At 56.1% G+C, this 56,326-nt stretch carries 57 protein-coding genes and 1 pseudogene (1 of these 58 cut by a window edge); 21 read left to right on the top strand and 37 right to left on the bottom strand.

The genetic code is table 11. The annotated features are described in order from the left end of the window. Window positions 1-114: 114 nt before the first annotated feature. From ACXAH8_RS21330 to glyA, 5 genes are all read right to left on the bottom strand, one after another. Window positions 115-537: a universal stress protein gene (locus ACXAH8_RS21330; RefSeq protein ID WP_475220561.1), complete on the bottom strand. Its 423-nt coding sequence runs from the start codon at window positions 535-537 to the stop codon at window positions 115-117. A gap of 78 nt (window positions 538-615) precedes the next feature. Next, window positions 616-1,989 carry an alanine/glycine:cation symporter family protein gene (locus ACXAH8_RS21335; RefSeq protein ID WP_475220562.1) on the bottom strand — a complete coding sequence of 458 codons (1,374 nt, stop codon included), beginning with the start codon at window positions 1,987-1,989 and terminating at the stop codon, window positions 616-618. 24 nt (window positions 1,990-2,013) lie between these two features. Further along, complete coding sequence (gene lipA, locus ACXAH8_RS21340; RefSeq protein ID WP_475220563.1) at window positions 2,014-2,958, bottom strand: lipoyl synthase; 945 nt, start codon at window positions 2,956-2,958, stop codon at window positions 2,014-2,016. A gap of 14 nt (window positions 2,959-2,972) precedes the next feature. Next, window positions 2,973-4,355 (bottom strand): dihydrolipoyl dehydrogenase, encoded by a 1,383-nt coding sequence (gene lpdA / locus ACXAH8_RS21345; RefSeq protein WP_475220564.1) that lies wholly within the window; start codon window positions 4,353-4,355, stop codon window positions 2,973-2,975. Window positions 4,356-4,366: 11 nt separating this feature from the next. Next, window positions 4,367-5,635 carry a serine hydroxymethyltransferase gene (gene glyA / locus ACXAH8_RS21350; RefSeq protein WP_475220565.1) on the bottom strand — a complete coding sequence of 423 codons (1,269 nt, stop codon included), beginning with the start codon at window positions 5,633-5,635 and terminating at the stop codon, window positions 4,367-4,369. A gap of 132 nt (window positions 5,636-5,767) precedes the next feature. Here glyA and ACXAH8_RS21355 point away from each other — a divergent pair, with 132 nt between their 5' ends. After that, window positions 5,768-6,370 carry an XRE family transcriptional regulator gene (locus ACXAH8_RS21355; RefSeq protein WP_170637784.1) on the top strand — a complete coding sequence of 201 codons (603 nt, stop codon included), beginning with the start codon at window positions 5,768-5,770 and terminating at the stop codon, window positions 6,368-6,370. A gap of 379 nt (window positions 6,371-6,749) precedes the next feature. Here the strand turns inward: ACXAH8_RS21355 and ACXAH8_RS21360 are convergent, their stop codons facing one another. From ACXAH8_RS21360 to ACXAH8_RS21370, 3 genes are read right to left on the bottom strand one after another with little or no spacing between them, the layout of a single operon-like run. Then, window positions 6,750-8,012, bottom strand: coding sequence for a DUF2254 domain-containing protein (locus tag ACXAH8_RS21360; RefSeq protein ID WP_475220566.1), 1,263 nt, complete (start codon window positions 8,010-8,012; stop codon window positions 6,750-6,752). 44 nt (window positions 8,013-8,056) lie between these two features. Continuing rightward, complete coding sequence (locus ACXAH8_RS21365) at window positions 8,057-8,341, bottom strand: sll1863 family stress response protein (RefSeq protein WP_475220567.1); 285 nt, start codon at window positions 8,339-8,341, stop codon at window positions 8,057-8,059. Between the two features lie 51 nt (window positions 8,342-8,392). Then, window positions 8,393-8,893, bottom strand: a complete 501-nt coding sequence (locus tag ACXAH8_RS21370) for a Dps family protein (protein ID WP_475220568.1) — start codon at window positions 8,891-8,893, stop codon at window positions 8,393-8,395. Window positions 8,894-9,104: 211 nt separating this feature from the next. Between ACXAH8_RS21370 and ACXAH8_RS21375 the strand changes: the two genes are divergently transcribed. Further along, the gene (locus ACXAH8_RS21375; protein WP_152456637.1) at window positions 9,105-9,323 is read left to right on the top strand and encodes a hypothetical protein; all 219 of its coding nucleotides are present in this window, start codon (window positions 9,105-9,107) and stop codon (window positions 9,321-9,323) included. Window positions 9,324-9,410: 87 nt separating this feature from the next. On the opposite strand, the gene ACXAH8_RS21380 is transcribed toward ACXAH8_RS21375, so the two are convergent. Further along, window positions 9,411-9,650, bottom strand: coding sequence for a hypothetical protein (locus tag ACXAH8_RS21380; RefSeq protein WP_475220569.1), 240 nt, complete (start codon window positions 9,648-9,650; stop codon window positions 9,411-9,413). A 161-nt stretch (window positions 9,651-9,811) separates the two neighbouring features. Then, a complete protein-coding gene (locus tag ACXAH8_RS21385; protein WP_475220570.1) occupies window positions 9,812-10,552 on the bottom strand; it encodes an SDR family oxidoreductase in 741 nt (246 codons plus the stop codon). Window positions 10,553-10,789: 237 nt separating this feature from the next. Between ACXAH8_RS21385 and ACXAH8_RS21390 the strand changes: the two genes are divergently transcribed. Then, complete coding sequence (locus ACXAH8_RS21390; protein WP_475220571.1) at window positions 10,790-11,749, top strand: LysR family transcriptional regulator; 960 nt, start codon at window positions 10,790-10,792, stop codon at window positions 11,747-11,749. A 189-nt stretch (window positions 11,750-11,938) separates the two neighbouring features. Here the strand turns inward: ACXAH8_RS21390 and ACXAH8_RS21395 are convergent, their stop codons facing one another. The 11 genes from ACXAH8_RS21395 to ACXAH8_RS21445 form a co-directional block, all read right to left on the bottom strand. Beyond that, entirely contained in the window at window positions 11,939-12,340 is a 402-nt protein-coding gene (locus tag ACXAH8_RS21395) for a methylglyoxal synthase (RefSeq protein WP_170474923.1), read from the bottom strand. Then, entirely contained in the window at window positions 12,318-12,845 is a 528-nt protein-coding gene (locus ACXAH8_RS21400; RefSeq protein ID WP_475220572.1) for a 2,4'-dihydroxyacetophenone dioxygenase family protein, read from the bottom strand. The genes ACXAH8_RS21395 and ACXAH8_RS21400 overlap by 23 nt, the downstream gene beginning before the upstream one ends. A gap of 12 nt (window positions 12,846-12,857) precedes the next feature. Further along, window positions 12,858-13,562: an SDR family NAD(P)-dependent oxidoreductase gene (locus tag ACXAH8_RS21405; RefSeq protein WP_475220573.1), complete on the bottom strand. Its 705-nt coding sequence runs from the start codon at window positions 13,560-13,562 to the stop codon at window positions 12,858-12,860. 3 nt (window positions 13,563-13,565) lie between these two features. Beyond that, complete coding sequence (locus ACXAH8_RS21410) at window positions 13,566-14,483, bottom strand: sugar kinase (protein ID WP_475220574.1); 918 nt, start codon at window positions 14,481-14,483, stop codon at window positions 13,566-13,568. Window positions 14,484-14,545: 62 nt separating this feature from the next. After that, a complete protein-coding gene (locus tag ACXAH8_RS21415; protein ID WP_475220575.1) occupies window positions 14,546-15,736 on the bottom strand; it encodes an L-dopachrome tautomerase-related protein in 1,191 nt (396 codons plus the stop codon). A gap of 70 nt (window positions 15,737-15,806) precedes the next feature. Next, window positions 15,807-16,457: an RraA family protein gene (locus ACXAH8_RS21420; RefSeq protein WP_475220576.1), complete on the bottom strand. Its 651-nt coding sequence runs from the start codon at window positions 16,455-16,457 to the stop codon at window positions 15,807-15,809. Next, entirely contained in the window at window positions 16,454-17,113 is a 660-nt protein-coding gene (locus tag ACXAH8_RS21425; RefSeq protein WP_170474908.1) for a bifunctional 4-hydroxy-2-oxoglutarate aldolase/2-dehydro-3-deoxy-phosphogluconate aldolase, read from the bottom strand. The genes ACXAH8_RS21420 and ACXAH8_RS21425 overlap by 4 nt, the downstream gene beginning before the upstream one ends. After that, on the bottom strand, window positions 17,107-18,075 hold the full coding sequence (locus ACXAH8_RS21430) for a C-terminal binding protein (protein ID WP_170474905.1): 969 nt from the start codon (window positions 18,073-18,075) through the stop codon (window positions 17,107-17,109). Before ACXAH8_RS21430 ends, ACXAH8_RS21425 begins: the two co-directional genes overlap by 7 nt. Window positions 18,076-18,096: 21 nt before the next feature. Next, window positions 18,097-19,107: a DctP family TRAP transporter solute-binding subunit gene (locus ACXAH8_RS21435; protein WP_475220577.1), complete on the bottom strand. Its 1,011-nt coding sequence runs from the start codon at window positions 19,105-19,107 to the stop codon at window positions 18,097-18,099. 19 nt (window positions 19,108-19,126) lie between these two features. Beyond that, window positions 19,127-20,413 (bottom strand): TRAP transporter large permease, encoded by a 1,287-nt coding sequence (locus tag ACXAH8_RS21440; protein ID WP_475220578.1) that lies wholly within the window; start codon window positions 20,411-20,413, stop codon window positions 19,127-19,129. A gap of 3 nt (window positions 20,414-20,416) precedes the next feature. Next, window positions 20,417-20,923 carry a TRAP transporter small permease gene (locus ACXAH8_RS21445; protein ID WP_475220579.1) on the bottom strand — a complete coding sequence of 169 codons (507 nt, stop codon included), beginning with the start codon at window positions 20,921-20,923 and terminating at the stop codon, window positions 20,417-20,419. A gap of 124 nt (window positions 20,924-21,047) precedes the next feature. On the opposite strand from ACXAH8_RS21445, the gene ACXAH8_RS21450 reads away from it, so the two are divergent. Then, window positions 21,048-21,722: a GntR family transcriptional regulator gene (locus tag ACXAH8_RS21450; RefSeq protein ID WP_419738836.1), complete on the top strand. Its 675-nt coding sequence runs from the start codon at window positions 21,048-21,050 to the stop codon at window positions 21,720-21,722. Window positions 21,723-22,088: 366 nt separating this feature from the next. On the opposite strand, the gene ACXAH8_RS21455 is transcribed toward ACXAH8_RS21450, so the two are convergent. Together ACXAH8_RS21455 and ACXAH8_RS21460 are read right to left on the bottom strand one after the other, a co-directional pair. Next, window positions 22,089-23,564 (bottom strand): M81 family metallopeptidase, encoded by a 1,476-nt coding sequence (locus ACXAH8_RS21455; RefSeq protein ID WP_475220580.1) that lies wholly within the window; start codon window positions 23,562-23,564, stop codon window positions 22,089-22,091. 83 nt (window positions 23,565-23,647) lie between these two features. Beyond that, a complete protein-coding gene (locus tag ACXAH8_RS21460; protein WP_475220581.1) occupies window positions 23,648-25,249 on the bottom strand; it encodes an ABC transporter substrate-binding protein in 1,602 nt (533 codons plus the stop codon). A 97-nt stretch (window positions 25,250-25,346) separates the two neighbouring features. On the opposite strand from ACXAH8_RS21460, the gene ACXAH8_RS21465 reads away from it, so the two are divergent. The 3 genes and pseudogenes from ACXAH8_RS21465 (at window position 25,347) to ACXAH8_RS21475 (ending at window position 27,424) form a co-directional block, all read left to right on the top strand. Beyond that, entirely contained in the window at window positions 25,347-26,165 is an 819-nt protein-coding gene (locus ACXAH8_RS21465; protein ID WP_475220582.1) for a helix-turn-helix domain-containing protein, read from the top strand. A 125-nt stretch (window positions 26,166-26,290) separates the two neighbouring features. Continuing rightward, window positions 26,291-26,908: pseudogene (locus ACXAH8_RS21470) on the top strand (IS6 family transposase); the annotation flags it as partial. A 54-nt stretch (window positions 26,909-26,962) separates the two neighbouring features. Next, complete coding sequence (locus tag ACXAH8_RS21475) at window positions 26,963-27,424, top strand: LysR substrate-binding domain-containing protein (protein ID WP_475220607.1); 462 nt, start codon at window positions 26,963-26,965, stop codon at window positions 27,422-27,424. A gap of 313 nt (window positions 27,425-27,737) precedes the next feature. Here ACXAH8_RS21475 and ACXAH8_RS21480 read toward each other — a convergent pair whose 3' ends face one another. Beyond that, window positions 27,738-28,667: a LysR family transcriptional regulator gene (locus ACXAH8_RS21480; RefSeq protein ID WP_475220583.1), complete on the bottom strand. Its 930-nt coding sequence runs from the start codon at window positions 28,665-28,667 to the stop codon at window positions 27,738-27,740. A gap of 105 nt (window positions 28,668-28,772) precedes the next feature. Here ACXAH8_RS21480 and ACXAH8_RS21485 point away from each other — a divergent pair, with 105 nt between their 5' ends. Genes ACXAH8_RS21485 through ACXAH8_RS21530 form a run of 10 tightly spaced genes read left to right on the top strand, consistent with a single transcriptional unit; the run spans window position 28,773 to window position 38,658 of the window. After that, window positions 28,773-29,834, top strand: coding sequence for a maleylacetate reductase (locus tag ACXAH8_RS21485; protein ID WP_475220584.1), 1,062 nt, complete (start codon window positions 28,773-28,775; stop codon window positions 29,832-29,834). A 25-nt stretch (window positions 29,835-29,859) separates the two neighbouring features. After that, a complete protein-coding gene (locus ACXAH8_RS21490) occupies window positions 29,860-31,134 on the top strand; it encodes an ABC transporter substrate-binding protein (protein WP_475220585.1) in 1,275 nt (424 codons plus the stop codon). 49 nt (window positions 31,135-31,183) lie between these two features. After that, complete coding sequence (locus ACXAH8_RS21495) at window positions 31,184-31,903, top strand: ABC transporter ATP-binding protein (protein ID WP_170637757.1); 720 nt, start codon at window positions 31,184-31,186, stop codon at window positions 31,901-31,903. After that, complete coding sequence (locus tag ACXAH8_RS21500; RefSeq protein ID WP_475220586.1) at window positions 31,903-32,613, top strand: ABC transporter ATP-binding protein; 711 nt, start codon at window positions 31,903-31,905, stop codon at window positions 32,611-32,613. Before ACXAH8_RS21495 ends, ACXAH8_RS21500 begins: the two co-directional genes overlap by 1 nt. Next, complete coding sequence (locus ACXAH8_RS21505) at window positions 32,610-33,473, top strand: branched-chain amino acid ABC transporter permease (protein ID WP_170680886.1); 864 nt, start codon at window positions 32,610-32,612, stop codon at window positions 33,471-33,473. The genes ACXAH8_RS21500 and ACXAH8_RS21505 overlap by 4 nt, the downstream gene beginning before the upstream one ends. Beyond that, window positions 33,473-34,540, top strand: a complete 1,068-nt coding sequence (locus tag ACXAH8_RS21510; RefSeq protein WP_475220587.1) for a branched-chain amino acid ABC transporter permease — start codon at window positions 33,473-33,475, stop codon at window positions 34,538-34,540. Before ACXAH8_RS21505 ends, ACXAH8_RS21510 begins: the two co-directional genes overlap by 1 nt. Window positions 34,541-34,543: 3 nt before the next feature. Then, window positions 34,544-35,125 carry a VOC family protein gene (locus ACXAH8_RS21515; protein ID WP_170690337.1) on the top strand — a complete coding sequence of 194 codons (582 nt, stop codon included), beginning with the start codon at window positions 34,544-34,546 and terminating at the stop codon, window positions 35,123-35,125. 28 nt (window positions 35,126-35,153) lie between these two features. Then, the gene (locus tag ACXAH8_RS21520) at window positions 35,154-36,911 is read left to right on the top strand and encodes an FAD-dependent oxidoreductase (protein WP_475220588.1); all 1,758 of its coding nucleotides are present in this window, start codon (window positions 35,154-35,156) and stop codon (window positions 36,909-36,911) included. Between the two features lie 39 nt (window positions 36,912-36,950). Next, window positions 36,951-37,835 (top strand): intradiol ring-cleavage dioxygenase, encoded by an 885-nt coding sequence (locus tag ACXAH8_RS21525; protein WP_475220589.1) that lies wholly within the window; start codon window positions 36,951-36,953, stop codon window positions 37,833-37,835. Between the two features lies 1 nt (window position 37,836). Next, the gene (locus ACXAH8_RS21530; RefSeq protein ID WP_475220590.1) at window positions 37,837-38,658 is read left to right on the top strand and encodes a 3-oxoadipate:acetyl-CoA acetyltransferase; all 822 of its coding nucleotides are present in this window, start codon (window positions 37,837-37,839) and stop codon (window positions 38,656-38,658) included. 45 nt (window positions 38,659-38,703) lie between these two features. Here ACXAH8_RS21530 and ACXAH8_RS21535 read toward each other — a convergent pair whose 3' ends face one another. From ACXAH8_RS21535 to ACXAH8_RS21580, 10 genes are all read right to left on the bottom strand, one after another. Then, window positions 38,704-39,681: a pirin family protein gene (locus ACXAH8_RS21535; protein WP_475220591.1), complete on the bottom strand. Its 978-nt coding sequence runs from the start codon at window positions 39,679-39,681 to the stop codon at window positions 38,704-38,706. 81 nt (window positions 39,682-39,762) lie between these two features. Then, entirely contained in the window at window positions 39,763-41,943 is a 2,181-nt protein-coding gene (locus ACXAH8_RS21540; RefSeq protein ID WP_475220592.1) for a xanthine dehydrogenase family protein molybdopterin-binding subunit, read from the bottom strand. Window position 41,944: 1 nt separating this feature from the next. After that, a complete protein-coding gene (locus tag ACXAH8_RS21545) occupies window positions 41,945-42,397 on the bottom strand; it encodes a (2Fe-2S)-binding protein (RefSeq protein ID WP_475220593.1) in 453 nt (150 codons plus the stop codon). 55 nt (window positions 42,398-42,452) lie between these two features. Beyond that, window positions 42,453-43,355: an efflux RND transporter periplasmic adaptor subunit gene (locus ACXAH8_RS21550; RefSeq protein WP_475220594.1), complete on the bottom strand. Its 903-nt coding sequence runs from the start codon at window positions 43,353-43,355 to the stop codon at window positions 42,453-42,455. Then, complete coding sequence (locus tag ACXAH8_RS21555) at window positions 43,352-44,962, bottom strand: MFS transporter (RefSeq protein WP_475220595.1); 1,611 nt, start codon at window positions 44,960-44,962, stop codon at window positions 43,352-43,354. Before ACXAH8_RS21555 ends, ACXAH8_RS21550 begins: the two co-directional genes overlap by 4 nt. Beyond that, window positions 44,946-45,254 (bottom strand): GNAT family N-acetyltransferase, encoded by a 309-nt coding sequence (locus ACXAH8_RS21560; RefSeq protein ID WP_475220596.1) that lies wholly within the window; start codon window positions 45,252-45,254, stop codon window positions 44,946-44,948. The genes ACXAH8_RS21555 and ACXAH8_RS21560 overlap by 17 nt, the downstream gene beginning before the upstream one ends. Window positions 45,255-45,278: 24 nt before the next feature. After that, window positions 45,279-47,012, bottom strand: coding sequence for an amidohydrolase (locus ACXAH8_RS21565; protein ID WP_475220597.1), 1,734 nt, complete (start codon window positions 47,010-47,012; stop codon window positions 45,279-45,281). A gap of 133 nt (window positions 47,013-47,145) precedes the next feature. Further along, a complete protein-coding gene (locus tag ACXAH8_RS21570) occupies window positions 47,146-47,796 on the bottom strand; it encodes a hydrolase (RefSeq protein WP_475220598.1) in 651 nt (216 codons plus the stop codon). A 31-nt stretch (window positions 47,797-47,827) separates the two neighbouring features. Then, the gene (locus ACXAH8_RS21575; RefSeq protein ID WP_475220599.1) at window positions 47,828-48,082 is read right to left on the bottom strand and encodes a DUF1427 family protein; all 255 of its coding nucleotides are present in this window, start codon (window positions 48,080-48,082) and stop codon (window positions 47,828-47,830) included. After that, window positions 48,079-48,840 carry a pirin family protein gene (locus ACXAH8_RS21580; protein WP_475220600.1) on the bottom strand — a complete coding sequence of 254 codons (762 nt, stop codon included), beginning with the start codon at window positions 48,838-48,840 and terminating at the stop codon, window positions 48,079-48,081. Before ACXAH8_RS21580 ends, ACXAH8_RS21575 begins: the two co-directional genes overlap by 4 nt. A gap of 137 nt (window positions 48,841-48,977) precedes the next feature. On the opposite strand from ACXAH8_RS21580, the gene ACXAH8_RS21585 reads away from it, so the two are divergent. Further along, window positions 48,978-49,928: a LysR family transcriptional regulator gene (locus ACXAH8_RS21585; RefSeq protein ID WP_475220601.1), complete on the top strand. Its 951-nt coding sequence runs from the start codon at window positions 48,978-48,980 to the stop codon at window positions 49,926-49,928. On the opposite strand, the gene ACXAH8_RS21590 is transcribed toward ACXAH8_RS21585, so the two are convergent. Then, the gene (locus ACXAH8_RS21590; protein ID WP_170690357.1) at window positions 49,890-50,510 is read right to left on the bottom strand and encodes an alpha/beta hydrolase; all 621 of its coding nucleotides are present in this window, start codon (window positions 50,508-50,510) and stop codon (window positions 49,890-49,892) included. The genes ACXAH8_RS21585 and ACXAH8_RS21590 overlap by 39 nt on opposite strands. 14 nt (window positions 50,511-50,524) lie before the next feature. Next, a complete protein-coding gene (locus tag ACXAH8_RS21595; protein WP_170377181.1) occupies window positions 50,525-51,460 on the bottom strand; it encodes a VOC family protein in 936 nt (311 codons plus the stop codon). Window positions 51,461-51,573: 113 nt separating this feature from the next. On the opposite strand from ACXAH8_RS21595, the gene ACXAH8_RS21600 reads away from it, so the two are divergent. Then, complete coding sequence (locus ACXAH8_RS21600; RefSeq protein WP_170377183.1) at window positions 51,574-52,485, top strand: LysR family transcriptional regulator; 912 nt, start codon at window positions 51,574-51,576, stop codon at window positions 52,483-52,485. Window positions 52,486-52,840: 355 nt separating this feature from the next. Here ACXAH8_RS21600 and ACXAH8_RS21605 read toward each other — a convergent pair whose 3' ends face one another. Continuing rightward, window positions 52,841-53,173, bottom strand: coding sequence for a DUF1254 domain-containing protein (locus ACXAH8_RS21605; RefSeq protein WP_170377187.1), 333 nt, complete (start codon window positions 53,171-53,173; stop codon window positions 52,841-52,843). A gap of 373 nt (window positions 53,174-53,546) precedes the next feature. On the opposite strand from ACXAH8_RS21605, the gene ACXAH8_RS21610 reads away from it, so the two are divergent. Then, window positions 53,547-54,872 (top strand): mechanosensitive ion channel family protein, encoded by a 1,326-nt coding sequence (locus ACXAH8_RS21610; protein WP_475220602.1) that lies wholly within the window; start codon window positions 53,547-53,549, stop codon window positions 54,870-54,872. After that, window positions 54,869-56,326 carry the 5' portion of a mechanosensitive ion channel family protein gene (locus tag ACXAH8_RS21615; RefSeq protein WP_475220603.1) on the top strand. It continues 156 nt past the right edge of the window, so only the first 1,458 of its 1,614 coding nucleotides appear in the window; it begins with the start codon at window positions 54,869-54,871; the stop codon falls past the right edge of the window. The genes ACXAH8_RS21610 and ACXAH8_RS21615 overlap by 4 nt, the downstream gene beginning before the upstream one ends.

A 56,326-nucleotide genomic window follows, 5' to 3' on the forward strand; every position in this document is an offset into this window, starting at 1 on the left:
GGATACTGAACAGGCATCTCCCAGCCCGCAAAATCAACCATCTTCCCACCCAACTCAACATGAAGAGAGTAAAGTGGAGTGCGCTTCGGTGAAGTCATCTTTCTAACCTTTCAATCAGCGGGATTGGTCGCGAACGACCGTCACAGTGCAGTGCGCATTCCGCACCACCCGGGCCAGGTTCGGGCCAATTTCATAGTTCGGGAAATCACCTTTGGTGGAGGCCATGACAATCAGATCAAATCCCTCTTTGTGGGCGAGTTTCAGGATTTCACGGTAAACGCTGCCTTCTTCGATGTGGATCGCCACATCGGAGGCATCACCGTGGTCCAGAATGGCCTGAACCGCGTTGCGCACATGATCCTTTGCTCCGGCGCCATAGTTCACAGGCAAGTTAGGCAGTTGGATAATCTCGGGGATGACGGCAACCGCGTACAGTTCGGCACCGTAGAATTTCGCCTGTTCCAATGCGACCGGCAGAGCCAGTTTCCAGGAACGGTCGTCGGTATGATCAATGGGCAGCAGGATTTTCGTGGCCATCACGTCTCTCCTCGAGATATGGAATTCTGTTTCAAAGGCGGGGGGCCGGGTTGGCCCCCCGTTTTGGTCGGGGCTAACCTATTCGGCAGGTTTTGCCTCCGGCTCTTCGGACTGGCCGCCCGAGGCGAAGAACTCTTTCGTCAGTTTGAAGACGATCGGGCTCAACAGGGCCAAAGCGATCAGGTTCGGGATAGCCATCATGGCGTTCAGCGTGTCTGCCAGCAGCCAGATGAAGCCCAGATCTGCGGTAGCGCCAAAGTAGATCATAACGATCCACAGGACGCGGTAGGGCATCAGGGATTTTACACCCAGCAGGAACTCGACGCATTTTTCACCGTAGAAGGACCAGCCGAGGATGGTGGTGAAGGCGAAGATCGACAGAGCGATGGCGATCAGATACCCACCAATGCCCGGCAGCGACAGTTCAAACGCGTGGCTGGTCAGCGCTGCACCGGATTCACCCGATGTCCAGGCACCCGAAGCGATGATCGCCAGACCGGTGATCGAGCAGACGATGATGGTATCGATGAACGTACCCAGCATCGCGATCAGGCCCTGGTTTACCGGACCTTTGGTCTCGGCAGCGGCGTGCGCAATCGGGGCGGAACCCAGACCCGCTTCGTTCGAGAACACACCACGTGCCACACCAAAGCGGATGGCAGCCCAAACGGCAGCACCCGCGAAACCGCCTTCTGCGGCGGACGGAGTGAACGCGTGGGTGAAGACGAGCGACAGCGCCTGTCCGATGTTGCCGATGTTGATCAGCAGAACCAGCAGGCCCGCGATGATATAAGCAACGGCCATAAACGGAACCAGCTTACCGGCAACCGCACCAATGCGAGTGATACCGCCCAGGATGACAGCTGCAGTCAGAACCATCAGAACAACGCCAGTGACCGAGGTGTTCAGACCAAAGTTCGCTTCAAGAACCTGTGCCACACCGTTTGCCTGTACGCCGTTGCCGATGCCGAAGGCGGCAACCGCGCCGAACAGGGCGAATGCTACACCCAGCCACGCCCATTTTGCGCCGAGTCCATTCTTGATGTAGTACATCGGGCCGCCAACATAGTTCCCCAACTCGTCTTTTTCACGATATTTCACGGCGCAGACGGCTTCGGCGTATTTGGTGGCCATGCCCACCAGGGCGGTCATCCACATCCAGAACAAGGCGCCTGGACCGCCCAGGAAGACAGCAGTCGCCACACCGGCGATGTTACCTGTACCGATGGTTGCTGACAGCGAGGTCATCAGCGCGTTGAATGGGCTGATCTGCCCTTCGCCCTGACCTTCCCGGCCTTTGAACAACAGGCTAAAGCCCGTGCCAATGCGCAGGATCGGCATGAATTTCAGCCCGACCTGCAGGAAGAAGCCAACGCCAAGGATGAGAACCAGCATCAGCGGCCCCCACACGACGCCATTGATGGCCCCTACGATTGAATTTAACGCTTCCATGGTATTCCTCCCTAGTGCGTCTGGTTATGCCCCGGCAGCAATCGCTCGTTGGCGAGCTTGCTTGAGGGCGGCAAAGTCTTCGTCCGCGTGGAACGACGAACGGGTCAGCGGAGTGGCTGACACGTGCAGAAAGCCCTTGGAGCGCGCGATCTGCTCCAGCTGGGCGAACTCTTCCGGTGACCAGAACCGGTCGATCGAGTGATGTTTCGGGGTCGGCTGCAGGTATTGCCCGACTGTCAGGAAATCGACATTTGCGGCACGCAGGTCATCCATCACTTGGCGGACGTCACAGAGGCTTTCGCCAAGGCCGACCATCAGGCCGGATTTGGTGAAAATCTCAGGGTTTGCGCGTTTGGCATCGTCCAACAGACGCAAAGACGTATAGTACCGCGCGCCGGGACGAACCGTTGGATAAAGATGCGGCACAGTTTCCAGATTGTGGTTGAAAACGTCCGGCGCTGCTTCAAATACCAGATCTGCAGAAATCCCTTTTCCCAAGAAGTCCGGAGTCAGAACTTCGACGGTGGTTTCAGGGTTTTGGTGGCGCACTGCTCTGATGGTCTGTGCGATGTGTTCGGCGCCGCCATCATCCAAGTCATCGCGGTCAACCGATGTGATCACCACATGGCGAAGCCCCAGCTTTTTTACAGCGGCCGCGACACGGCCCGGTTCAAATACGTCCAATGCGTCTGGCCGACCTGTGGCGACGTTGCAGAAGGAACAGCCACGCGTACAAACTTCGCCCATGATCATCATGGTGGCGTGGCGCTTGGACCAGCATTCGCCGATATTCGGACAGGCGGCCTCTTCACAGACCGTCGCCAGGTTATGATCTCGCATCAGGCGACGTGTTTCATAATACTCGGTGCTGTCGCCCTTTTTCTTGCGAATCCACTTGGGCTTGCGGGGAATGACACTATCTGCCTTCTTGGCTTTTTCGGGGTGGCGGGGGCGAAGCTGGATGGACATCTGGCGGCTCCTTCTTACGCGTGGATCGCGCGGCCCAGAGCGTCGAGGCAGGCTTCTTTGACCGCCTCGCCCATAGCTGGATGTGCATGACAGGTGGAGGCGACTTCGGCGACGGTGGCACCTTTGGTCATCGCCAGAACGAGTTCCGCGATCAGATCACCGCCATGCGCACCGCAAATATGCGCGCCTAGTATTTTGCCGTTCGGTTCAGCCAAAACCTTGACCGCGCCGTCGGTTTCTCCGGTCGACCGTGCGCGCGAGTTGGCCATGAACGCGAATTTGCCGACCGCGTATTCGGCACCGGCTTCTTTCAGCGCCTCTTCAGTCACACCGACCGAGGCGACCTCAGGGTCGGTGTAAACGACACCCGGTACGGTGTTGTAGTCGACATGGCCGCCCAGCCCCGCCAACATCTCAACGCAGGCAACGCCGTCTTCTTCGGCCTTATGGGCCAGCATCGGTCCGGGGACGCAGTCCCCGATCGCATAGATGCCGGGAACCGATGTGCGGAAGCTGTTGTCAACTTGAACAAAGCCGCGCGGGTCAAGAGCTATCCCCAATTCTTCCAGCCCCAACCCGCGCGTGACGGGCCGGCGTCCGACGGCGATTAGAACCTTGTCGGCCTCGATCACCTCTTCCTTGTCTTTGCCGACCCGGTCCAGTGTAAGCGCCAATCCGGTTTCAGACTTTTCAATGGCCTTCAGCGCGCGTCCCAACTGGAACTTTAGGCCGCGTTTGCTGAGCGCGCGCTGCGCCAGTTTCGCAATCTCGCCGTCAATACCAGGCAGGACGCGGTCCAGATACTCAACCACTGTGACCTTGGCCCCAAGACGCGCCCAAACCTGTCCCAACTCTAGCCCTATAACCCCTGCCCCGACGACAACCAGATGATCCGGCACCGTGTCCAGCGCCAAGGCACCAGTTGAGCTGAGAACATCCTTCTCATCGATCTCGATACCGTTCAGAGGTGTCGGCTCAGACCCCGTGGCGATCAAGATATTCTTGGCCTCATAGATATCATCGCCAACCTGCACTTGCCCGTCCGCCGGAATGCGGGCCCAGCCTTCGATCAGCTCAACGCCGTTCTTCTTGAACAGAAAACCGATGCCCTTGGTCAGATCGCCAACGATCTTGTCCTTGCGCCCCATCATTGACGGCACGTCGATGCTGGCCCCCTCGACCGCAATGCCATGGGAGGAGAGATGTGCAAGCTCGGCATATTTGGCCGAGGAGGTCAGCAACGCTTTGGAGGGGATGCACCCCACATTCAGACAGGTTCCGCCCAGCGCCCCGCGCCCTTCCACGCAAGCCACTTTCATACCCAGTTGAGCCGCGCGGATCGCAGCAACATAACCGCCGGGGCCGCCCCCGATGACGATGAGATCGTAAATGCTCATTGGGTGTTCTTTCAGTAGATTGGATAGTTGGCGCAGAGAGCGCGGACTTTTGCGCGGGTCTCGGCTTCGACGGTTGCATCGCCTTCAGGAGACTCACGCAGCGCATCGAGAACGTCGCCAATCAAAAGGCCGATCTGAGTGAACTCTTCAGGCCCAAAACCACGGCTACATCCAGCGGCCGTTCCTAGCCGGATACCGCTCGTGATCGTCGGCTTTTCCGGATCACCCGGCACGCTGTTCTTGTTGCAAGTAAACCCGGCGCGTTCCAGCGCGGCTTCTGCATCTTTGCCGGTAACGCCAAGCGGCCGCAGGTCGACCAGCATAAGGTGGTTTTCTGTGCCGCCCGAAACGATGTCACAACCACGCGCCATCATGACGTTTGCCAAAGCATTGGCGCTGTCGACGACACGCTGCATGTACCCCTTGAACTCTGGCTTCAAGGCCTCGCCAAATGCGACGGCCTTACCGGCGATTACATGCATCAAGGGGCCGCCCTGAAGCCCGGGGAACACAGCAGAGTTGATCTTTTTCGCCAACGCCTCGTCATTCGTCAAAATAATCCCGCCGCGCGGACCGCGCAGGGTCTTGTGGGTCGTCGAGGTGACCACATGCGCGTGACCAATTGGCGAGGGGTGCAGCCCGGTCGCAACCAGACCCGCGATATGCGCCATATCGGCCAGCAGCCAGGCACCGACCTCATCCGCGATCTTACGGAACCGAGCGAAATCGATCTTTTGCGAGTAGGCCGACGCACCAGCAATGATCAGCTTTGGCTTTTCAGACCTGGCCAGCGCTTCGACTTGGTCATAGTCGATGAGCCCCTCGTCTGTCAGACCATATTGAACCGGGTGAAACCACTTGCCCGACTGAGCAGGCTTGGCACCGTGCGTCAGGTGACCACCGGCATCAAGCGACATGCCAAGGATCGTGTCACCGGGGCTGAGCAGCGCAAGCTTCACCGCTCCGTTTGCCTGCGCGCCAGAGTGTGGCTGAACGTTGGCGAACTCGCAGCCGAACAACCTCTTCAATCGTTCGATCGCTTCAACCTCAACCTCATCCACATATTCGCAACCGCCGTAGTAGCGGCGACCGGGATAGCCCTCAGCGTACTTGTTCGTGAGCACAGAACCCTGCGCGTCGATCACAGCCTGCGAGACGATATTCTCGGACGCGATAAGCTCGATCTGTTCTGCTTGGCGCTTGCCTTCACGTACAATCGAAGCAGCAATAACCGGATCTGCATCTTTGAGCGATTTTGTAAACAAGGTTCCCTCCTTCATACTCGAATCCCAAGTACGAAATTTTGTTTCCTATAGTGGAAATCGGATACTCAAGGCAACATATATCTCGTACTTGTGAAGTTGTGTAAGGACGGGGAAATCGGTAACCTGCGGAAAATCAGGGAGATTTCTATGGTCGATGACAGCCTGAACGACGCCGTCGGGCCGGAAGAACAGGACGAAGGCGCTGCTTTGGGGCGCTCAATCCGGGATGCGCGCCGTGCAAAAGGGTGGACGTTGGAGGAAGCCGGACGGGCGGCGGGAATCGGTCGCTCGACACTTTCCAAGATCGAAAACAACCAGACTCGACCTAGCTTCGATATTGTACGCAGGCTTACCCAAGCGCTGGAAATGAGCACCCCGCAACTGTTCCTGCAATCGGGCCAAAGCGGGATTTCGGGCCGCCGCGATTACACTCCAAAAGGCCAGGGCGAGATGAAGGACACCCCGACATATCTGCACGAGTTGCTCTGCCCTGAACTTACCAGCAAGCGAATGCTGCCTTACATCGCAACTATCAAAGCCCGAGATGTGTCCGAGTTCGAGAACTGGATCAGACATTCGGGTGAAGAGTTTATGTATGTGATCAGCGGCGAATTGACCTTTATCTCTGAACACTATCGCCCGTTGACCATGAAGGCCGGGGATTCTCTGTATTACGACAGCGGAATGGGTCACGGCTGCATCTCGACCAGCAAGGAAGACGCAAAAGTCTTGTGGGTTTCGCTAGAATAGTCTCAACGCACAGTCGGTTACACTAGTGTGCCACCGCTGAATAAACAACGCGCCTGCGCCTCCGCTAAGTTGCCCATCAGCGAGACTCTGAGCCATACTGCCAAACACGTGGTTGACCTGATCGTCTTCCTCGCCTCAATGTTCGAGACCTGCAAGCTCAATGGCGTAGACCACGGCGCCTAGCTCGCCCGAATGCTGATCGCTATTGCAAGCGGTCACAAACGGGTAAACATCGCCAGCCTGATGCCCTGGAACTATCCCGCTGACGTGTGACAAGTTCACGTTTTATGGTCCAAGCTTTGTTCGGACGGATAACTGGCACCTCAGCGACCTGTCTTCGTAGGGCTTAGATACTTTTACTCGAGTTCAGGACAGCTAGCTAAATTCCTTCAAGTGCGGTTTCGACTTGGCCGCAAAACTTTTCAATATCGCGCTTTAGCATATCGCTTTCTCGTGTTTCATCTCTGACCGCGGCCAGTTCATCTGCAACCATACGAACATCTTCAAACGGAGCTGACTCCGCGATGCGCACCAAAGCTCGAATAAGGGCGGCCGTTACGAGCCCATTGCCTCTGGCTGCGCGTCTCAGTGCCGGCATTGAGTCGCTAAACATAGACTCTGCCGTGATTGATGGGTAAACCACTCGCACAGCTCCGTCGTCATCCCGATACACCCCCGTACAGAGCTTGGACGACCACGCACGAGCCAGAGATGCCGATAGACGGTCGATGCACACAATTGCGGTAAACGTGTCGTTGACACCCGGCGACAAAGCCCGAAGTGCGATTTCAACGAGAAGATGAACAGAAAAGCGGATATCTCCGTTAGGATCTCGCGCGGGGATTAACGGAGCTGCCGCTCGCACCAGATCATTGAGGCTCTCTTCACCATCACCATAAACATTGGCCAAAGTGTCCGTTGGAACCATGAAGTCACCTGGCTGCACATCAAAAACGACGACGGCTCCTGCTTCCTTGGCGGCACCCACCAGACCTTCGGTATTGATCGAGTTCACATATCCAGTGCCCGAAGCCGAGACTTGGCGCTTGTCTCCCTCCTCAGGGACTGCCTCTGAAGATGGAATATCTGCACTGTTTTCGATTGCGGTGCTCACTTGGCGATCCAAGGCTTCAGAAATCCGCGCTGCCTCCTGATCAATGGTTACGCGCGTCGAGACCGTATGAACGAATAGCAACAGCAAAAGAACTGAGAAGATCGAATAGACTATTCCAATCGCAGCGGCCAAATTGACGGATGTGTCATCGCGTATCAGCCACAAGATCATCAAGCTGTACAAAAACGTCGCTCCAAGTGAGCCAACTGCAATCTGGTTTACCCTGTCTTCGCCAAAGCGCTGCAAGAGCCTGGGCCCAATAGATCCAGCTGCCAAGGTGTAGACCAGCAAAACAATGGAATAGACCATGACCAACGCGGACATGGATGCTGCTGACATTGCGCTGAGTACATCGCTCGCAGTACGATTAGAAACGCTCAGCCAATCGGAAGCGGACCAACCCCAACTCACGAGCGCTTGCTCCGTTTTGAAGACAATCCCAGCCACCAAAAGCCCTGAAAGACTAATGGCGGCAGGGATGGTTAGGAACCCGCGAAAGTACCTCACTAATTCTCTAAGTGTTTGCATTCCGGTCCCCATTCACGACACGAGCTTTGCTCACAAACCCAGCTCTACGCGAACCGGTCGGCCGCTTTTTTCAAAGCACTCTGCATATCGCTCCATGCAGCCTCGTAGCCCTTTTTGACATCTTCCCAGGCCTCGTCGCTGGTCGACTTCAAATCATTCAGTTGAGCCTCTGCGTCAGACCTTGCCTTGTAGAGCTTACTGAGCTGCTCCTCGAGCTCGAGCTTGGCGTCCGCTTCAGCCACCTTCAGCTTGGCTTCGAGAACATCAATTTGAGCATTCCAGCTATCCAGTTGCAGCTGCGCCTTTTTCTCGTACCCAACACGTGTCATCAAATATTCCTTTCTTCTCAAACCTTGGTTCAGATCAGTGGGAGCTGCCAATTAGGCCGCAACAATTGCCTTGAGCATCCAGACCGCTTCCTCATGCTTCGCCATCCTCGCGTTCATCAGATCCTCTGTAGCTCCATCGCCATAACGGGCGGCGGTCGCGGCGGTCTCACGCAGGTTCCGGGCAATTGCTTCGTGGTCTGCGACCAATTGTTTGATCATGCCCTCTGCGTCTTTGACCGTCTCTTCTTCGGTCAGCTTGGCTTGGCTAACCATGTCAGTGAACGAGATCGGTGCCACCTGACCCAGAGCGCGCACACGCTCGGCTAATTCATCCGCAGCTTCGAACAGGTCGCGATACTGACGCTCTGTCAGTTCATGGATCAGCACGAAGAGTGGGCCTACGACGTTCCAATGTGTGCCTTGCGTTTTCACCATCAGAACCATGGTATCGGCCAGCACTTCTGTCACCGCGTTGGCGATCCAGGCGTTTTTGTCGATGCCTGTGTCGTTGGTTTCTTCCTGAACTTCGGACTTCAAGACTTGCTGTATCATTTTCACTCCGTTTCGTTGCTTGTGGAGTAGAACCTAAGAGCGAAAATCTATTTTACAAATAAAATCATATACTTACTATAGGTATCCGACACATCATGCGGCGTTTCATGATCCTGGGTATCCAGCCCAACTTGCCAACATTGCTGTAGACACGCAGGCCCAATGCCATACATGCTTGGAGTAACTGACGTAAGCTACTGAGGTCATACCAGTGTCTGATCAAAATCGACCACCAAAGCGCACGGAAAAACTGCAACTGATGCTCGACCTCGAAGAGCTTAAAGCCATAGATGATTGGCGGTTCGAGAACAGACTGCCATCCAGAGCGGCCGCCATTCGAGAACTCATCCGCCGCGGTTTGATTTCCAATGAGTTCGAAGAGCCACCTACCGACGCGCCTTCCGGCGAGTTTCGTGTTGTGGATGAGTGACAGGAAAACCCACAGAGAATTCTAGTTACGCCGGTGGAGAACCAACATGGCATAAGCGATCACACGATCCTCTACGTCAGCATCAATTCATCGGTGAAAGGGTATGAGGCGCTCCAACATCTGAGCGTTGGCCGCGTTCAAATCCGCATCTTTTTTCAGATGAGTGATGACGCCCCGCAATACCGAATTGCGCGTGCGACCTGTTTTGTCAAAGGCCGGCTCGGGTAGATCGGCCAACTGAACATGGGGGGCTGTTTCAAATCCAATCCAAGCCTCGAAGGTATCAAAAAGTGCCGCGTTCACCGGGTGCGCCGGACGAATTGTCATCAGCCTCAAGCTGATCGGCAACATCGTCCATGGTGGCGGGGTTTTTGTTAGAGATGACCGGCTCGCGCAAGTCAATTGCATCGAAATAAGGGAACTTGACATGTGGAGCTACGCAAGAGCCGAACAGGAAGAGGGGGCAGCTAGCACACCCGCAAAGATTGTCAGGCCTTGATCAGATGCCCGCCATCAATATCCAGCACAGAACCTGTCAGGAAACCGTTGGTCATTGCCATGATGACAGCTTGAGCGATTTCGCTGGCCCTGCCGACGCGGCCAACAGGGAGCGATCCACCAACCTGTGCGTACATGCCTTCACGTGCCTCTTCTGGCATGCCTGCATAGGCTTCGGTTGCAACCATCCCGGGGCTGATGCAGTTGACGCGGGCCTTACCCGCCAGTTCTTGCGCGAGCCCCATGGTCAAAGCCTCAACAGCCGCGTTCACCGCACCCAGACCGGTAGCGCCGGCCGATGGGCGGCGGCTAAGCACACCGGAAAACAACGTGATTGATGCGCCGTCGGCCAGATACGGTAGAACCTCGCGAGTGGTCACGTAGGGGCCAATGAATTTAGCCTCAATCATGCCGCGCAGGTCGTTAGTCGGCAGTTCAGCAAACGCGCCGTGCGCGGCACTGGATGCCGAGATGACGAGATGATCGACCTTGCCAAGGCTAGCAGCCCAGGCTTTGACAGCTGCTTCGTCAGTGGTGTCAACAGAAGCCATCGAAATGTCGCCTTCGATTTCAGACGCAACGGCCGTCAGTTTCTCTTGGTTGCGGCTTGAGATTGTAACCTTGGCGCCCAAACTTGCTGCAAGTTCAGCTGTTGCTTTGCCCATACCGCTACCGCCGCCAACGATGACGACATGTTTGCCTTTTAGCGCGGTTTCAAAAACGTTTGTCACAGTTCAACTCCTCTTTCCTTCAGTGGCATTCGCACCGGATCGCAGCTCTGGGTTGGTTCGGCTGGTTGAGGATCACTCTTCCAGGCCCAACTCCGGTGTTAGGTGCTCCAGGCAACCATTGTGCCCCTTGGAGCTTTCAACCCGCCGCAATCTGAGCGTTTCTTGCTTCTGATCGGATATTTAATGCGCAGTATGAAGTTGTTGAAATGGATAAATAGAATGAAGTAAATTCACTCCATGAATATAAACTCTCTCGACCTCAACCTCCTCAAAGCCTTCGACGCGATGTACCGAGAACGACATGTTGGCCGCGCTGGAGCGTCTATAGGTCTTGCCCAACCCTCCATGAGCAACGCGCTGAACCGGCTTCGCGCCAGGTTCGAAGATCCACTTTTTCAAAGGGGACAGGGTGGAATGGTGCCAACCAGCCGCGCGGAAGAATTGGCACCAAAAGTGAAAGGCGCGCTGTCGATCGTTTCTGAAATGCTGGAGCAAACCGAGTTTGATCCCAAACACGCCCAAGGCCAAATCACCGCTGCAGCTTCGGATTTAGCAATTCTTCGTTTGGCGCCTGCGATGGTCACTTACTTTGCAGAACACGCACCAAATCTTAGCCTGATCTTCGTACCGATGAACAAAACGGATCTGATTGATCAATTGGATGCCGAAACAGTGACGTTGGCCATTGGTACATTTGGACATCTTCCTGCGCGGTTTCATCGACGGACGATTATGCCGGATAGTTTTGTATGTATCGCCCGTCGCGATCACCCTTTGACCCGAGATGGTTTGACACTTGAATCGTTCCTAGAGGCTCGTCATGCATTGATGACACTGAACAATGACAAAATCGGCTTTGTAGATAAGGCACTGAAGAAGCTTGGAAAAGCTCGGCAAGTGGTATTGACCTGTGCTCAATTTGCTCTGCTACCCGATATCGTCGCTCAATCCGACTTGATTGCAACGGTGCCAACGTCGTTGACACCGGTTGCGCGGCGCGCGGGGTGTGACGTCTTTCCCACGCCACTGGATTTGCCGAAATGGGAAAGCGAAATGGTTTGGACCCAGAAAACAGCACATGAACCCTTGGGGCGCTTCGTTGTAGACTCATTCACTGAAATGAGCCGTTCGACGGAACTCGATCTGGGAAACGCGTTTCCTGGGGTCAGGATTCATAACCAAAAGATGAATAGATGACTGTAGTCTGCCGCGCTAACGCTGGAGAAAAAAGGGGACGCTACGCCATCTGCTCGACGCTCAGTCAGAATAAACCGCTAATGCCACCGCTCCGGATTCCAAACCGTGAATCCTGCAGCACATCGAACATCAATGCGTCCTGACCGTACGGTTCGGATTTGAATGCAGCATCATCCAAAGGCTTTAAAACTAATTTGGTTCGGTCAGCCCTTTCAGAACGAAATCCGCGGTGCTTGGGCTGCTTGCGAAGGGTAGATCATAAACGATCGCTAGACGGCTCAGAGCTTTGACATCCACGTCGTGCGGCATCGGCGACATTGGGTCGATAAAAAAGAACAGACCGTCCAGCCGGCCTTCGCAGATCATCGCCCCAAGTTGCTGGTCGCCGCCTAGTGGCCCGCTATGCAACGCGGTGACATTAAGCTCAGGCAACGCGGCCCTGAGGCGGCCACCGGTGGTTCCGGTGGCGAACAACTCCGCCTGACTTAGGACGTCAGCATGGGACTGGGCCCATTCGACCATCAGATCTTTCTTGGCGTCATGGGCAACCAGGGCCAGTTTGAGCGGCCTACCTAATGAATTGCTCGACATAGTCCGCTCCTAAACCAACCTCCTCATAGTGCTTACGGCACATGTCGATTTTAGTGAAGACGTCCTCGTAACCCATGGTTTTGCCCCAGGGGTCAACATACAGCATCACGCCGTTGACCTGGAAATAGGTGATCATTTCGTCGACATCATCGGGTACAATCAGAGTGTGGGTTTCGCCCGGCGGTTCGAATACATAGCCGCCTTCCTCCGCGACCCAGTCATGTTCCAGATAGTGCCATCGACCTTTCAGAACAAAACCATGAACGGGCTGCGGATGCCGATGTCTCGAAAGAACTCCGGATTTCCGCACCCGCAACAGGTTCATCCAGTACCCCTGAGACCGGTTCAAGCAGAGCGGTCGGAACGAGACGTTTTCGGTTTGCGGCACCCATACCCTCTCGTCTTTGGCAACGGCTTCAGGGATGACGATCTCCTCCTGCGCATCCTTGGGGAAGGGCAGTTGATAAGGCATCCTGGGATCGTCGTCGTTTCCTTTTACTGGCATCAGTTGCCCTCCTCACATTGCAGAATAGCCGCCGTCCACAGGATAGACAGCGCCGGTCACAAAAGCAGCCTCATCCGACAGTAGCCAAGCAGCCAGTGCGCCAACCTCGGATGGTTTGCCCCAACGGCCCAGCGGCGTCCGACCCAAAATAGGTTGGTTGCGGGCCGGATCGGCGCGCAGAACCTCGGTCATTTCGGTTTCGATCCATCCGGGTGCAACTGCATTGACGCGCACGCCATCCTCCGCCCATTTCCCGGCCAAGGCCTTGGTCAACTGCGCCACCCCACCCTTGCTGGCAGAATAAGCAGGAACAAGCGGTCCACCAAAGTAACTGAGCATCGACGCGGTGTTCACGATGGCGCCACCTGACTCGGCCAACAAGGGTTGCGCGGCCAGACAACAGCGCATGGTACCGGTCAGGTTGATATCGATCACTGTCTCAAAAACGTCGATCTCATACTCCGCGCTACGTGCCAGAATACCTGCGCAATTGACCAGCCCGTCGAGTTTTTCAATTCCACCGAAGAACGCGGCTACGGCCTGATTGTCCCGCACATCCAACTGCGCACAGACATCGTCAGGATACTGCGCGGCATATTCCGAAACCTCTTCAGCTCCGACACCGGTCGCGGTGATGCGCCATCCCTTACGGCGAAGTTCCCCTGCGATACCGGCGCCTATGCCGCGGGTGCCGCCAATTACAACGGCGTGTTTCATGGATCAGTCTCCTTCCGCAAGAAACGCCTCGACTGCATCTCTGCGAGGCATCGGGGCAACCGCACCATACCCTTGGGTCGAAAGCGCAGCAGCGGCGTTGGCATAGCGTGCGGCCTGAAACGGATCATCGCCCGCAACAATACGGGACAAGAAGGCACCGTCAAATGTGTCGCCTGCGGCTGTGGCATCCACCGCTTTGACCCGACGGCCTTTGACACGTTCGCGCTTGTCTGGTGTCGCAACCAAAGTCCCTTCGGCACCAAGCGTCAGGGCGACAATTTTTGCGCCGAGGTTCAGGTAGAAATCTGCGATGTCATCGGGATCGGACAGGCCAGTCAGTCGCTCGGCATCATCCAAACCAGGAAGGGCAATATCGCATTTTGACATGGCCGCGTGCGTCACAGCACGGGCGCGTTCGATCGGCCAGAGCTTTAAGCGCAGATTGGTGTCGTAGGACACGAGGCCTCCGCCGTCCTTTACAATCTGAATGGCCCGAAACACGGTATCGGCGGCAACATCCGAAATCGCCTGACTGATCCCCGAAACGTGCAATATCTTCGCCGATTTCAACGCCGCCATTGGCAGATCATCTGGCTCCATCCGGCTACTGGCCGAGCCTTCGCGGAAGTAACTGAACTCATGCCCGTTCGCGCCATGCGTCACAAAATAGACCCCGGTATGAGCATCCGCGACCTGACGCACGGTCGAGGTGTCGATCCCCTCGGCCTTCCACAGGTCCATGAAAGAATTACCGAACGTATCAGCGCCGACATGCGTCACGTAGCCAACGGACGCACCCTGCCGCGCGGCGGCGATTGCGCAGTTTGAGGTGTCACCGCCATGTCCTGGCAGGTAGTTCCCGTCAGGCTGCTGGTTGAACTCCAGCATCGGTTCGCCAAGGCACAAAATATCGGGGGTCATGGTCATCTCATCTTTGCAAAAAAGGGCCAGCCCCGGTGGGCTGACCAAGGAGGTTGGGAGGGTTATTCGGTCGTATAGCTTTGGCCGACACCCGGAATCTTCCAGATACGGAAATTCGGGATTTCGGGGTCTTCAAAGTTCATGTCGCCATCGACCCAGATATGCAGGTGGTTCGAGACCACATACATCTCGCCATCCGGACCCCAGGCCAGCGTATCCGGCCAATTCATTTCCGGGTGGTGGACAAAACGGCTGACCTGACGGGTGGATTCATCGAATTTCATGATCCCGTCCAGCGACAGCGCGGTCATGTAGATGTTGCCTTCGTTGTCGGCCGTCATACCGTCGGTGTTGGAAGGCAGCACTGCGGCAACCTCAACCGCGTTTTCAATCACCGTCTCGTTGGTCTCGAAGTCCCGCAGGATTTCGGTCGGCAGGCTATACAGGTGATTGCCCGTCAGGTTGGTCCAGTAGAGCGTCTTCTTGTCACCTGACAGCGCGATACCGTCGGCACCGGTGCGCATGCCGCCATTCTTCAGCACAGGGCGGTCGTCGATGTTGAAGAAGAAATTCGGCTCATCATTGGTGAACCGGTGTTGGTCCAGAATGCGGCGCACGGAATTGGTGTTGCTGTCATAGACAATCAAGCCACCATGCAGCGGGTCACAGAAGATGCCACTATCGGCAATATAAGCAAAGCCGGTGTCGTTATCGACAGCCAGATCGTTCAGGAAAGAGCACTGACGATCTGCTTCTCCCGCCGTGAAGACATAGCGCTGGATTTCCTTGTTCTCTTTCAGATCCCACAAAACCAGCTTGGCGTCGCCATCTTCGAACGGAGGGCCTGCCACGTGGCCCTGATCCAGGATCCACATCACGTCATTGCGGTCGATCTCAAAACCCAGAACGGCTTTCAGGCCATCGGGGTTCGACATGCTGTTCATTTCTTCAGACGGAAACGCCTCGAGTTCCCAAGTGTCTCCGTTTTTGACCAGCTTGGAAACGGTTGAGGGTATCTCGGCCCCGCCCCAGCGTGCGGTGGACACATAGATGTTGCCTTGGCTGTCGACTTTGGCGCCCTGAACCAGTGCTTTGCCGTAGATCTCGCTCCCTTCCCAAGCGGATTTTGTCGCCTCATCCTTGACGGCATAGGGCAGAGTGTTCCATTCCGCGACCACCTCGAGCCCGTTCGCGAGCGTCGGGGTAGCCAGAACGGCGGTAAGGGCCACCGTGTTGAGCATTCGTTTCAGCATGTATTCCTCCCTTGCTGAGATCTGGTGTCCCGCAGGTTGTTGCGAGCAACCTGCGGGACGGATTGTTGTTTTAGATACGGCCGTATTTCGCCAGACCTTCGCGCAGCGAGCCGCTTTCAATGATCAGACGCGCCTGTTCGGCTTCGCGCTCATCAATCTCGCGTGCCATGTCCAAGATGGGTTCTGCATGTTCACGGGGGACCACAACCGCACCGTCGATATCTGCCACGATGATGTCGCCGGGGTGTACAATCACACCGCCCATGTCGACTTCTACATTCGAAGCCAGCGTACGAACGCGGCCCAGAGTGGTGCCCGGGTTAACGCAGCGGGAATAGACCGGGAAGTCATAGTCTCGCTTGATCTCGACCAGATCACGCACACCACCGTCCAGAACGGCACCTTCGTGTTTGTTGGCAACGGCTCCGGCGGTCATCAGACCACCCCACAGCGCCACATCGGTAGTGCCATTGGTCGAGATCACGATGACCGAACCAGCCTCGGATTCGTCGATGGCGTCCAGCGCGTGCTGCGGTGGCAGGAATTCATCGGTAGGTCCTTCCAAGATTGTCACGGCTGGACCGACGATCTTCCTTTCATTGATGCGCGGTTTGATCGCGGCGGGCAGAAATCCGGTCTTGCCGGACACCTTGTCCACAGCATCCGCGACGGATGCGGTGGCCACGTCGCGAAACCCGGCGACGAGTTCTTGGGTGTTCATGAGAGTATCCTCTTACGTTGGGAAGATTGAAAAGATGCGGCCGTGAGAGCCGCGTTGATTTGTGCGCGAGCCAAGTCGATGTGACCGGCCTCGAGCGCCTGGGCGGGCAGCAGATTTCCACCCATGCCAACGCAAAGCGCACCGGCGTTCAGATAGGTTTGCGCAGTGTCAGGAGACACGCCGCCAGTCGGCATCAGGGCGAGATTGGGAAACACGGATTTGACAGCCTTCAGGAAGCCGGGCCCTCCGGCAGCATCGGCCGGAAAAATCTTGATCACCGCAGCACCGTTTTCCGCATGATGGTGAACCTCGCCCGGTGTCATTGCTCCGGGCAGATAGGGCACTTTCGCAGCACCGGCTTCCCGCGCAGCAGCATCGCTCCAGCACGGAGAGACAACAAATTCGGCACCAGCGGCCAACACTGCGTCAGCCTGATCAGCGTCAAGAACCGTTCCGGCGCCGGTGTGAATTTCAGGATAGCGTTGGCACAGCTCAGCGATCAGAGCTGCGGCATCCGGAACCGTAGTGGTGATCTCCAACGCGCGGATTCCGGCCTCGGCCAGCAGGTCACAGGCCGTCAAAGCGATCTCGGGGTCGCTATGGCGGATCACCGGGACAATTTGCGCAGATCGCAAAGTGCTGACGAAATCTACCATTTGTTCACCCAGTGATCGGGTTGCTCGTGCTCAAGAACTCTCGCGACTTCACGCGCAGCGCAACGCTGCAGCACCGCAACCGAGCGTTCAGAGTACCAGGCAGCGTGGTCTGAGACGATGGTGTTGGGGCTATGCAAAAGGGGGTTGGTCGGATCGACCGGTTCCTGTTCGAACACGTCGATCCCTGCCCCGAAAATGCGGCCTTGGTGGAGGGCCTGAGCCAACGCGGCTTCGTCCACCAATCCGCCGCGCGACACGTTTATCACGATCGAGGTTGGCTTCATCTGTGCGATACGCTCAGCGTTCAGAATATGCCGTGTTTCGGGCGTGAGAGGAGCATGCAGACTGATGACGTCGGACGCCTTGCAGAGGTTGATCAAATCCACCTTTTGCACATCCGCCGCTTGGGCTGCGTCGTCGCTCAGATAGGGGTCGAAAACCAGAACCGAAGCGAACCCCAAGGCCCGGAACTTCCGTGCAGCTTGCAGGCCGATCTTGCCGCAGCCAATCAGCCCAAGGGTGGCGTTTTCACGGCTGGGGATCAACGCCGCCTGCCCTACTCCCCATTGACCCTGCCGCACTTCGGCATCCCGGGACGGAATGCGCCGCTGCACGGCCAAATACAGTGCCAGCGCATGTTCGCTGACTTCGGTTTCCGCACCATAGTCTGGTACATTCGCAACATAGATGCCGCGCGATTGCGCGTAGTCCAGATCGATATTGTCGACGCCCACCCCATAGCGGACGACGACTTTCAGGTTCGGGCAGGCATCGATCACAGCCGCATCCACAATGCGTTCCCGCACAAGGATGGCAACCGGATCGAGTGCCTGCAGGGCCGGGACCGCCTCGGTTTCCGGCCCGACCGGCGCGATCTGAACATCCTGCTCGGCCAACACCGAAGCCTCGGTGTCATAGGCGGCATAGCCGGGTTCAAGAATTGCGATGGTTTGGTGGGTCATGTGACGGTCCCTCGGCATGGGTTATTGCGCCTTGTAGGCTTCGACAGCGGCGTCGAGGCGATCGGGCCACTCCTCGCCAATCTCACCCACGATGTATTCGCGCACGGCAGGCTGCGCGGCTTCGCGGAACAGGGCCTTCTGCTCGGGGCTGACGGGGACCACTTCCATGCCTTTTTCCGACAGGATCGCGGTCGCATTCGCGTCCTGCGCGGCGGTCATGCCACGGTGGATCGTTTTCGAGATTTCGACGCATTGCTCGACGGCTTGCTTCTCGTCATCCGTCAGGCTTTCGAAGAACATGTCCGACATCAGATAGGCGTGCCAGCTGAACACATGGCCATCGAGCGAGACGTATTTCTGGTGCTGGTAAAGCGACGCGTTGACGATATTCGTCACGCCGTTTTCCTGGCCGTCCACAACGCCCTGCTGCAGAGCGCCGGGCAGTTCTGGCCACGGAACGGGTGTCGCCGATGCGCCGAGACTTTCGACGAGGGTCACCCAGACCGGCGCGGTCATTACGCGCATTTTCAGGCCTTCCATATCGGCAGGCTCGGCCACGGGCTTCACGTTGTTGGTGAAATTGCGCACCCCGTTGTCGGCCACGCCAAAGCTGCGGATGCCGGTTTTCGCCCGCATATCTTCGGCCAGCGCGTCACCGAATTCACCGTCCATCACCGCCCAGGCCATCGCCTGATCTTCGAACAGATAAGGCATCGCCAGAACAGAGAACGGTTTGTAGACAGCCGAGATTGGGCCGTCATGGATCGACGCCATCTGAACGGTGCCCAGCTGCAGCCCTTCCATGATCTCGGACCCGCCACCCAGTTGCGATGCCGGGAAGATCTGAACGTCGATCGAACCCGAGGTTTTGCCCTCGACGCAGGCTTCAAACGCCAACGCTGCGGCGTGTTTGGGCGAGCTCAGGTCAGCGGCTTGAAAATGTGCGTATTTCAGCTCTTTAGCCGAGGCCGCACTGGCGGCGGTCATTGCAATAACGGCTGTTGCCGTCATCAGTTTCGACATGGTTTTCATGAGGTTCCTCCCTTTCATGTCAGTTCGCAAATCCAAAGAAGTTGGGGATGAAGGTGCTGACGCCTGGCACAAGAATGACCAGAAGAAGCACTACGAGTTCAGCCAGCAGCAGCGGCAGAACCGCTTTTGACAGGCGTTCGATTTTCAATTGTCCGACCGTGGCGATCACGAACAGCACCGGACCAACCGGAGGGGTGATCATCCCGATAGTCAGGTTCAGCACCAACATCATCCCGAATTGAAGCGGGTCGATCCCCGCGGAATAGGCAATGGGACCTAGGATCGGAGTCAGGATGATCAGCGCGGGCAGCGTGTCGATAAAGAAGCCGCAGATCAGGGCAAAAGCCGCCAGAATGAACAGAATGCCCAGACGGTTGTCGGTGATCTGGGTGATCAGCTTGGCCAATTCCTGTGGAATTTGCAGGTAAGTCAGTAGCCAGGCAAAGATCGACGCCATCGCCACGATCAGGAAGACCGAGGACGTCACCACCGCAGCCCGCACAAAAGCGGCGTACAGAGCGCGGACCGTGAAGGCGCGCAGGATGAAACCAAGGAACAGAGCGTAGGCTGAGGCCACCGCGCCCGCCTCGGTGGGTGTGAACACACCGAAAAGGATACCGCCTAGAATGATTGCTGGCATGATCAGGGCCGGAATGGCCGACAGGGTTGCACCGCGCAATTCAACCATAGTGGCGCGATGTTCACGCCCGCGGTAGCCGTTGCGGGTGGACACGATATGGTTCGCAATGGCCAGCGCAACGCCCAGCATAACCCCAGGCACAATTCCGGCCAGAAACAGTCCCGCGACCGTCACTCCATTGGTTGAGATCGCAAAAATCACGGCCAGAATGGACGGCGGAATAATCGGACCGATGGTAGCCGTCGCCGCGGACAGGGCACCAGCATAGTTCTTCTCATACCCAGCCTCGCGCATCATCCGCATGACGATGGCAGAGGGCCCCGCGGCATCCGCCAGGGCAGAGCCGCTGATCCCCGCAAACAGCATCGACACAAGGATGTTCACATGCCCCAACCCACCACGCACATGTCCAACCAGAGCGTTGGCAAAGCGCAGCAATGCGTTTGTTAGCCCGCAGGCCGTCATCAGCTCGGACGCTAGAATGAAGAAAGGCACCGCCATCAGCGGGAAACTGTCGATCCCGGCGAACATGCGTTGGGTTGCGACAAGTGGGTTCAACGAACCGTCGATAGAAATCGCGGACAGGCCGGCGATTCCCATCGTGAAGGCAACGGGAACACCCAGAAACAGCGTCGCGAAGAACAGGATGATCAGGGTCTTTGCCACGGCTCAGACCTCTGCCTCATCACCCTTGGCGCTGAGACCGTGTTCAAACTCTTGGCTTACGAAACGTTTTGCGAAAAAGGTCAATTGGATCAGGAACAACGCGCACCCGATCGGGATGGCGAGATAGGGGATGCCGCGCGAAATGCCGGTGGACATGGTTTCCTTGTTCCAGCCGAATTCAACGAATTTGACGCCCAGCCACAGCATCGTCGCCATGAAGGCAAACATGACGAAGACAATGCCCCAGCGCAGCAGTCGGGCCAGAGCGTCGGGCAGCAAATCCGGAATTGTCGTGATCGCGACCAACCGACCCTCGCGCAAGGCAAGACCGGCACCGCAAAACGCGCCAAGGATCATCAGGTGTCTGGCGACCTCTTCAACCCAGGCCAGGGAGGTACCAAAACCGTACCGCCCCACCACATTGGCGAAGACGATTGCAAAGACCGTAGCCAGCGCCAAAGCCACCAGCGCCCGGTTCAACGCAACAATCCATGTTTCCAGAGTTTGCAAAGACGCCCCTCCCGATGCCGTCTCCTCGTGAGAATCGAAACTGGCATACAGTATGCCAATCTGTCAATACTAACACATTGTATGCTAGATATAGGCCTGCTACTGTCGAACTGAGGAGAGCGACATGAGCCCATTCAACAGACCGAAATCATTGACGGAATTGGTGACCGAAAACCTGCGCGAGCGGATCATCAAAGGCGAGTTCGAACTGGGTGAGCAACTGTCTGAAGCTCGAATCGCCAAAAATCTTGAGGTCAGCCGCACCCCGGTGCGAGAGGCAATCAATCGGCTTGAGATGGAAGGCCTGCTGGTCGTCGAACCGCAAAGAGGCTCATTCGTGTTCAACCTGGAGCCCGAAGAACTGGCAAAACTTTGCGATGCACGAGTCTGCCTTGAAACGACCGCTTTGACCTCGGCCATGCAGGCGAACCCGCAGGCGCTTCATGCCGCGCTTGAAAAATGCGTTAATCGGATGACAGCGGCCCGTGAGGCCGCGGATGATGCAGAATACCTTTATCTGGATACTCTATTTCACCAATGCCTCTTCGACTGCGCAGACAACCGGTTTCTTAATGACGCTTATCAAACGATTGCATTGAAAATGGCAGCGTTGCGCAGCCGGTTGGGGCATCACCCTGATCACATGGCTAAATCCTATCGGGAGCACATTGAGTTGCTTCAGTGCGTCCGGGATGGTGACGTTCCACAAGCTTTAGAAGTGCTGAAACTCCATATCGACAGGAAAGAAGGCTCCTATTGGAGCGATGCGACGCAGCCCGAGGGAACAGGTTCGGAATAGCGTTCAATGAATCGTTTGACCGGCGATGCCCAACCACGTGAGAACCTCAGCGACGCCGGGGCCATTTTGCCAGATGGTTCTCGCTTGAAAGCGCAGCGCATTCTGGCCAGCTGAAGAGCTGTCGGACATCCTCTCACCTTTACCTCAACCCCGCGTGTTGGCATCACCGAGATCACACCCCCGCAGAGGTCAGCGCCTCAACGGCCAAAGCTTAGCTCATCAAGCTAAACAGACGGCGCGAGAGTAACGGACATGAATAGTCCAAAACGGGTTTTATCTGGCGTGGCCCCAATCCCACGCCATAGCACCGGATGCTGAGTATGTTTGCGATTGGGTTCCGACCGCTAGACCTTTTGGTTGAAACCGCTATCCGGCATCCACAAGGCTTTCATCTAAAAATGGCTGCGCAACCGCAGGCCAGAAAGGCAGTTTTCGCTTGGTGAGCGCGAGGTCGTGGAACGCAGGCTGTGTTCCGCCAGGGCTGGCAACCTGCAGGATGTGATCCGAAATTTGGCTGAACGGGCCGTAGAAATGGAACAGGGATTTCACCGCCACCACCGATTTCTCTGCCAGTCGGATGCCGATCTGCTCGAAGGCTTCAGGATGGTAAACCTGAACGCGAAGATCATTGACCAACAAGTCGATTTCTCCATCCAGGCGGAGCCAGACCACGGTGCCCATGGGTTCAAGACCTGTGCCGAGATGCTGACCCAGGCCCGTCTCGATATTCATAACTCTTGCAGTCAGGTCGATCGGATCCCCTGAAACCACACCGGTTTTTCCGCCAAGCCGAAGCTTCAATCTGCTTCCTATACCCGCATCCTGACAAATCCGCACTACTCCGGGATCCCAGAACAGACCACTGGCAAAATGTGTCATTCCACACTCCAGCATGGCTTTCAGCAAGTGGGTGGCGTCGCCCGGCGCTCCTCCGCCTGAATTGTCACCCATGTCCGCAAGAACGCATAGACCGGACCGTGTAGCAATTTGATCCAGCGCCTCGGAGATCGGTAGATACCGCGTGGTCACCTCGTTGCGCAAATCAAAGAAGCGCCACCCCAACTCCTCAGCCAGTTGCGCGGCCAGTTGTGCTTGGCCATCTGCAATAACAAGCATCCGCGCGCCGACATCTTCGACGTCAGCCCAGGGAAAACCGTGACTCAATGAAACTGATAACACACCGAGTCTGGTTTGAGCTTCGGCCATCTCGGCTACAAAATCCTTCATAGCCCCGGTTTTAGTCAGATAGAGGTTCATCATACGGGTATCAAAAAACGCCATCTTGGGCGCGATCTCACCCGCATTTGCCCGCTTTGCCAGATCAAACAGTTCGGACGCGCAGGCCGTTGCATCGTCATGCGGGTATTCTCTGAAATGCACGATCAGATCGCTGGCGTTCAGCATCTTCTTTGTCAGATGAGAATGCAGGTCCAGCGAAACACCGATCGTTGCCTCCGGGCACTGTTCGCGGACGCGAGCCAGAATATCGCCCTCGCAATCCTCAATATGCTCAGCCACCATCGCGCCGTGCAGTTGCAGCAGGATGATATCTGCACCACCGCACTCCGCGAGATCAGACAGAATCTCGCCGCTCAATGCGTCATAACAGCTGCGCGTGGTCGGTCCGGCGGGTTCGGCTATGGCGGTCAGGCTTTCGACAACCTGCCAGCCCAGAGCTTCGGCCTTTTCACGCCACAGATGCAGTGCCTCCGTCATAAGGTTTGGAGGCTCTTGTGTCGCCGTACCATGCCGCAGGAAATAGTCCTCAAAACCCGACATCGCAGTCGGCATCGTGCAAAACGTGTTCGTCTCTGTAGATAGTGTTGCAATGAAAAGTTTCATAAATTCTCTGTTCCCAACACGTCAGAGGACGGCTGCGCGAGCCATCCTCTGATCTTTGGCGATGCTATCATATTTCACCAGAGTTATTCGGCTTTCCACCAACGCTCCATAAAGCTGCTTCCATCCAGATCCAGATTCGAACCGAATTTTTCGGGCGTGCCAACGCTTGGGCGCGTTGCAAAAACGTATGACGCAAACATCGGGATCGCGACACCGCCCTGATTGGCGACAATATCCTGCATCTCGCCATACATCTGGCGACGTTTTTCGGTGTCCAGTTCAGCCCGAGCCTCCACCAGAATCTTGTCGAATTTCTCATGCGACCAGAGAGATTCGTTCCAAGCGACACCGGATTGGAACGCCAATGAGAACATGAGATCCTCGACCGGTCGCCCGGCCCAATAGCTGGCGCACCAAGGCTTCTTGGTCCAGACCTCGGACCAATAACCATCGTTGGGCTCTCGTTTGACAGAAACGTTGATCCCGCATTTCGCGGCCGAGTTCGAAATCAGCGTCGCTGCGTCCACCGCGCCAGGGAAAGCAGCGTCAGAGGACGAAAGTTCGACATTCAGCGACTCCAGACCAGCCTGTTTCAGATAGTATTTTGCCTTGTCCGGATCGAAAGTCTTTTGTTCAAGCTCAGCATTGAAATACTTCTGACCGGACCCGATTGGATGATCATTGCCGACCTCGCCGTAACCCAGCAGAATCTTGTCCACCAGCTCTTGCCGGTCGATGCCCCATTTGATCGCCTGACGTACATTGTTGTCGTCAAACGGCGCGGCATTGGTCAGCATCGGGAAGGAGTAGTGCTGCGTACCGGCAACCGAATGCAGCGTAACATTTGGATCACGCGAGACAAATTTGGCCGTCTTGGGATCAACCTTATCGGCAATGTCGACCGACCCCGCCGACAGCGCCGCCATCCGTGCGGTCGTATCCAGCAGCACCAGAAGCTTCCATTCGTCCACATGCGCGACATCAGGGTTCCAGTGGTTCCCGTGACGGGCCAAATCCGCCGAAATCCCTGGCTGGAAATCCTTCAACTGATAGGCTCCGCAACCGATACCGGATTGCCAGTCAATGCTGTCACCGTCTGCCGGCAGAATAGCAAAACGGTAGTCACTGAGGATGGCCGGGAAATCTGCGTTACCGCCCTCAAGCTCGAAAACGATGGTGTTTGGCCCGTCCGCACGCAGTTCCTTCACACCCGCCAACAGCGGCGCCCCAGTCGAGGTTGACCTTTCTCCGCGGTGAAAATTGATCGAGGCAATCACATCCTCAACTGTCACTGTGCGACCATTGTGGAATTCGACCCCGCCGCGTATCTCGAAGGTCCAGACCGAAGCGTCCGGCGAGGCCTCCCATGATTTTGCAAGCGACGGCTGCACGTTGCTGTCCGCGTCGATCGTAGTCAGGAAACTGTTCATGCCCAGGCTCAACGGAATCAGGAAACCCGCTGATATCTGCCCCGGGTTGAGTTGCTCAGTCGTCCCGCCATGACCAATCCCGGCAATCATGCTGCCGCCCTTTTGGGGCGTGGCCGCAAAAGCGCGATCCGCCAAAAGCGTTGCTGCACCGACAGTCATGCCGGTTGCCAAAACACCGCGCATGAACTGGCGGCGATCCACCTGACGCAATTGCAGACGCCGTTCCATCTGCCGCACGTATTGAAATTTATCCATTGCTTGAACTTCCCTGAGCATTCTTCTGTTGCCCGGAAGATCACGCACCAATTTGAGCTAAACAATAACGCTAAATTATGCTTTCTTTAGCGAGTTTATGCTAGCCAAGGCCCAACCACCGATGCACCAGAATTTAGCTGCAAACCTCCGCCACCTTTGTGCGGATTACCCGTCAGTGGCGGCTGTTTGCAGACAGATTGGCATCAACCATCAACAATTCGCCAAGTACCTCAACGGCAGCAGCATGCCCTCGCCAAACAACTTGCGCCGCATTAGCCGGTTCTTCGACGTGGGCGAACATATCTTGCTGGGAGATCATGCAGAGCTGCGGCGCCACACCACCCAACTCGCCAAAACCGAGGCGGATCGGCGACGAGACCCTCTGATTGATGTGTTCCCAGGTGATCTTCAACGGCTGCGGCCATTTCTCGGATCTTATCAAGTGTTCTTTCGCGCACCGAACGATCCAACCAAAGCCATTGTCAACGTTGCCTTTTTGGATGAGCGGAACGGGACGGTTTACAGCCGTGTTGTCGAAGCCTTAAGCGAAGGAAAGTCATCGACGCGCCGCTGGACAAGATGTGATGGCAAAGCCGCCTTCCGCGCGGGGCAGGTTTTTGTTGTCGATTCCGAACGCGGTCCAGACGCGCCTCTCAGCCTGTACATTCTGAACAAACCCCATCGCGACAAGTCAAAGCTATTGTTCGGCACGATGTCTTATCTCGCTTCCTTGTCCGGCCGAACGCCAACCTCTTCTCCTGTTGTCTGGAAAAAAGCTGAAAACTACCGCTCAGTTCGAGAGCTTTTTTCGAAAAGCGGAATCGTCGATTTAAGAAGCACCAAACTGGATATGAGGATTCGGCAACACCTTCTCGGTGCGCCCACAGACTCTGGTGCGAAGATTATTACTGAGTAGCAGATCCGCAGGATACCTGCGTATGAGGGTCGGTGCCCAATTGTTTCTGCTGGTGGGGGTGGATCACGTCTCAATAGCGAGATCGGTAAACATGTCTGATCTTACCTTTTTTGCACGTCGTGTAATTCTATCTGCGGTATACGGTGTCCTATCGCGTCCTCGAAGAGATCATAGCTGAACGCGGCGTGCGGATGGACCATGCCGCTTTCGACAGGTGAATTGTTAAGTATTCGCCGATGATCGCAGTGCCCACCCAATTGAAGATGAGACCAACGCTTAGCTCCCTGCGCATGGTCGAGGTATATGCCCGTGTTCGCGGCAAATGGATGTACCTCTATCGGGCCGCCGACAACGTGGAAAATACTCTCGATCTCATGTTGTCTGAACAGAAGAACCGCCCACCGGCAGCAAGGTTCCTTACCAAAGCGCAGTCTTCCAATGGAATCCCAGACAAGATCGTGATCGACAAAAGTGGAGCGAACCCGGCAGGCATTCGAAAAGTGAACAAAATCTTCAATCGGTTTAGCTGCTCAGCCAGAACCCAAACAGTCATGTACAAGTACTTGAACAACCTGATCGAGCAGGATCGTTGCGTTATCAAGCGTCGCGTACGGCTCATTTGCACGTTCAGATCCACCTCGGCTGCACTGGACGGTATTGAGATCGCCTAAATGATCCGGAAGCTGCAATTCTCTAGCATCACGGCGGCTGGCTTTCGGCTATTTGCCGAGATCACAGGATAGGTGTGCCCAGTAAACCGTTAATTCCGGCTGTCCCGAAAGTTTGCGACACATCCCATTCCAAGGCCTGATCATCCGCGCGACCTGAACCCAGACTTTCTGATGTCATACAGCGCGCAAGGCCGCGCTGAAACTTGGGATTTCTCTCATGCAGGTAGCAACGTTTCAATTCAAGCAGGCCAAAAGATAATCTCCAACAATGGAGACTTCCTCTACGCTCTTGCGGTCGCGGGAGACGGCATATGTGTTCTACCGGATTTCATTGCTGACAAGGGATTGGCTGGCGGGCAAGTCGAGCAGGTGATGCCAAGCTGGTCTATCACGTCGTTATGGTTGACGCTGTACTACCCCCCGTACGAACAACTCCCTCCGATCATCGGAACGTTTGCCGAATACTTTGAAAAATTTATTCAAGACCACCCGAACCTGGAAACAAACGTTCAAAGCTATTTGGGCTGCAAATCAGCCCTGGTTTTCCCGAAGGCAATTCAGATCAAACGAAGCTTTCTACGAGAGTAAGAAACGGTGTTGTTGAGTCGTTTATAAAGCAAAGGTCAAATTCGTCTGACGCCCGACAAGAAATGTAAGGCGTCGCCGACTACTGCCTCAATAGAACTCCAAAACCTCACCAAATCGGTAATTCTCGTCATTCAATTCTGACCCAAACGTCAAGCATCTCTGACCTAAAAACATCGAAAAATACAGAAATCCACTAAACCCAAAAGGATTCCTGAGGCCGCACGCATTGAACAACATCCGTCTAAAACTTCGTGCGGGCTTCACAAAGCAACTCAATCTCTCGTATTTTATCAGGCGAGGCCGGTCAGAGAGATCATCCCGCGCTACAAATCAACCGATCAAGCATTTCGAACTTCTGCTTAATGAACTCAAGCACGCGCTCCGACGAAGCAGGCATGCTTCGGACGCTTAGTGTAACGCATCCCAAGTGCCGGTCGGGATCACCGATTTTTATCGGAAGTGCTGCCAAAGTTTTTTGCCTTTGCATCATGAAGACCACCGAAAAAGGCAAAACGGTTAGAGAGTCTGAACCCGTCAGAACGTTCACAACCGCACTCAAAGACCCACCTGTGAAACTGATTTTGAGGTCTCGCATACCGATACCGTCCAGCGTGTTTCGCAAGTCACGAAAAAGCGGGCTATTTGCAGGTGGCGCGATCCAGGAAAACTCAGTGATGTCTTCAAGCTTCACCTCTTTTTTGCGCACCAATGGGTGCCCAACACGGCACGCAATGACGTTTCGACCAGGCAGGATTTGACGAAACTCGTACTCATCAGACACGTCTGCTGGGCGCATAGGAAGAATGGCCAAGTCCAGAGTTTCAGCGGACAATTGGGACAAAAGTTCAGTGGGGTATCCATAGGATTGGTCGATCCGAATATTGGGGTACTCGGCCTGAAACTCTGCAATCACGTTCGAGATGACACCGTCCATGAAGATCGGCGTACCCGCAACCCGCACCGCACCAGCAATGCCCTGACGGTGTTCGTCCACAACTCGACTTGCATGGCGACCCGCGCTTAGGATTCTTTGACCTTCCTGAGCAAGCGCAAGACCTAGCTCTGTAGGTTGCAAAGGTCTTCGGGTCGGCAGGAATAGGGGCTCTCCCACCCTGTCCTCCAAGAGAGAAACGCTTCTGGAGACACTGGGTTGAGATTTCCCAAGTAAAGCAGCGCCTTCGGTCAACCCTCCGGCCTCGACAATAGCCGCGAGAATCTCAAGATGTCTTGGATCAAGCTTCATAACCCAAAGTTATATTGATGGTCGATAATTCGATCAAGAGTGCTGTCTTTGCCTGCTAGCTTTCCCTCCAGACCCGCAATCCATCGCTTGTCAGGAACCCGCCCAATGGCTCTGAGCACCAACAGCATCAATGGTCAGAAAGTCCGGTTCGGCGCAGGTTTGCGCAACGACATCTGCGCGGAGTTGGCGGAGCTGGGATCGAACAAGGCGCTGATCCTATCGACGCCTCAGCAAGTCGATATGGCAATGGAGCTTGCGACAACCGTTGGGGATCGTGCTGCAGGCGTGTTCACTCGGGCAACAATGCACACTCCGGTCGGCGTGACCGAAGAAGCGGTTGAACACGCTTTGTCAGTCAATGCCGATAGCATTGTCTCTATCGGTGGAGGTTCGACGATTGGCTTAGGCAAGGCGATTGCCCTTCGGACCGGTTTGCCACAAATCGCCATCCCGACCACATATGCCGGCAGCGAGGCCACCCCAATCTTGGGTCAGACTCAGGATGGCATCAAAACCACCCTTACAGACCCAAAGGTTCTGCCCCGCGTCATCCTGTACGATCCCGAACTTGTGGCGTCATTGCCGTCCGCGATGACCGTGACCAGCGCCTTGAATGCCATGGCTCATGCTGCCGAGGCACTTTATGCCAAGGATCGCACGGATCAGACCACGGAATTGGCTATCGGCGGCTTGAAGGCGTTTGCGGAAGGTCTGCCGACCGTTGTGGCAAACCCCGGCGACCTGAAAGCCAGAGAAGAAACGCAGCGCGGTGCATGGGCCTGCGGCACTGTGCTTGGTCTGGTCGGAATGGCGTTGCATCACAAGCTTTGCCATACGCTGGGCGGGTCCTTCAATCTGCCGCACGCGGAAACCCACGCAGTCGTTCTGCCCCATGCCATCGCCTACAACGCGGCGGGTGTGCCGGAGCTTCTGGCACCCGTGTCAGAAATTCTCGGCGGTTCTGAGCCCGGCCAGGCGCTTTGGGATTTTTCCAAATCCATGGGCGCACCAATGGCTCTTAGAGACTTTGGCCTGTCAGAGGCCGATCTGAACCGCGCAACCGAAATCGCACTCAAGAACCCGTATTGGAACCCACAGCCGGTCACTGCTGATGGGCTGCGGACGCTTCTTCGAAACGCGTGGGCAGGCAACGCCCCAAGCGTTTGACTTCACCGTGTCAAGGGAGGGACACATGATCACACGACGCAAATTGCTGCAATCCAGCGCTGCAACCGGCCTCAGCCTAGCCGCCGGCACGCTCGCTGCGCCCGCTATCGCTCAGGGCGCCAAGATCAAGCTGGGCTATGTCAGCCCGCAATCAGGTCCTCTGGCCGCCTTTTCTGAGGCCGACAAGTTTATTCTCGACAATTTCGCCGCATCTGAGGCCGGTGCGAATTTCGAAGTCATCGTCAAGGACAGCCAGTCGAACCCGAACCGGGCAGCAGACGTGGCGGGCGAGTTGATCGTGGATGATGAGATCGACCTCATGCTGGTCGCTTCAACACCCGAAACGACCAACCCGGTTGCCTCGACCTGTGAGGCCGAGGAAGTGCCGTGTATTTCCACTGTTGCCCCATGGCAGCCGTGGTTCATCGGCCAGCAGGGCAATCCCGGTGATCCAGCCAGCTGGGAGCCGTTCTACTACGCCTATCACTTCTTCTGGGGTCTTGAGGACGTTATCTCAGTCTTCACGGCGATGTGGGGCCAATTGGAGACCAACAAGCAGGTCGGTGCATTGTTCCCGAATGACGGTGATGGCAATGCCTGGGGCGATCCGAATGTAGGTTTCCCGCCGGTTCTATCCGAGTTGGGATATAGCCTGACAGATCCCGGACGGTACCAAAACCTGACCGACGATTTCTCGGCGCAGATCAATGCGTTTCGTCAGGCGAATGTTGAAATTGTAACCGGCGTGCCGATCCCGCCTGACTTCACCACCTTCTGGAGCCAAGCCAAGCAGCAAGGCTTCACCCCTAAGGCGGCGAGCATCGGCAAGGCGATCCTGTTCCCGCAGGCCGTCGAAGCTTTGGGCAACGCAGGCAACAACCTGAGTTCCGAGGTGTGGTGGTCGCCCACGCATCCGTTCTCGTCGTCGCTCACCGGCGCAAGTTCAGCTGAATTGGCGCAGGGTTACATGGCCGCCACTAGCCGCCAATGGACCCAGCCCATCGGCTTTGTGCACGCACTGTTTGAAATGGCTGCGAACGTCATGGGACGTGTTGATGACGCAGGTGATGGCGATGCCGTAGCCGAGGCTATAGCTGCCACGCAGTTGGATTCCATTGTTGGCCGGATCGCCTTTGATGGTGCGGGCTTGCCACCCTTCGCTGCGCAGAACGTTGCGAAAACGCCCTTGGTCGGAGGGCAGTGGAGGCTGCTCGAAAATGGCAGCTACGACCTTGTGATCGTCGACAACTCTTCAGCACCCGAAATTCCGACTGCAGGTGTGATGGAAGAAATCTCCTGATCGCAACGAAACCAGCGCCCCGGACCCTGTCCGGGGCAGGAACACCGGTATGACCATTCTTTCGCTCAAAAACGTCTCAAAAAGCTTCGGTGCGCTCACCGTCACTGACGATGTCAGTTTTGATGTCGCGCAGGGGCAGGCCCTTGGGATCATTGGTCCGAATGGGGCGGGCAAGTCGACGCTGTTCAATCTGATAACGGGCAATCTGACCTCAGATGCGGGATCGATCCATTTCGACGGGGCTGACGTGACGCGCGTGCCGCCGATGCAGCGCTGCTTGTCGGGTATTGGGCGCTCGTTCCAGATCCCTCAGCCGTTTGATCATCTAACGGTGTTCGAAAATCTGCTTGTGGCCGCGACGCATGGGCAGAGCAAATCCGAACAGGAGGTCGAACAGGACTGCGCCCGCATTCTCGAGAAAACGGAACTGTTGGATGTGGCCAATGACACGGCCGGTGGATTGCGGCTGTTGCAACGCAAGCGGTTGGAGTTGGCCCGCGCGATGGCAACCAATCCAAAGCTGTTGCTGCTGGACGAAATCGCCGGAGGTCTGACCGACGCTGAATGCACCGCGCTGATCAACACGATCAAGGGGCTGCACAGCAGCGGTGTGACGATCATCTGGATCGAACATGTCCTGCATGCGCTCACCTCAGTCGTTGAACGGCTGCTGGTTCTGGATTTCGGCAAGGTCATCGGCCTCGGCGACCCGGATGAGATCATGAACAGCCGGGAAGTCAAAGAAATCTATCTGGGGATCGAAGTCTGATGAGCCTGCTAGAGACCCACGGGCTGACCGCCCACTATGGCGATTTCCAAGCCCTGTTCGGCGTGGATGTCCATCTGGACGAAGGTGAAACCGTTGCCATCATCGGGGCAAACGGGGCCGGGAAATCGACCCTCATGCGATCAATCTCGGGCGTTCTGACCAACGGGTCCGACCAAGTGCGATTTGATGGCCAACCCATCGGAGACCTTGCGGCGGATGAAATCATGGCGCGCGGAGTGGCCATGGTGCCCGAGGGGCGTCGGCTGTTTCCTTCCCTAAGCGTCGAGGAAAACTTGCTGATCGGCACCTATGGCCGCAAGGTATCTGGCCATTGGTCTTTGCAAACAATCTACGAGCTGTTCCCGATTCTGAAAGAGCGCCGCAACCACCCCGGCACTGCCCTGTCCGGCGGGCAACAGCAGATGGTGGCCATTGGCCGTGCCCTCATGAGCAACCCGCGTGTTTTGCTATGTGACGAGATCAGCCTTGGTCTCGCGCCAGTGGTCATCAAAGACATCTACGATGCCGTCCCCCGCATTCAGGAGGCCGGAGCCAGCCTGATCGTGGTGGAGCAGGACATTGGTCAAGCGATGAAAGTCGCAGACCGCGTCTATTGCATGATGGAGGGCCGCGTCACGCTGGAAGGCACCGCCGAGACGCTCAGCCGTGAAGCCATTCACGACGCCTATTTCGGAGGAGCCGCCGCATGATCTGGATCGACACCATCATTCAGGGCGTTCTGTTGGGCGGGCTCTATGCGCTGTTCGCGGCAGGCCTGAGCCTTGTGTTCGGGATAATGCGTTTGGTCAATTTGGCCCATGGCGATCTCATCGTCTTTGCGGCCTATCTGATCCTTCTACTGGTTTCGCTGCTTGGTCTCTCTCCGTTTCTGGCCGCAATCATTGCTGCGCCGATCATGTTTGGTGTGGGTTGGGCTTTGCAGAGACATGTGCTGAACCGCGTGCTGGGGCCTGATATCCTGCCGCCTTTGCTTGTGACATTCGGTCTGTCGGTTGTTTTGCAGAATGCTCTGCTCGAAGGGTTCTCAGCCGATAGCCAACGTTTGCCTGCGGGTGAGATTGCTACGGCTTCCGTTCAGATGGGCGGGTTGAACTTGGGTGTTCTGCCGTTGCTGACCTTTGCCTCAGCAATCCTTGTCATCGTCGGTCTGAACCAGCTTTTCTATCGCACGGAATTGGGGCGGGCGTTCCGCGCGACCTCGGATGATGCGGTGACAGCGGGTCTGATGGGTATCCGTCCAGAACGTATCTTCGCCACTGCGACAGCCATCGCAATGCTCGTAGTGACCTTGGCGGCGCTGTATCTGGGAATGCGGGCGAATTTTGACCCGAATATCGGCCCAGCGCGCCTGATCTACGCTTTTGAGGCTGTGATCATTGGTGGCCTCGGCAGTCTGTGGGGCACGCTAATCGGGGGCATCATCATCGGCGTCGCTCAGACTGTCGGCGCAGCAATCAACCCCGAATGGCAAATCCTGGCCGGTCACCTGGCGTTTCTCATCGTGCTTCTGATCAAACCCAGAGGCCTGTTTCCAAGGGCGGTGGACTGATGACTGATACCTCTATGTACCGCGTCCAGACTCAGACCCGTGCGTCCTACAGCGCCGGAGCCGTCTGCGTCGCCCTGATCATCCTGTTCATCCTGCTGCCGACCTTTGCCAGCCGAGGATTGATTCAAGACCTGTTCTTCATCTTCACCATGCTTGTTCTGGCGCAGTTCTGGAACTTGCTGGCGGGGTATGGTGGGCTAGTGTCCGTCGGCCAGCAAGCCTTCGTCGGCATGGGGGCATACGCCATGTTCGGCGGTGTCATCCTTTGGGGTATGGACCCGGTTGCGGCGATCCTGCTGGGCGGCGTTGCGGCCCTGATCGTAGCCATACCCACAGCCTTCTTCGCCTTCCGCTTGCAAGGTGCCTATTTCGCCATCGGAACGTGGGTCATCGCCGAGGTCATGCGCCTGCTGGTGGCACAATGGAAAGTGCTCGGCGGCGGCACTGGAACCTCTCTGCCGCGCACCGCAACACGTGAGATGTGGGCCACCGAATGGATCCAGACAACGTTTGATGTTCGCGGAGCGGCAGCGCGCGATATCCTGACCTACTGGCTGGCCTTGGCGCTGGTGATTGCAACGATTGCGGGCATCTACTGGCTGCTCAGAACAAAGCGCGGGCTGGCACTGGCTGCGGTACGCGACAATGTCGAAGCTGCGAAATCCGTCGGCGTGGATGCGGTGCGGATGAAGTGGTTGGTCTACCTTGTATCAGCCGCGGGAACGGGACTGACGGGCGCTCTGATTTACGTTCAGAAACTGCGGATTTCACCGGATGCGGCGTTCTCGGTCACCGACTGGACGGCTTACGTGATTTTCATCGTCGTGATCGGAGGCATAGGCACCATCGAAGGCCCGATTCTGGGCGTGCTGATCTTCTTTATCCTGCAAAGCCTGCTCGCTGACTACGGCTCCTGGTACCTCATGGTGCTCGGGCTGATCGGGATCGCCGTCATGCTCTTCGCCCCGCGCGGCATCTGGGGCCTGATCTCTGAGAAAACCGGACTTCAAATATTCCCCGTGCGCCGTCGTCTGGTGATTGGCGCGCAACCGAACAAGGAGGATTGATCCATGAAAACACTCGCATTGACGGTCGCAGTCACAGCGTTGGGAACTGGCGCATTTGCGGGCAGCTCCCTGCCGGGAATGACGGGCACAGACCACGTGGGATTTACAGTCCCGAGTGTCGATGAGGCCGTTACCTTCTTTCAGGACGTCATCGGTTGCAATGTGTTCTACCCGTTGGGACCCTTTTCGGGGGGTGACAGCACTTGGATGGCAGACCATCTGAACGTGGACGCCAAGGCCGAGATCCCGACGATGCGGCTGGTACGCTGTGGCAACGGCGCCAATTTCGAAATCTTCGAATACACCGCACCGGATCAGGATACGAAACTGCCGCGCAACTCGGATATCGGCGGGCATCACATCGCGTTCTACACCACCGATATGGACGGTGCCGTCAGCTATTTGCAGGACAAGGGTATTGAGGTTCTGGGCAACCCGACAACCATGACCGACGGCCCAAGCGCTGGCGAGACCTGGGTCTATTTCCTCGCCCCCTGGGGCATGCAGCTGGAACTGGTCAGCTACCCGGACGGCAAAGCCTATGAGGCCGAATATGACGGCCGCCTCTGGGATCCGCGGTCCTGAGAAATTCAAAGAACAAGGGAGAGAGCTTATGGCCACCATCACAACGGATGTCCTGATCATCGGGACCGGCCCGGCGGGGTCTGCAACGGCGGCTTTGCTGTCGAGCTATGGCGTCGAGAACATGGTCATCAACCGCTATCGCTGGCTGGCCAACACGCCGCGCGCGCATATCACCAATCAGCGCACCATGGAGGTTCTGCGCGACCTTGGTCATGAGGTCGAGGCCGAAGCCTATATGCATGCCGCGCATCAGGATCTGATGGGTGAAAACGTGTTCTGCGAAAGCCTCGCCGGTGAGGAAATCGGGCGGATGAAAAGCTGGGGCAATCATCCTCTGTCTAAGGCCGAGCACCTGCTGTCCAGCCCGACGATGATGAACGACCTGCCGCAAACATTCATGGAACCGATCCTGTTTGGCACCGCTTGTCGCCGCGGCACGCAAGCGCGCATGAGCACTGAATACTTACGTCATGAGCAGGACGCAGATGGTGTGACGACGACGTGTTTGGATCGATTGTCGGGCGAAGAAATCACGATCCGTTCAAAATACCTGGTCGGTGCGGATGGGGGCAATTCTCTGGTCGCCGAACATGCCGGTCTGCCATTCGAAGGTCAGATGGGCGTCGGCGGATCGATGAACATCCTGTTCCGTGCGGACCTCAGTAAATACGTCGCGCATCGGCCCTCGGTTCTCTACTGGGTGATGCAACCGGGTGCGAATGTCGGTGGCATCGGCATGGGTCTGGTCCGCATGGTCCGCCCATGGAACGAATGGCTCATCGTTTGGGGCTACGACATCAACCAACCAGCCCCCGAGGTGGACGAGGCCATGGCCACTCAGGTTGCACGGCAATTGGTTGGCGACCCCGAGCTTGAGATCGAACTGATCAGCGCCAACACCTGGACCGTCAACAATATGTACGCAACCCATATGCAAAAGGATCGCGTGTTCATAATGGGTGACGCGGCACACCGACACCCGCCGTCAAACGGGCTGGGGTCGAACACGTCGATACAGGACAGTTTCAACTTGGCTTGGAAACTGGCGGCTGTCCTGAAAGGCCATGCCGGAGAGGACCTGCTGGACAGCTACAGCGAAGAACGCGCGCCCGTGGCAAAGCAGATCGTCACACGGGCCAATCAATCCATCGGTGAATTCGGTCCCATCTTTGAATCGCTCGGAATGGCCGAAGGCGTCGACCCAGAGGTCATGCAAAGCAATCTAGAGGCTCGCACAGGATCAACGCCTGAAGCTGCGGCACAAAGACAGGCCATTCGCGAGGCGATTGCTTTCAAGAAATATGAGTTCGATGCGCATGGCGTTGAAATGAACCAGCGCTACGACTCCTGTGCGATTGAAACGGATGGTCAACCCAATCCCGGTTTTGATCAGGATGCTGAGCTGCACTACCAGCCAACGACTTGGCCCGGCGCGCGTATTCCACATGTCTGGGTGTTTGATCATGATACGGGAAACAAGCATTCAACTCTGGATTTGTGCGGTCGTGGGGAATTCACCGTGCTAACCGGAATTGGTGGCGAGGCTTGGGTCGCCGCTGCTGAGACCGCCTCGAAAGAGCTAGGCATGCCCATTCGCTGTCACGTCATCGGCCCGCGCCAGACCTATGTCGACCACACCGGGGATTGGGCGCGCGCGTCAGAGATTTCGGATACGGGCTGCTTGTTGGTCCGTCCCGATCAACACGTGGCGTGGCGCTCAGCCGATATGGCTGCGGATGCCGAAGCCGAACTGCGTCGCGCGCTGACCACAGTCCTTTCGCGATGAGCCAATCTGGAGCAAACTTACACAAGTCAGGAGGCCAAAATGGACTCGCATGAGATGGGATACTTTACCGAGGAAAACTCGGCCGAGGTCGTCACGGCACGCAACAAAAACGCAGAAAGCGAACGGCTGAAGCAGGTGATGGAGGTCATCACGCGAAAGCTCCATGAAGCCGTGAAGGAGATTGAACCGACGCAACAGGAATGGTTCGAGGCGATCATGTTCCTGACCAAGGTTGGGCACATGTGCGATGACTGGCGGCAGGAGTACATTCTTCTGTCCGATGTTCTGGGCGTGTCGATGCTGGTGGATGCCGTGAACTCTCGTCGTCCCACCGGGGCCTCCGAGAATACTGTACTGGGCCCTTTCCATGTGGGAGGTGCCCCGGAATACGAGATGGGACACAATATTTGTCTCGACCAAAAGGGCGAGGACATGGTGGTGCGAGGTCGTGTCACCGATGTGGAAGGCAACCCGTTGGAAGGCGTCAAGATTGATGTCTGGCAAGCCAATGACGATGGGTTTTACGATGTGCAACAGAAAGGTATACAACCTGATTTCAACCTGCGTGGCGTCTTCACGACCGGCGCCGATGGGACCTATTGGTTCCGGGCTGTGCGGCCAAAGAACTATCCAATCCCGGATGACGGGCCGGTTGGCGATCTGTTGAAGCGTCTTGGTCGACACCCGTACCGACCGGCACACCTACACTACATCGTGTCGAAAGACGGCTACGACGACCTGACCACTCATATCTTTGACCCCGATGATCAGTACATCAACTCGGATGCGGTATTTGGCGTCAAAGAAAGCCTGATCGCCGAATTCAACCGGGTTGATGATCCGGCGCGATCTGCGGAAGTTGGCTTTGAAGGTGCCTATTGGGATGTCGAATTCGACTTTGTCCTCGCACCGAAAGAGGCCTGAAATGTCCGAACCCTGCATCATCTGTGTTGCAATAACCGGGTCCTTGCCAACCAAGGCCAACAATCCGGCTGTGCCCATCACAGTCGAAGAACAAGTCGAAAGTACACAGGCTGCTTTTGAGGCGGGCGCGTCCATCTGCCATGCCCATGTTCGAAACGATGATGAAACGCCTTCGAGCGACCCGGAAAAGTTCGCAAGGTTGAAAGAGGGGCTTGAGAAACACTGCCCTGGCATGATCATCCAGTTTTCGACGGGAGGGCGATCGGGGGCGGGTAAGACGCGCGGCGGCATGTTGCCGTTGCGGCCGGATATGGCTTCGTTGTCGGTAGGGTCGAACAACTTCCCCACGCGCGTCTACGAAAATCCACCCGATCTTGTCGACTGGCTCGCGGCTGAGATGGCAACCTATGACGTCAAGCCAGAGATCGAAGCCTTCGATCTGAGCCATATCCTGAAGGCGGCCGAGATGCACAAGAAAGGTCAAATCAAAGACACGCCTTATGTGCAATTTGTTATGGGTGTCAAAAACGCGATGCCCGCAGATCGGGACGTATTCGATTTCTACGTGAAGACAGTTGGCCGACTGTTTCCGGGTGCGCCTTGGTGCGCTGCAGGCATTGGCGCGCAGCAGGAGGTTCTGAACCACTGGGCCATTTCCTCCGGTGGCCATGCACGGACGGGTTTGGAAGACAACTTGCGCCTGGATCGCAATACGCTGGCACCATCAAACGCGGCGCTTGTAATGCGGGCTGCAGAGATTTGTGCCCAATACAACCGCCCGGTTGCGACAGCGGACCAGGCACGAACTATTCTAGGCCTCTAGACCGGGTTTGCGCACCTTTGAAAACCCACAAACCCGGTCAAAAAGTCAGGCTGAAGGCTCGGTTTTTCTATTGGGCATGGTTTGTTCAAGTTCTGGCGTGATAGGGATATGCTCGGCGTCGTCACCCGGTGGCAGTTTGAAGGGGCCATTGGCCCAATCCGCCGCCTTCCAAGACTCTTTGGCGTCTTCAATCCTGTCTCGCGACGATGAAACAAAGTTCCACCAGATGAAACGCTCTTCGCTGAGGGTTGCCCCACCCAGCGCCATGAGACGCGCACCCTTTTCACCAGCCCGAACGCTTATTTTGTCGCCTGGTCGAAAGACCATCATTTGTCCGGCGTCAAAGATGTCACCCGCGATTTCAACCGACCCTTCAGTAACGTAGATCCCACGGTCTTCCTGATCATTCGGCAATGGAAAACGAGCGCCCGGCGAAAGAATGACGTCGACGTAAAACGTCTCGGATTGCATCGTCACGGGGCTGGATTTGCCATAAGCTGATCCGAGTATGAGTTTTGCTTGAATGCCCGTATCTTGAAGCTCCGGTAGCGCCGCGTTCTTATGGTGTTCAAAGTCCGGCGCCATGTCTTCCCGGTCTTTTGGCAACGCGATCCAAGTTTGAATCCCGAACAACCTATTTCGCTTGGCCCGTGTTTCTGCGCTGGTGCGTTCCGAATGCGTGACGCCCTTGCCTGCAACCATCCAGTTCACTTCGCCCGGATAGATCATCTGATGAGTGCCTAAGCTGTCGCGATGCTCAAACTCGCCATCATACAAATAGGTTACGGTTCCAAGACCGATATGCGGATGAGGGCGAACGTCTATACCCCCTTCCGTGACGAACTCGGCCGGGCCCATCTGGTCGAAAAAGATGAACGGTCCAACCATCTGGCGTTCGGGCGCGGGCAATGCACGCCGGACCTCAAACCCACCAAGATCACGGGCGCGCGGAATAATCAGAGTTTCAACACTGTCTGCCGAAGCGTTTGGGCACTCAGGGTTATGCGTGGGGTTCCAACTCATGCATTGGGTCCTTTGTCTGTAGTTGGGTCTTGGCACATGTGCCGCCGGTCAAAGGAAATGACCGGCAGCATCCTTAGCCCGCTACGTTTCCAGCGCGGCGGTGACGCGATCAGGAGTAAAGGGCATGTTGCGCAGGCGCTTGCCTTGGGCGGCATAGAACGCGTTTGCGATGGCCGCGGGCACCATCGGAGTTCCAACTTCGCCAACACCAACAGGCGGCGCATCGACCTCTGCGATGTAGATCTCGATTTCCGGCATCTGCGAGGCGCGTGTGATCTCATAGTCCCAGAAGTTGCTCTGCACCACTTCGCCGTTTTTGATGTCGATCTTTTCGGAAAGAGCCATCGAGATACCGAACACGATGCCACCTTCGATCTGATTGAGCGCGTTGTCTGGCGTGACGATCAGGCCCGCATCGATTGCGGCCCAGAAATTGGTGATCTGAATCTCTCCGCTGTCCGCGTCAACTTCAACTTCCGCCACACCTGCGGCCATGGACGAGCTGTAGCCTGCAAAAGAAAGCCCTAGGTTTCGATCACCCCGATTTTGCCAATCAGACATTTCGGCCACCTTCTCAAGCAGGTGCTGCCCGCGCGGGTTTTCGGAAACAAGATCTAGCCGGAACTCCAGTGGATCCCGCCCGGCTTGTTCTGCCAGTTCGTCCATAAAACACTCTGCCGCAAAGGCCGTATAGGACGCGCCAATACCGCGATAGGGGGCAAGGCGGGCGTGCCTGTCCATGATGAGGTGATCGGCGCGGAAATCCTTGATCCCATAGAATTTGCTCTCTGCACCCCGCATTGAAATCACATCGTTCGGGTTAACCGCGTCCCAACGCATGGGATTGAAAAACCCAATGACCGTCGGTGTGGCGACCTTGTGATACCACCCGTCCAATTTTCCCTCCGCTGTCAGACCGGCCTCAAGCTTTTGGGCCGCAGCGGGGCGGAAGGTTCCCTGCTTCACGTCGTCTTCACGTGGCCAGATCACTTTGACAGGGCGTCCAACGGCCTTAGAGCACAGCACCGCATCGCGCACATAGTTCTGCATCAGGGCCGTGCGTCGACCAAAGCCTCCGCCCATTGTCATCATGTTCAGACGAACGTTTTCGACGGGGATGCCCAACACCTCCGACACGGTGCGCGCAGTCCACGACTGCGTTTGCGTGCCCGCCCAAACCTCGGCACCTTGCCCGTCCGCATCGACATCAGCGACAGCCGCCATCGGCTCAATCTGAGCGTGGTAGGCGTAGTCCGACAGATAAAGCTGCGAAAACTGACGGTCAGCGTTGCCAATAGCTGCAGCGGCGTCGCCTTTTCCAGCCCAGGTTGCCCCCGACGCGTCCGGGGCGCTGACAGCGGCGGCGTATTCGGCCAGAGTCTCTTCGCTGTTTGAGGTCCGGAAGGGTGAGGTGGTCGACCATTCGACCTCTAGCAAACCCCGTGCCCCCAAGGCAGACCACAGGCTTTCCGCGACGACGGCGACACCGTCAGGTACGGTCACGATGTCGATGACGCCCGGTACCTCGCGTGCGGCAACGTCGTTGATGGAAAGCGGTACCTCGTCCTCGACTGGTGCGCGTAGGACCGCCGCATAGGCCATATTGGGCACTTCCACATCAATGGCATATTCAGCCTGACCTGTGCTTTTGGCCGGAACGTCGCGACGCGGCAGATCTTGCCCGATGATCCGAAACGCGGATGGGTCTTTCAGCGGCACGGTCTCAGAGTCTGGCACCGTCACATCTGTCAAACCGAACCCCGCCAGTTCACCATACCCGGCCTGTTGGCCATCAGGCCCTAAAACAACACTGGGTTCGGTCCTGAGGCTTGCTTTGTCCACACCCCATTCGCGCGCTGCGATTTGCAGCAACACGTCGCGCGCCTGCGCGCCCGCCTTGCGCATCGGGTCAAAATAGAACTGCGTTCCGGTGCTGCCAGCCGTATATAGAACACCGCCAAACAGCTGATTGCCAAAGCGTCGATCATCAGCGTTTAGCTGTTCGATCTCAACGTCTTCCCAAGCTGCATCCAGTTCCTCAGCGAGGATTTGGGGTAACGTGGAGTAGCTGCTTTGCCCCATTTCGGTCGAAGGAAAGACGATCCGAATGCTTCCATCGGCGCGGATCGTCAACCAGTGATTTACATCCAGAGCACCAACTGCGGCCTCAGTCCGGACGGATGAGATGCCACCCGCACCGATGAAAAACGTCAGTCCGGCAACGCCTTGTAGAAACCCGCGGCGGTTCATGGTCATGGTCATCTCAAACCTCCTTGGCTGCGCGTTCGATGGCTTTGAAAATGCGGTTATACGTCCCGCAGCGACACAGGTTCGCGCTCATCTCATCGACAATCTCTTCGCGTGTCGGGGATGGGTTATCCGCCAAAAGCGCCGCCGCGCGCATGATCTGGCCCGACTGGCAATATCCGCATTGTGCGACTTGTTCTTCGATCCAGGCCTTCTGAACAGGATGCGAACCGTCTTCGGACAACCCTTCGATCGTCGTGACCTGCGCATCTTCCACATCGCTGACCGACATCTGACAGGCGAATGACGCCACACCATCCACATGCACCGTGCAGGCTCCACACATGGCAGCACCGCACCCGTATTTCGTACCCTTGAGTTTGAGCGTATCTCGAAGGACCAGCAGCAACATTTCGTCAGGGGGGTTATCAACCTCTACGGGTCGGCCGTTCAATTCGAATTTGATCATTTGGAACAGTCCTTGTGATGCCTGATGTTGAGGGGGTCTTGTGGGGTGGATTTCGTCATGGCCTGACCATGGAGTGGTCTTGCTCGGCGCCTGTGACTGGCTGGACAAAGGGCGTGACACGAACTTTCATTCCCGGTCGCAACGTTTGGTCGGGGTTTTCTAGATCTGCCCACACGCGAATTTTTCCGCTGTTTTCATCGAACCAGACCGCCGATCCGGTAAGCGGAATTGCGTTCGGCAGAACCTGACCGACCTCCGTTTCAACATGGAACCAGCCAGAATTTGATAACTCCTGCGAGCGCGTGATGCTCGTGTTCAACCCCGAAACCCATTGGGCATAGGGAATCTCGAACACAACGCGCAGGCGGTTGAGATTTACGAGTTGAAACAGGGGCGGGTCGCCCGAACTAAACTCAACCAGCGAACCCGGTCCAACGCGCGGGTCTTCAACATGTCCTGAGATCGGCGCACGTATGAGCGTGTCGTCGAAGTTGGTTTTTGCGATCTCCAACTCGGTTTCCGCCAAAGCCCTTTCGGCCTCAGCCAAAGCCAGATTGGTTTCAGCGTCCAACAGGGCAACCTCTGTTGCCGCTCCCCGCGTAGAGAGTTGGGCTGCGCGTTCCAGCTTATCTTGGGCTTGAAGCAAGAGAGCCTCGGCCTTGGCCAGCTCTGCATGCGCAGCATCGACCGCCAGTTTCTCCAGATCGTTTCGAAGCTGTAGCAATGGCGTGCCCGCTTGGACATAGTCACCTTGCTCAACCAGCACTTCTTCGACGATGCCTTCCGCCCGGCTATAAACGTCCGACCGGTCGACTGCTTCGATACGGCCTTCAAACTCCGCACCACCCGCAGATGCCTGCTCAGGCGCATGGGCCCAGAACAGAGCCGCAAAGACTGTGGCCGAAAGAATGGGCCTTTGGGTGACCAAAATCGATAGCATCACAAACACTCTCATCATGGTGCGATCAGATGGCGAACGACCGGCCCGCTTTCACGGGTATCAAAGGCTGCGACAGCCCGTTGAAGGTCCTTATCCTGGTGTGATACACGCTCGTGCTGAGCCAGATGTTCTTCCCAAGATGAAACCATGAAGGCTTCGACCCATAGCTCGGGCTCTTCTGCACTTTGGAAAACGCGCCAGTCATAGGCTCCGTCGCGCCAGCGCTCGCCCGACCATTCTTGAATCGCGGACAGGAATGCAGCTTCGTCCTCGGGTCGGATGCGATACTCAACTTCGACCATGACAGGACCGCGGGATGCCAAGCCGTGCTCTTCAAGGGCAACTTGCGGCGCCGGCCAATGCATAGAGGGCGTCAGGTCCAGATCTTCGCCCTGACCAAGCTGAAACTTGCGCGTCAAAAGCAAGCCGACGATCAATCCGCCTGCTGCGATCAGCAAGGTGATCGAAACAGATGTTGCCGTGGCCACCTGACCCCAGAATGCTGATCCAAACGCCATGGATCCGAAGAAAACCATCAGATTCACAGACAATCCTCGGGCCCTGACCCAGTTGGGCAGCGCGGTCTGCGCCGACACATTGAACGTGGTGAGAACGGCAATCCAGCTAAAGCCACCCAACAATGCGGCGATATAAGCCAACGGATGGGTTGTCGCCGTTGCAAGAATTCCCATGGCAACGGCAGTGCCGATGGTGCCGCCTGCAGCCGTCGTGCTTCCATCAAGCTTCGCTCGGAACTGCGGAAGTGTCAAAGCACCCGCGACAGCCCCGGCACCGATCAAAGTCAGCAACAAACCATACAGCGTCGCCCCGCCCCCTTCGATCGTCCGGACGACCAGCGGCAGCAGAGCCCAATAGGCAGATGCAAAGATGAAGAAGGCAAAGGATCGGATCAACGTGGCCTTGAGCGGGCTGTTATGTGCGACGTGACGCATGCCGGTCATCATCGCGTTGAACATAGGCTGAGATGTCTTCGAAATGCCGACGTCGTGCTTCCACAACAACAGAGCGCCAATGATCACGAGATAGCTGACCGCGTTGACTGCAAAGGGGGCTGCCAAACTGACCGATGCAATCAAAACGCCCGCCAAAGCAGGGCCGATCGCGCGGCTGATGTTGATGCCCATTGAATTCAAGGCAATGGCTGGCTGCAACGCGTCACGCGGCACCAGAGTTGGCACGATCGCTTGCCAGGCCGGAGCCATGAAAGCCGTGCCAGTTCCGATGGCCAACGTGAACAGGATCAGGAGCGTCGGTGTTACCAGTTCAAGCTGAACCAGCACGGTTAGCACCGACACCAGTACCAGAAGCACCACGTTCACTGTGATTAACAGCTTACGTTTGTCCAACCGGTCCGCCAGCGTACCGGCGTACAAAGCGAAGATGAACACTGGCAGGGTTGTTGCCGCCTGCACCAATGAGACGACCGCCGGGGATGAATTGAGCGTCGTCATCAGCCACCCCGCGCCCACATCATGCATCCAAGTGCCGACGTTGGAGATTAGGGTCGCAACCCAAAGAAGCGCGAACGCCCGATGTTTGAACGGGATCCAAGCCGAGTTCGATACCGCAGGTGCAGGTTTCGCGATGCTACCACTGGATGACATCTGCCAACTCCTCGCGGTTTTTTTCGGCGTAGGACCGCACAAACGGGCAAAGCGGCACGATGCGAAGACCTTTGTCGCGCGCGTCCGCCACAAGCTGCGCGGCCAAGGTCCGAGCCAAGCCGCGACCACGCAACTCTCCCGGGACAAACGTGTGGTCGGCGATAACGAGGCTAGGCGTGACTTTTGACAGCGTCAGTTCTGCCTCGCTCACGATCCCGGACACCGAAGCGCCGTATCGTGCTTTTGTATCGCTTTCGCTGTAAGTGATTTTTAGCTTTTGATCGTCCAACATGGGAAATCTCCTGAGGTCTTGCCGCTATTCAGCGGCAAGGCTGCCTTGGCTTTGCGTCACAGCGCCGGGTGCACCGAAAATTGGAACGGGTGACCAATCTGGAAGCTCTGGCAGTGGGGCAGGCGCATGCGCCGCAAAACGGGCCTTGGCATGTACGATCTTGCCGCCCGTCAGTGTCAGGTCGGCCTCGATCTCGGTGATCTCGTCCTCGGCGATCGAGAAATAATCCCGGTCGAGCACGGCGATATCCGCCCATTGCCCCGCCTTGATCTGACCTTTCTTTCCCGCTTCCCGGCTGAACCAAGCCCCGGCGGCGGTCCAGTGACGCAGCGCGTCGTGCCGATCCAAACGGTTCGCCGCACTCCAGATGATGTCTCCGCCACGGCCCTTGCCAGAAACGGCCCAATGAATGGCCAACCACGGATTGTATGACGACACCCGCGTCGCATCCGTGCCAGCAGCCAGAGGCACACCCGACGCCATCATCTTCTTGACCGGCATGACCTCGCGTAGGGCGTCTTCACCGTAACGGTCACGATAGGCTGTGGTCTGAAAAGCGATGCGGTTTTGATAGCTGATCCCGCCGCCCAGGCGGGCAACCCATTCCATGGTGGATTCTGAGATCGTCTCACCGTGATCGAAAATCCAGTTCAGCTCTTCCAACCCTTTGTCACGACCGACCTCCTCAATAAGGCTCAGCAACCGGTGGGCGCTTTCCTCGTAAGTACAATGGAAACGGATCGGCCAGCGGTTTTCGAACAGAAACTCGAGTACCGGCCTGAGGTCCCCCTCCATCCGCTTGGGCAGATCGGGGCGTGGGTAGCTGAAATCTTCGAAATCATAGGCAGACGCGACCAGCATCTCGCCCGCGCCCACGCATTTCAGGTAGTCGTTTCCTTCGTCTGGCTTGACGATGTCATTCCAGCGTTTGAAATCGTCCAGCTCCAACATCGGACGCTGCGCAAAAAGCTGATAGCCGATGCGCACGGTTTGCTCGCCGCGTTTGTTCAACTCGGTGATGACGCCATAGTCATCTGGATAGTTCAGGAACCCACCCGCGCAATCCAAAGCCGAGGTCAATCCAAGACCATTCAGCGCCTTGAAATAGTGCTTGGTCGAGGTGACCTGCTGTTCGAAATCCAGCTTGGGGGCCATATCCAACAACGCGTAAAGCGGTTGCGCGTTAGGGCGCGCCATCGCGAGACCAGTCGGGTTGCCCTGATCGTCCCGTTCAAGACGGCCCGAGACAAAGGGCTCGTAGAAGTGTTTGTCGATGCCGATTGCACGCAGGGCAGCTTTGTTCAGCCACGCCCGATCATAGAGGTGCAACACGTAGACAGGCACATCCGGCGCGACCGCATTGATCTCATCAATCGTCGGCAGGCGCTTTTCGGCGAATTGATCGACGGACCAACCACCAACCACGCGGATCCATTGCCCGGCAGGAGTGCGCTCTGCCTGCGCCTTCAGCATACGAAGACCGTCAACAAGCGAGGGAACGTGGTCCCAACGCAGCTCCATCGCGAAGTTGTTGCCTTGTCGGATGATGTGCGTATGACTGTCGATCAGACCGGGAATTACACGCTGGCCGCCCAGATCAATGGTCTCGGTTTCGGGGCCCGCAAGCCCAAGCATGTCCTTGTCAGTTCCAACGGCGGAGATTTGATCCCCTGAAATACCTACAGCAGTCGCTTCGGGCATGTCGGGATCCATTGTCGTGATCTTGCCGTTGAAGAGTATCTTGTCTGGTGCGGCCATGGTGCACATCCTTTGGCAATGCGGGAGTGGTCTGCGCCCACCGGAGGGGGCACAGATTATGGGAGGTTTGAGAAATCGCCCGCTCGGATTCACGGGGAGCGATGAGGTGGCCGAGCGGGCGTGGCGCGGCAGATTATTCTGCGGCGATACCTGCTTCCGAGGCGTGCTCGCCCAAAGCCCACTTCGAGAAGCGAACCTGGATACCGTATGGCGTATGCGTTTTCAGGATATCCATGACGCCATCGTAGGTTTCGCCGCGTGCCCAGTCCTGCTGAAGCTCGAAGACGAACTGTAGCGCGTTCATCGGAACCGCACCCGCCTGAACCAGACGATCCATTGCACGCTCGTGGGCTTCAGGAGTGACGTCACCGCAAGCATCAGCCGGGATATAGACTTCATAGCCTTCGCGCAGCAGGTCAAGCGTCGGGAACATGACACAGGCTTCGGTCCACAGACCTGCCAGAACGATTTTTTTGCGGCCGGTAGCTGCAACTGCTTTGCGGAAGTTTTCATCAACCCAAGAGTTGATTGATGTCCGGTCAATGACTTCCTGATCCGGATACAGATCGGTCACTTCAGGCATGAACGGACCCGAGAAGCTGTCTTTCGCGACGGTTGAGATCACGGTCGGCAAACCAAACAGTTTCGCGCCTTTGGCAAGGATCTGAACGTTGTGCATCACCGACAGGCGATCATGGCTTTCGACGCCCTGGAACATCGCGGGCTGAAAGTCGATCAGCACAAGGGCCGCGTTCTCAGGTGTGATCATTTCGTGTTTCGACATTTGACTTCTCCGTTGTTGAGTTTGGATGGGGTTAAAGGGTTTCGGGTTTGGTTGGTTGGTTCGTCTCTTCCGCCTGAGTTACGGCGAAAGACTTCAAATGCATGGCCTGTGACACGGCGTCGGAATGTCCCCGGATCCATTGCACTGCAGCTTCTCCGGCGAGCATGCCTAAGAGGCCCAACAGGGCGATGATTGGCGGGGCGGGACTGCGGACTGCGATCAGGCCATAGATGACCCCAATCCCGAGGCCCGCTGCGAGCGATATAAGATATGGTTGCCAAGTCACGTTTGGTCTCCTTGGAATTCTGGTTCGGTTGATTTGGCTATGAGGGTTTTGGGTTCTTTCCTTGCCGCAGGGCTTGGCATATCGAAAACCAGGGCGGCCCCGTCTGTGTGCCATCGCAAAGTGACCTGTTCGGATCGTGGAACCTGTAGACCATCACCCGCGCTCAGGCGTTCCTGCTCCGCGTAGGCGAGGCCATCCAGCAGATGAACGAAGTGGTCACTTTCGCCATTTGCAGAAAGCGCAAGTTCTTGTCCCTCGGTGAACCGACGAAGTGTTAGTCGGGCCTCTGATCTCAACGGGATCAAAGGGTGCAATGTGGCGGGTGCAGCGAGCAGGACATCCCCTTCGTTCGGAACCGAGGCTTGTGTGTATGCAGGCTGACCACCGACCTGATCCGGGATCAGCCAGATTTGCAGAAACTTTGAGGGCTCCGACGTGGACCCGTTGTATTCGGAATGACGCACGCCAGTGCCTGCCGACATTCCCTGCACTTCGCCTGCTCTGATACTGGCGATATTGCCCTGATCATCCTCGTGGCGCAGCTGTCCATCCAGAACCAGTGTAATGATATCCATGTCCGTATGATCATGTGCCGCAAAACCACCACCTGGGATCAGGCTGTCTTCATTGATCACGCGCAGATTGGCGAACCCCATGCGCGTCGGGTCTTGGAACTGGCCGAACGAAAACGTGTGATAGCTGTCCAGCCATCCGTTTTGCGTACGTCCCCGCGATGCTTTTTCGTGGATCTTGATCATTTCACTCAGTTCCAAGTTCTGTTGCTCTTCGATGTGGGGCGTAGTTTGAACTCGACAAAGCAGAAGTTCTGCGGGTATGCATTAGTTAGGCTAAACTGTTTTTCCGTATTGCCATGCCGCTGTCCCGATTGCCTTCCTTGCTAAGTTTGCGCGCCTTTGAGGCCGCGGCGCGGCGTGGCTCGATCAAAGAAGCGGCCTATGAGCTTTCGGTAACGCCAGGTGCGGTTAGCCAACAGATCAAGGCGCTGGAGGCCGACCTTGGGGTGGCTTTGTTCGTGCGAAAGACCCGCGCAATCCATCTGACACCGGAAGGGCAGCGCTTGCAGCCAACGATCAGCGAAGCGTTCTTGCAGATCCGTCAGGTGGTCGATGAGGTTCGGCCCAAAAAGGCACCCAAATTGCGTATCAGTTCCAGCAATGCGCTGATCAGCAAGTGGCTTTTGCCAAGGTTGCACAAGTTCACCAAGAACCACCCCGACGTTCAGGTCCACATTGAGTCCGCAAACCCTTCGGACCACAATACTCACGCGACCGCCGATGTCGAAATTCGATACACCAGCGAACCGCCAGAGGACCGGTATGCACAGTTGCTTCACCGAGAGCTGATGCTGGTGGTCGCCAGCCCAGGTGTGCTGGACGCGTTCGGCATAGAGTCCCCGGCCGACATCAAGGCCGCGCATGTTCTGTACGATACAACGCCGATGCTGGACGGGTCGGTTCCCAGTTGGGTTCTTTGGAGCCAACACGCCGGGCTTCCGAATGGAGTTGATCCTTCGAAAGCCATGCGGTTCGAAAGACCTCCGGGTGGCCAGATTGTAGACGCTGCGATCGCAGGCGCGGGTGTCGCGCTCTGCGGGTCGCTGCTGGTATATTCTGCGCTTTCGGACGGACGACTTGTTTGCCCATTCGGTCCGGTGGTGGAAACCGGGTTCAGCTATTTCATATGTTGCCACCCGGGCCGGGAACGTGAAGAGCATATTCATGAGTTCATGTCCTGGGCGCGCAAAGAAGCCGCCGTGTTGTCTACGTTGAATGCAATGCGTGAACCTTCACCCGGGGCCGACATTCCCGTTGAAGTGGGAGGCTAAAGCCGTCAGTTCAGAGTTTCGCAGCTCGTGTCCGCCTTCATGGACGTCCGAAGTGACCTCGGCACCATGTTCAGAAAGCCAACTGATAAGGCGTTCCGTCATTGGCCATGGCGTGATTGGGTCGCGTCGTCCGGCGGTCACCAGAACTTTCCGCCCCACCAGCTTAGGATGCGCGTTCGGTTCCCACGTAACCATCGGATGCAAAAGGCCGACCCGCTCGAACAAGTCAGGGCGTTTTAGAAGGACCGCCGCCAAGATGTTTGCCCCGTTCGAATAGCCGAAGCCATAGACCGGATGACCGGGATGAGACGCGCGATGGGCCTCGATGAACGCAGTCATCTTGTCTGTCGCACGCGCAAGGTCCTCCATGTCATACACTCCCTCGGCCGTGCGGCGGAAGAACCGCGCGGCCCCCATTTCAGAGACATCGCCGCGTGGTGATACGACCCCGGCGCCAGCAACAAGAGTGCCGGCCAATTCAACAAGCTGATGCTCATCCCCTCCGGTGCCATGAAAGGCAAAGACCAGCGGACGGGCGGGTTGCGGCGCATGCACAAGCGCCTGATAGAGATCTTTGGACATTTCAACCTCTGAAATCATGATGCAAGTGGGGGCAGGAGACTTTCGATCTTGCTGCGATGTGGCTCGTAGCGGGTAGGCAACTTAAGCGCCTTACCCAGATGGGCCGTGTCTTCATCGCGGTCAAAACCGGGCTCGTTGGTAGCGATCTCAAACAGCACACCACCCGGCGTGCGGAAATAGATCGCCCAGAAATAGTCACGGTCGATAACCGGCGTGACCTGATAGCCTGTATCCAGCAAGGCCTGCCGAACACGCAGTTGCGCGGCGCGGTCGTCGACGGCAAAAGCGATATGATGAACGGACCCAGCGCCCTGACCAGCGGTCGGGGTACTTGACGGTAGCTGCTGCAGATCGATCGTGTCTGCAGCGTTGCCCCCTTCGATCACATAGCGAGTGACGTCACCTTCGGTTTCAGCCTTCTGGTATCCCATGAAGGTCAGCAGTTCACCCGTCGCATCGACATCCTTCAGAGAGAACCGAGCGCCCCGGAACCCAAGAATCCCGGCCTCATCGGGAACACCGCCCTGGGTCCAGGCTGTCCGACCCCGCGCATCAGACTCGACCAAGGCAAAGCTGTCGCCATCGGGGCCGTCAAAGGACAGACGTTTTTCTCCGAAGGCCGTGCCATCGGTCAGCCCAGTCACGCCCTCAGATGCAAGACGTTGTTTCCAGAATTCGACACCACCTGTGGGGATGGCAAACTCGGTCACACCTACCTCGCCGGCACCTCTGCGTCCCTTTGGCATCTGACCAAAAGGAAAATAGGTCATGACCGAGCCCGGCGTTCCAACCTCGTCCCCGTAATAGAGGTGATACACCTCAGGTGCATCGAAATTGACCGTCTTTTTCACTCGGCGCATGCCAAGGGTGTTGGTGAAGAAAGCGTTGTTGGTGCTGGCGTCCGCAGCCATCGAAGTGACGTGGTGCAGCCCTTTGATGTCTTTGATCATGTTCCGCTCCTTGGCGAGTGTTCAACTTGCATCAAAGATGGCGCATCGATTATTAAAGTTAATAGACAACTATGAGGCTTTATTATTGTCGAAAACGGAATTATTGAACTGAGATGATCGAGCTGAAGCCCATCCGCGTTCTGCGCGCCGTATCAGACCTGAAAAGCTTTTCCCTAGCAGCGCGCGAACTGGGCATCGCGCCGGCATCAGCAACACGCATCATAGCGCAGCTTGAGAGAGACCTCGGCACACAGCTTCTGGTGCGTACGACACGGCAAGTTTCACTAACCAGCGCCGGAGCGACTGTCCTTGCGCAGTACAGACCGCTATTGGAGGGGTTTGAAAAGGTCACACGCAGTCTTCAACGGGCCAATCAACCTGACAAGGGCCATCTACGTCTGACCGCGCCGGTATCGCTGGGCGTCACGTTGCTGCCGCAAGTGATCTCGGGGTTTCGTCTCGCCTATCCGAATATTTCAGTCGAGATCAACTTCACCGACACCCTACTTGATGTGATTGAGGAAAACTGCGACCTCGCTGTACGTGTATCGGGCCCGCCTACCGACAAATCGACAATTTGGCGCAAACTGTGTGAAGTTCCGCGGCATATGATTGCTGCGCCATCTCTGTTTGAACACATACCCCGGCCTGATCATCCGCGCGATCTGAATCCAGACTTTCTGATGTCTTACAGCGCGCAAGGCCGCTCGGAAACTTGGGATTTCTCGCATGCAGGTAGCAACGTTTCAGTTCAAGCAGGCGGAAAGATAATCTCCAACAATGGAGACTTTCTCTACGCTCTTGCGGTCGCAGGAGAGGGCATATGTGTTCTACCGGATTTCATTATTGACAAGGGATTAGCTGGCAGGCAAGTCGTGCAGGTCATGTCAAACTGGTCTATCACGTCGTTATGGTTGACGCTGTACTACCCCCCATACGAACAACTCCCACCGATCGTCGGAACGTTTGCCGAGTACTTTGAAAAATTTGTGCAGGACCACCCGAACCTGGAAACACAAGTTTGAAGCCATTTGGGCTGCAAATTGGCGCTGGTTCTCCGCAGGGCAAGTCAGATTGAACGACACTGCTTACGGTAACATGAAATGGGGGTGCTTATGGTCATAAATGCCGCCACCCATCACGGTCGTCATTTCCAAGTTTACCGCGTAAACGTCGACATACTGAGTTGACACCTTACCGCCTGCTTCAGACAACGGGTGAACTTTGTTGTTTGGTCAGCGCCGAGGCTTTCGCAAGGTTTTCTTCGGTGGCGCCGCCGGCAAGGATCGGACGAAGCACGGCAAAGCTGAAGTTTGTGTCCTGTTAATAGACCAGAGTGTTCGGAAGCGGAGGGACGTTGTATCCCTGCTGCACCAGCATTTACCTTGCTCCTGAACCGCGGTCCCGACTGTTGGAGCCGACGTCGTCCAGAGGGCATTGCCATGCATCCACAATTGTGCCGAAGATTCCGATACCCTCTTCGGACGCAGGCATTTCAATAACGATCGGGCCGTCTTCGATAGTCCAATAAGCGTGTAAGTAGGGCGTCGTGTTATTCGGTGTTGCAGTCTGGAAACGCCAATCCTGGGCTTCTGAATTGTACCCAATGTCATTGGAACCAACCCATGCATTGGCAAGTGCATCACGATAAAATTTGAAATTCATCAGCGGCATCGCCCAAACGGCTGCGTCGGCAGCTCGATGATAGGTCATCTGCTCGGCAGTGGTGGCATTCGCTAGATCGAACTCACTTCATCGGCGGTTCTTGTAGCAGCTAGGCCGAAAGCAAGTGCCTTTGCAATTGTGATATCTTTCAAGCGCATCATGGAGGAAGTCTTTCCAAAATTGTCCAAATCAGATGAAGCCCTTTCCCTTTTTGGGTCGACCTTAGAACGGCTGCAAAAATGAATTTTCTATACTCGGAATGCAGTAACATCGGCGAATTGGAGTGACTGCCATTTTCTACCACGAGGCGGGGTTAGCGAAGTCGTTACTTGCACTTAAACATGCAAAAATAAACATAAGTCTAGATTTGATGGGTCCACCTATGCTCTCCTCAAGCGCTATAGGAGTAGGGGACGATCAGATGAAACGACTGCGCAGATTTAAACTAGTCTGGTTTTTGCTTTGGTGCGTTGCGGTGTCGTCGAATGGGTTTCCTGTTTTCTCTCAAGTCACTGAACCTGAGCAGGAAGTTGTTGTGCTGGAAAACAACAACTTGTTGGAAGAGGTTGTTGAAAAAACAATCCCGGCAGATGACTTGGAAATCCTACTTGTCCCGTTAACGGCGGAAGAGTTATCCGGCGTCGCAGGTAGTTGGCAGGGTTACGTGCGATCGCGGCTCGAAGACGTCGCACAAATCAACCTTCAGCTTCGGTCAGCGAACGGAGAGCAAGAGACCAGCCTACGGTCTCAGTTGTCTTCCTTGAATGACTCTGGATCAGATATTTTGAACAACTACCGACTGGTGCTTGAAGCATGGACTTTGAAAGGCGCAAAGGCGGAAGAGCTCGAGCCTCATACCGACTATATTCTCGCCTTGAAAGCAGGCGCTCTTAAGACAACCGATATTCAAACACTTTTTCAGAACGCCTGGGCTTGGTTGTTTTCCTGGGATGGCGGCGTCGGGGTACTGATGGCCGCCCTGGGCGTTTTGTTGGCTGTCTGGGCGATGATGTTTGTCGCGAGAATGGTGCGCCGGATCACTGAACGCGGCCTGGGCAAAATTCCGACGATTTCCAGGATGCTCAAGCGTTTCATCGCCACAACGGTTTACTGGGTTGTTTTTGTGCTTGGCATACTCATCGTATTGGCTCTCTTCGGAGTCAACGTCACGCCGCTGTTTGCTGTGCTTGGGGGTTTGTCTTTTATTCTCGGCTTCGCTTTGCAAGAAACACTGGGCAACCTCGCAAGCGGTCTTATGATCATGGTTCTCAAGCCGTTCGATACCGGCGATTATATTCAGGTCGGGGGCTCATCAGGTTTTGTGGACGAGATGTCCGTTGTTTCGACCAAGATCAGAACGTTCGATAACCAGATCATCGTGGTGCCAAACAGCAAGATTTGGGGGGATGTGATCACCAATGTGAGCGCATCTGAAGAACGTCGGGTCGATCTGGTTTTTGGAATCGCCTATTCGGACAACGCAGCCCAGGCAATTGACGTTCTGAAAGACTTGGTCGCTCAACATGCGCTGTGTCTAAAGACGCCGGAGCCGGAAGTTTTCGTGGGCGAGTTGGGTGACAATTCTGTCAATATCTTTTGCCGACCGTGGTCCAAATCAGACGACTATTGGACAGTCTATTGGGACCTAACGGGTCAAGCAAAGGAGCGGTTTGACGAAGAAGGTATTTCGATCCCGTTCCCACAACGGGATGTTCACTTGATACCTGTGCAAGGAGCAAACTCATGAGAGCTTTTTCAGTTTGGTTAGTATCATTTCTTCTCTTGTGCAATGTCGCGTTTGCCCAGTCCGAGGAGATCCTCGTTGCACCCGAAGAAAGAGACGATCCCGAGTTCATAGCGCCGGTTGTTATCGACGGCTCAGAGTTGTTCGTGGTTCGAGGATCGAGCGCGTTGCCTGCCATTGAAAGGGCGGCAAAAATTGAGGAACGAATTGCTCAGGTCGCAGATGCGTCTCAAAGCAACACGGTCCAGATGCAGATTTCGGATGCCGAGTTCGGAAAATTAATCCGCGCGGATGGACAAATGGTTACGGTCACCACGCAAGCGGATGCTGAACACGAACAAATGGCCATTGAGGTTCTTGCTGGGCTTCAATCCGAAGCGATCGAGGCAGCAATCCTCCAATACCGAGAAGGTCGGTCCAATGAGGGCAGAGTGGGTAGTGCCATGGCGGCATTTGCTTGGACGGTAATCTTTGCTTTGGCTTCGTATGGGTTTTTTGCAAAACGTAAAAAGCTATTGAAATACATCCGAAAAATCTTGGAGAAGAGGGCAGAAGGCGTCGAGGAAGCCACCAAGTCCATTTTAAGGAGCAGGGCTATCGCGTCGATCATCGTCTATTCAATTCACATCTTGATGTGGGTCCTTTTTCTGTTCTTCTTCTACTACTATCTTTCTCTGGTCCTGCTTTCTTTCGCCGAAACACAGGGTATTGCTCAAATCCTTTTGAAGTATGTCAGTGAGCCGCTCATCAGCGTTGTCTTGGCAATCATGAGCTACATTCCAAACCTGATCATGCTCGCCATCATTGCCGCTGTCACAAGAATGGCCATTCGTGGCATCGATCTATTCTTTGAAAACCTCGAGAATGGTGCTTTCAAGATCAAGGACTTTGAAGACCATTGGATTGCACCTACAAAAATGCTGGTCAGGGCATTGATCATCGTGATCGCGCTCGTATTCGCTTACCCTTACATTCCAGGGTCTGATTCACGAGCTTTTCAGGGTCTGACCATTCTCGCAGGTATCATGGTTTCGCTCGGGTCAAACACGGTTGTTTCAAATATGATGGCGGGCCTGTTTGTTATCTATAGACGCAGTACCAACATTGGCGATCGCATTCAGGTCGGCGACAAGATAGGGGATGTCACCGAAATCAAGCTGATGGAAACACTCATCAAGTCGATAAAAAACGAGATGATTAGTATTCCAAATTCGCAATTGTTAAATTCCGAGGTTGTGAATTACTCGCGCAAAGTGGATGGGCGAGGACTGCTGGTTCATACCTCAGTCGGGATCGGATACGAGGAACCTCCAAAGAAAATCAAGGCTATGCTTGTGGAGGCAGCTCTTCGAACTCAAGGCTTGAAAAAGACGCCTGAACCCTTTGTCCTTTGGACGCAGCTGGCTGACTACGCGATCAATTATGAGATCAATGCGTATACGTCGCGTGGATCGAGC

It is taken from the genome of Ruegeria sp. ABV3_008, assembly GCF_056161185.1.

Bases quoted from the DNA above. Each gene is read 5' to 3' on its own strand.
- ACXAH8_RS21330 (WP_475220561.1), bottom strand. From the start codon at position 537: ATGGCCACGAAAATCCTGCTGCCCATTGATCATACCGACGACCGTTCC.
- ACXAH8_RS21335 (WP_475220562.1), bottom strand. From the start codon at position 1,989: ATGGAAGCGTTAAATTCAATCGTAGGGGCCATCAATGGCGTCGTGTGG.
- lipA (WP_475220563.1), bottom strand. From the start codon at position 2,958: ATGTCCATCCAGCTTCGCCCCCGCCACCCCGAAAAAGCCAAGAAGGCA.
- lpdA (WP_475220564.1), bottom strand. From the start codon at position 4,355: ATGAGCATTTACGATCTCATCGTCATCGGGGGCGGCCCCGGCGGTTAT.
- glyA (WP_475220565.1), bottom strand. From the start codon at position 5,635: ATGAAGGAGGGAACCTTGTTTACAAAATCGCTCAAAGATGCAGATCCG.
- ACXAH8_RS21355 (WP_170637784.1), top strand. From the start codon at position 5,768: ATGGTCGATGACAGCCTGAACGACGCCGTCGGGCCGGAAGAACAGGAC.
- ACXAH8_RS21360 (WP_475220566.1), bottom strand. From the start codon at position 8,012: ATGCAAACACTTAGAGAATTAGTGAGGTACTTTCGCGGGTTCCTAACC.
- ACXAH8_RS21365 (WP_475220567.1), bottom strand. From the start codon at position 8,341: ATGACACGTGTTGGGTACGAGAAAAAGGCGCAGCTGCAACTGGATAGC.
- ACXAH8_RS21370 (WP_475220568.1), bottom strand. From the start codon at position 8,893: ATGATACAGCAAGTCTTGAAGTCCGAAGTTCAGGAAGAAACCAACGAC.
- ACXAH8_RS21380 (WP_475220569.1), bottom strand. From the start codon at position 9,650: ATGACAATTCGTCCGGCGCACCCGGTGAACGCGGCACTTTTTGATACC.
- ACXAH8_RS21390 (WP_475220571.1), top strand. From the start codon at position 10,790: ATGAATATAAACTCTCTCGACCTCAACCTCCTCAAAGCCTTCGACGCG.
- ACXAH8_RS21395 (WP_170474923.1), bottom strand. From the start codon at position 12,340: ATGTCGAGCAATTCATTAGGTAGGCCGCTCAAACTGGCCCTGGTTGCC.
- ACXAH8_RS21400 (WP_475220572.1), bottom strand. From the start codon at position 12,845: ATGCCAGTAAAAGGAAACGACGACGATCCCAGGATGCCTTATCAACTG.
- ACXAH8_RS21405 (WP_475220573.1), bottom strand. From the start codon at position 13,562: ATGAAACACGCCGTTGTAATTGGCGGCACCCGCGGCATAGGCGCCGGT.
- ACXAH8_RS21410 (WP_475220574.1), bottom strand. From the start codon at position 14,483: ATGACCCCCGATATTTTGTGCCTTGGCGAACCGATGCTGGAGTTCAAC.
- ACXAH8_RS21415 (WP_475220575.1), bottom strand. From the start codon at position 15,736: ATGCTGAAACGAATGCTCAACACGGTGGCCCTTACCGCCGTTCTGGCT.
- ACXAH8_RS21420 (WP_475220576.1), bottom strand. From the start codon at position 16,457: ATGAACACCCAAGAACTCGTCGCCGGGTTTCGCGACGTGGCCACCGCA.
- ACXAH8_RS21425 (WP_170474908.1), bottom strand. From the start codon at position 17,113: ATGGTAGATTTCGTCAGCACTTTGCGATCTGCGCAAATTGTCCCGGTG.
- ACXAH8_RS21430 (WP_170474905.1), bottom strand. From the start codon at position 18,075: ATGACCCACCAAACCATCGCAATTCTTGAACCCGGCTATGCCGCCTAT.
- ACXAH8_RS21435 (WP_475220577.1), bottom strand. From the start codon at position 19,107: ATGAAAACCATGTCGAAACTGATGACGGCAACAGCCGTTATTGCAATG.
- ACXAH8_RS21450 (WP_419738836.1), top strand. From the start codon at position 21,048: ATGAGCCCATTCAACAGACCGAAATCATTGACGGAATTGGTGACCGAA.
- ACXAH8_RS21455 (WP_475220580.1), bottom strand. From the start codon at position 23,564: ATGAAACTTTTCATTGCAACACTATCTACAGAGACGAACACGTTTTGC.
- ACXAH8_RS21460 (WP_475220581.1), bottom strand. From the start codon at position 25,249: ATGGATAAATTTCAATACGTGCGGCAGATGGAACGGCGTCTGCAATTG.
- ACXAH8_RS21465 (WP_475220582.1), top strand. From the start codon at position 25,347: ATGCTAGCCAAGGCCCAACCACCGATGCACCAGAATTTAGCTGCAAAC.
- ACXAH8_RS21480 (WP_475220583.1), bottom strand. From the start codon at position 28,667: ATGAAGCTTGATCCAAGACATCTTGAGATTCTCGCGGCTATTGTCGAG.
- ACXAH8_RS21485 (WP_475220584.1), top strand. From the start codon at position 28,773: ATGGCTCTGAGCACCAACAGCATCAATGGTCAGAAAGTCCGGTTCGGC.
- ACXAH8_RS21490 (WP_475220585.1), top strand. From the start codon at position 29,860: ATGATCACACGACGCAAATTGCTGCAATCCAGCGCTGCAACCGGCCTC.
- ACXAH8_RS21495 (WP_170637757.1), top strand. From the start codon at position 31,184: ATGACCATTCTTTCGCTCAAAAACGTCTCAAAAAGCTTCGGTGCGCTC.
- ACXAH8_RS21500 (WP_475220586.1), top strand. From the start codon at position 31,903: ATGAGCCTGCTAGAGACCCACGGGCTGACCGCCCACTATGGCGATTTC.
- ACXAH8_RS21505 (WP_170680886.1), top strand. From the start codon at position 32,610: ATGATCTGGATCGACACCATCATTCAGGGCGTTCTGTTGGGCGGGCTC.
- ACXAH8_RS21510 (WP_475220587.1), top strand. From the start codon at position 33,473: ATGACTGATACCTCTATGTACCGCGTCCAGACTCAGACCCGTGCGTCC.
- ACXAH8_RS21515 (WP_170690337.1), top strand. From the start codon at position 34,544: ATGAAAACACTCGCATTGACGGTCGCAGTCACAGCGTTGGGAACTGGC.
- ACXAH8_RS21520 (WP_475220588.1), top strand. From the start codon at position 35,154: ATGGCCACCATCACAACGGATGTCCTGATCATCGGGACCGGCCCGGCG.
- ACXAH8_RS21525 (WP_475220589.1), top strand. From the start codon at position 36,951: ATGGACTCGCATGAGATGGGATACTTTACCGAGGAAAACTCGGCCGAG.
- ACXAH8_RS21530 (WP_475220590.1), top strand. From the start codon at position 37,837: ATGTCCGAACCCTGCATCATCTGTGTTGCAATAACCGGGTCCTTGCCA.
- ACXAH8_RS21535 (WP_475220591.1), bottom strand. From the start codon at position 39,681: ATGAGTTGGAACCCCACGCATAACCCTGAGTGCCCAAACGCTTCGGCA.
- ACXAH8_RS21540 (WP_475220592.1), bottom strand. From the start codon at position 41,943: ATGACCATGACCATGAACCGCCGCGGGTTTCTACAAGGCGTTGCCGGA.
- ACXAH8_RS21545 (WP_475220593.1), bottom strand. From the start codon at position 42,397: ATGATCAAATTCGAATTGAACGGCCGACCCGTAGAGGTTGATAACCCC.
- ACXAH8_RS21550 (WP_475220594.1), bottom strand. From the start codon at position 43,355: ATGATGAGAGTGTTTGTGATGCTATCGATTTTGGTCACCCAAAGGCCC.
- ACXAH8_RS21555 (WP_475220595.1), bottom strand. From the start codon at position 44,962: ATGTCATCCAGTGGTAGCATCGCGAAACCTGCACCTGCGGTATCGAAC.
- ACXAH8_RS21560 (WP_475220596.1), bottom strand. From the start codon at position 45,254: ATGTTGGACGATCAAAAGCTAAAAATCACTTACAGCGAAAGCGATACA.
- ACXAH8_RS21565 (WP_475220597.1), bottom strand. From the start codon at position 47,012: ATGGCCGCACCAGACAAGATACTCTTCAACGGCAAGATCACGACAATG.
- ACXAH8_RS21570 (WP_475220598.1), bottom strand. From the start codon at position 47,796: ATGTCGAAACACGAAATGATCACACCTGAGAACGCGGCCCTTGTGCTG.
- ACXAH8_RS21580 (WP_475220600.1), bottom strand. From the start codon at position 48,840: ATGATCAAGATCCACGAAAAAGCATCGCGGGGACGTACGCAAAACGGA.
- ACXAH8_RS21590 (WP_170690357.1), bottom strand. From the start codon at position 50,510: ATGTCCAAAGATCTCTATCAGGCGCTTGTGCATGCGCCGCAACCCGCC.
- ACXAH8_RS21595 (WP_170377181.1), bottom strand. From the start codon at position 51,460: ATGATCAAAGACATCAAAGGGCTGCACCACGTCACTTCGATGGCTGCG.
- ACXAH8_RS21600 (WP_170377183.1), top strand. From the start codon at position 51,574: ATGATCGAGCTGAAGCCCATCCGCGTTCTGCGCGCCGTATCAGACCTG.
- ACXAH8_RS21605 (WP_170377187.1), bottom strand. From the start codon at position 53,173: ATGACCTATCATCGAGCTGCCGACGCAGCCGTTTGGGCGATGCCGCTG.
- ACXAH8_RS21610 (WP_475220602.1), top strand. From the start codon at position 53,547: ATGAAACGACTGCGCAGATTTAAACTAGTCTGGTTTTTGCTTTGGTGC.